The 51880-nt window shown below is 71.1% G+C and carries 52 protein-coding genes, 1 pseudogene and 1 riboswitch (1 of these 54 cut by a window edge); of the genes and pseudogenes, 22 read left to right on the top strand and 31 right to left on the bottom strand.

All coding sequences use genetic code 11. The annotated features are described in order from the left end of the window. Positions 1 to 141 precede the first annotated feature (141 nt). The gene (locus ACWD4O_RS15090; protein ID WP_451280125.1) at positions 142 to 2712 is read left to right on the top strand and encodes a helicase-associated domain-containing protein; all 2571 of its coding nucleotides are present in this window, start codon (positions 142 to 144) and stop codon (positions 2710 to 2712) included. 28 nt (positions 2713 to 2740) lie between these two features. Here the strand turns inward: ACWD4O_RS15090 and ACWD4O_RS15085 are convergent, their stop codons facing one another. Then, on the bottom strand, positions 2741 to 3295 hold the full coding sequence (locus ACWD4O_RS15085) for a hypothetical protein (protein WP_451280124.1): 555 nt from the start codon (positions 3293 to 3295) through the stop codon (positions 2741 to 2743). 174 nt (positions 3296 to 3469) lie between these two features. Between ACWD4O_RS15085 and ACWD4O_RS15080 the strand changes: the two genes are divergently transcribed. Then, entirely contained in the window at positions 3470 to 5116 is a 1647-nt protein-coding gene (locus ACWD4O_RS15080) for a DNA repair helicase XPB (RefSeq protein WP_451280123.1), read from the top strand. An 11-nt stretch (positions 5117 to 5127) separates the two neighbouring features. On the opposite strand, the gene ACWD4O_RS15075 is transcribed toward ACWD4O_RS15080, so the two are convergent. Next, entirely contained in the window at positions 5128 to 5316 is a 189-nt protein-coding gene (locus ACWD4O_RS15075) for a hypothetical protein (protein ID WP_451280122.1), read from the bottom strand. 398 nt (positions 5317 to 5714) lie between these two features. On the opposite strand from ACWD4O_RS15075, the gene ACWD4O_RS15070 reads away from it, so the two are divergent. Then, positions 5715 to 7679 carry a HelD family protein gene (locus ACWD4O_RS15070; protein WP_451280316.1) on the top strand — a complete coding sequence of 655 codons (1965 nt, stop codon included), beginning with the start codon at positions 5715 to 5717 and terminating at the stop codon, positions 7677 to 7679. Between the two features lie 35 nt (positions 7680 to 7714). Here ACWD4O_RS15070 and ACWD4O_RS15065 read toward each other — a convergent pair whose 3' ends face one another. Further along, on the bottom strand, positions 7715 to 8425 hold the full coding sequence (locus ACWD4O_RS15065; RefSeq protein ID WP_451280121.1) for a copper homeostasis protein CutC: 711 nt from the start codon (positions 8423 to 8425) through the stop codon (positions 7715 to 7717). Between the two features lie 104 nt (positions 8426 to 8529). On the opposite strand from ACWD4O_RS15065, the gene ACWD4O_RS15060 reads away from it, so the two are divergent. Further along, the gene (locus ACWD4O_RS15060) at positions 8530 to 9174 is read left to right on the top strand and encodes an HD domain-containing protein (RefSeq protein ID WP_451280120.1); all 645 of its coding nucleotides are present in this window, start codon (positions 8530 to 8532) and stop codon (positions 9172 to 9174) included. Positions 9175 to 9194: 20 nt separating this feature from the next. Further along, positions 9195 to 9689: pseudogene (locus ACWD4O_RS15055) on the top strand (GNAT family N-acetyltransferase); the annotation flags it as partial. Here the strand turns inward: ACWD4O_RS15055 and ACWD4O_RS15050 are convergent. Both ACWD4O_RS15050 and ACWD4O_RS15045 read right to left on the bottom strand, forming a co-directional pair. Next, a complete protein-coding gene (locus ACWD4O_RS15050; RefSeq protein ID WP_451280119.1) occupies positions 9682 to 9969 on the bottom strand; it encodes a DUF4031 domain-containing protein in 288 nt (95 codons plus the stop codon). The pseudogene ACWD4O_RS15055 and the gene ACWD4O_RS15050 overlap by 8 nt on opposite strands. Further along, the gene (locus ACWD4O_RS15045) at positions 9966 to 10364 is read right to left on the bottom strand and encodes a hypothetical protein (RefSeq protein ID WP_451280118.1); all 399 of its coding nucleotides are present in this window, start codon (positions 10362 to 10364) and stop codon (positions 9966 to 9968) included. The genes ACWD4O_RS15050 and ACWD4O_RS15045 overlap by 4 nt, the downstream gene beginning before the upstream one ends. 55 nt (positions 10365 to 10419) lie before the next feature. Here ACWD4O_RS15045 and ACWD4O_RS15040 point away from each other — a divergent pair, with 55 nt between their 5' ends. From ACWD4O_RS15040 to ACWD4O_RS15025, 4 genes are read left to right on the top strand one after another with little or no spacing between them, the layout of a single operon-like run. Next, entirely contained in the window at positions 10420 to 11334 is a 915-nt protein-coding gene (locus ACWD4O_RS15040) for a MurR/RpiR family transcriptional regulator (protein WP_451280117.1), read from the top strand. A gap of 40 nt (positions 11335 to 11374) precedes the next feature. After that, a complete protein-coding gene (gene murQ / locus ACWD4O_RS15035; RefSeq protein WP_451280116.1) occupies positions 11375 to 12298 on the top strand; it encodes an N-acetylmuramic acid 6-phosphate etherase in 924 nt (307 codons plus the stop codon). A 16-nt stretch (positions 12299 to 12314) separates the two neighbouring features. Continuing rightward, a complete protein-coding gene (locus ACWD4O_RS15030) occupies positions 12315 to 13724 on the top strand; it encodes a PTS transporter subunit EIIC (RefSeq protein WP_451280115.1) in 1410 nt (469 codons plus the stop codon). Positions 13725 to 13739: 15 nt separating this feature from the next. Further along, positions 13740 to 14102 (top strand): hypothetical protein, encoded by a 363-nt coding sequence (locus tag ACWD4O_RS15025; protein WP_451280114.1) that lies wholly within the window; start codon positions 13740 to 13742, stop codon positions 14100 to 14102. Positions 14103 to 14108: 6 nt separating this feature from the next. On the opposite strand, the gene ACWD4O_RS15020 is transcribed toward ACWD4O_RS15025, so the two are convergent. Further along, entirely contained in the window at positions 14109 to 15602 is a 1494-nt protein-coding gene (locus ACWD4O_RS15020) for a subtype B tannase (RefSeq protein WP_451280113.1), read from the bottom strand. Positions 15603 to 15779: 177 nt separating this feature from the next. Here ACWD4O_RS15020 and ACWD4O_RS15015 point away from each other — a divergent pair, with 177 nt between their 5' ends. Further along, positions 15780 to 16355, top strand: coding sequence for a hypothetical protein (locus ACWD4O_RS15015; RefSeq protein WP_451280112.1), 576 nt, complete (start codon positions 15780 to 15782; stop codon positions 16353 to 16355). Between the two features lie 144 nt (positions 16356 to 16499). Here the strand turns inward: ACWD4O_RS15015 and ACWD4O_RS15010 are convergent, their stop codons facing one another. The 4 genes from ACWD4O_RS15010 to ACWD4O_RS14995 all read right to left on the bottom strand — a co-directional run bounded on the left by ACWD4O_RS15010 (position 16500) and on the right by ACWD4O_RS14995 (position 22077). Continuing rightward, positions 16500 to 18095 (bottom strand): carboxylesterase/lipase family protein, encoded by a 1596-nt coding sequence (locus ACWD4O_RS15010; RefSeq protein ID WP_451280111.1) that lies wholly within the window; start codon positions 18093 to 18095, stop codon positions 16500 to 16502. Positions 18096 to 18411: 316 nt separating this feature from the next. Continuing rightward, on the bottom strand, positions 18412 to 19887 hold the full coding sequence (locus tag ACWD4O_RS15005; protein WP_451280110.1) for an MFS transporter: 1476 nt from the start codon (positions 19885 to 19887) through the stop codon (positions 18412 to 18414). A gap of 167 nt (positions 19888 to 20054) precedes the next feature. Then, a complete protein-coding gene (locus tag ACWD4O_RS15000) occupies positions 20055 to 20909 on the bottom strand; it encodes a metallophosphoesterase family protein (RefSeq protein WP_451280109.1) in 855 nt (284 codons plus the stop codon). 28 nt (positions 20910 to 20937) lie between these two features. After that, entirely contained in the window at positions 20938 to 22077 is a 1140-nt protein-coding gene (locus tag ACWD4O_RS14995) for an NADH:flavin oxidoreductase (protein ID WP_451280108.1), read from the bottom strand. A gap of 243 nt (positions 22078 to 22320) precedes the next feature. Between ACWD4O_RS14995 and ACWD4O_RS14990 the strand changes: the two genes are divergently transcribed. Beyond that, entirely contained in the window at positions 22321 to 23559 is a 1239-nt protein-coding gene (locus tag ACWD4O_RS14990; protein WP_451280107.1) for an acyltransferase family protein, read from the top strand. A gap of 607 nt (positions 23560 to 24166) precedes the next feature. Here ACWD4O_RS14990 and groL read toward each other — a convergent pair. The 4 genes from groL to thrC form a co-directional block, all read right to left on the bottom strand. Then, positions 24167 to 25789 (bottom strand): chaperonin GroEL, encoded by a 1623-nt coding sequence (gene groL / locus ACWD4O_RS14985; RefSeq protein ID WP_351904467.1) that lies wholly within the window; start codon positions 25787 to 25789, stop codon positions 24167 to 24169. Positions 25790 to 26170: 381 nt separating this feature from the next. Continuing rightward, on the bottom strand, positions 26171 to 26377 hold the full coding sequence (locus ACWD4O_RS14980; protein WP_007493268.1) for a cold-shock protein: 207 nt from the start codon (positions 26375 to 26377) through the stop codon (positions 26171 to 26173). A 484-nt stretch (positions 26378 to 26861) separates the two neighbouring features. Continuing rightward, positions 26862 to 27137, bottom strand: coding sequence for a MoaD/ThiS family protein (locus ACWD4O_RS14975; RefSeq protein ID WP_358803613.1), 276 nt, complete (start codon positions 27135 to 27137; stop codon positions 26862 to 26864). A 52-nt stretch (positions 27138 to 27189) separates the two neighbouring features. Then, positions 27190 to 28506, bottom strand: a complete 1317-nt coding sequence (thrC, locus tag ACWD4O_RS14970) for a threonine synthase (RefSeq protein WP_451280106.1) — start codon at positions 28504 to 28506, stop codon at positions 27190 to 27192. Between the two features lie 18 nt (positions 28507 to 28524). Then, a riboswitch (SAM riboswitch) is annotated at positions 28525 to 28671 on the bottom strand. A gap of 162 nt (positions 28672 to 28833) precedes the next feature. Between thrC and ACWD4O_RS14965 the strand changes: the two genes are divergently transcribed. Then, positions 28834 to 29778, top strand: a complete 945-nt coding sequence (locus ACWD4O_RS14965) for a glucosyl-3-phosphoglycerate synthase (protein ID WP_351904458.1) — start codon at positions 28834 to 28836, stop codon at positions 29776 to 29778. Between the two features lie 83 nt (positions 29779 to 29861). After that, entirely contained in the window at positions 29862 to 31274 is a 1413-nt protein-coding gene (locus ACWD4O_RS14960) for an alpha,alpha-trehalose-phosphate synthase (UDP-forming) (protein WP_451280105.1), read from the top strand. Here ACWD4O_RS14960 and otsB read toward each other — a convergent pair. Genes otsB through ACWD4O_RS14945 form a run of 3 tightly spaced genes read right to left on the bottom strand, consistent with a single transcriptional unit; the run spans position 31262 to position 33666 of the window. Next, positions 31262 to 32095 carry a trehalose-phosphatase gene (gene otsB, locus ACWD4O_RS14955; RefSeq protein WP_451280104.1) on the bottom strand — a complete coding sequence of 278 codons (834 nt, stop codon included), beginning with the start codon at positions 32093 to 32095 and terminating at the stop codon, positions 31262 to 31264. The genes ACWD4O_RS14960 and otsB overlap by 13 nt on opposite strands. 46 nt (positions 32096 to 32141) lie before the next feature. After that, positions 32142 to 32399, bottom strand: coding sequence for a DUF3263 domain-containing protein (locus ACWD4O_RS14950; protein ID WP_451280103.1), 258 nt, complete (start codon positions 32397 to 32399; stop codon positions 32142 to 32144). Between the two features lie 43 nt (positions 32400 to 32442). Beyond that, positions 32443 to 33666: an ABC transporter substrate-binding protein gene (locus ACWD4O_RS14945; protein WP_451280315.1), complete on the bottom strand. Its 1224-nt coding sequence runs from the start codon at positions 33664 to 33666 to the stop codon at positions 32443 to 32445. 236 nt (positions 33667 to 33902) lie between these two features. Between ACWD4O_RS14945 and ACWD4O_RS14940 the strand changes: the two genes are divergently transcribed. From ACWD4O_RS14940 to ACWD4O_RS14930, 3 genes are all read left to right on the top strand, one after another. Further along, positions 33903 to 34844, top strand: a complete 942-nt coding sequence (locus ACWD4O_RS14940) for an ROK family protein (RefSeq protein WP_451280102.1) — start codon at positions 33903 to 33905, stop codon at positions 34842 to 34844. Beyond that, positions 34844 to 36028, top strand: coding sequence for an N-acetylglucosamine-6-phosphate deacetylase (gene nagA, locus ACWD4O_RS14935; protein WP_451280101.1), 1185 nt, complete (start codon positions 34844 to 34846; stop codon positions 36026 to 36028). The genes ACWD4O_RS14940 and nagA overlap by 1 nt, the downstream gene beginning before the upstream one ends. 158 nt (positions 36029 to 36186) lie before the next feature. Continuing rightward, on the top strand, positions 36187 to 37116 hold the full coding sequence (locus ACWD4O_RS14930) for a 1-phosphofructokinase family hexose kinase (RefSeq protein ID WP_451280100.1): 930 nt from the start codon (positions 36187 to 36189) through the stop codon (positions 37114 to 37116). A 10-nt stretch (positions 37117 to 37126) separates the two neighbouring features. Here ACWD4O_RS14930 and ACWD4O_RS14925 read toward each other — a convergent pair whose 3' ends face one another. Continuing rightward, complete coding sequence (locus tag ACWD4O_RS14925) at positions 37127 to 38089, bottom strand: carbohydrate-binding protein (RefSeq protein WP_451280099.1); 963 nt, start codon at positions 38087 to 38089, stop codon at positions 37127 to 37129. A 132-nt stretch (positions 38090 to 38221) separates the two neighbouring features. Next, positions 38222 to 39889 (bottom strand): diguanylate cyclase CdgB, encoded by a 1668-nt coding sequence (gene cdgB, locus ACWD4O_RS14920; protein ID WP_451280098.1) that lies wholly within the window; start codon positions 39887 to 39889, stop codon positions 38222 to 38224. 303 nt (positions 39890 to 40192) lie between these two features. Here cdgB and ACWD4O_RS14915 point away from each other — a divergent pair, with 303 nt between their 5' ends. Both ACWD4O_RS14915 and ACWD4O_RS14910 read left to right on the top strand, forming a co-directional pair. Beyond that, positions 40193 to 40879, top strand: a complete 687-nt coding sequence (locus ACWD4O_RS14915; protein ID WP_451280097.1) for a flavin reductase family protein — start codon at positions 40193 to 40195, stop codon at positions 40877 to 40879. A 49-nt stretch (positions 40880 to 40928) separates the two neighbouring features. Continuing rightward, positions 40929 to 41441 (top strand): GNAT family N-acetyltransferase, encoded by a 513-nt coding sequence (locus tag ACWD4O_RS14910; protein ID WP_451280096.1) that lies wholly within the window; start codon positions 40929 to 40931, stop codon positions 41439 to 41441. Between the two features lie 19 nt (positions 41442 to 41460). Here the strand turns inward: ACWD4O_RS14910 and arfB are convergent, their stop codons facing one another. Then, positions 41461 to 41910, bottom strand: a complete 450-nt coding sequence (gene arfB / locus ACWD4O_RS14905; RefSeq protein WP_398424364.1) for an alternative ribosome rescue aminoacyl-tRNA hydrolase ArfB — start codon at positions 41908 to 41910, stop codon at positions 41461 to 41463. A 165-nt stretch (positions 41911 to 42075) separates the two neighbouring features. Between arfB and ACWD4O_RS14900 the strand changes: the two genes are divergently transcribed. Further along, positions 42076 to 42651 carry a TerD family protein gene (locus tag ACWD4O_RS14900; RefSeq protein ID WP_358803626.1) on the top strand — a complete coding sequence of 192 codons (576 nt, stop codon included), beginning with the start codon at positions 42076 to 42078 and terminating at the stop codon, positions 42649 to 42651. A 96-nt stretch (positions 42652 to 42747) separates the two neighbouring features. Here the strand turns inward: ACWD4O_RS14900 and ACWD4O_RS14895 are convergent, their stop codons facing one another. The 6 genes from ACWD4O_RS14895 to ACWD4O_RS14870 all read right to left on the bottom strand — a co-directional run bounded on the left by ACWD4O_RS14895 (position 42748) and on the right by ACWD4O_RS14870 (position 45727). After that, positions 42748 to 43224, bottom strand: a complete 477-nt coding sequence (locus tag ACWD4O_RS14895) for a hypothetical protein (RefSeq protein ID WP_451280095.1) — start codon at positions 43222 to 43224, stop codon at positions 42748 to 42750. A 103-nt stretch (positions 43225 to 43327) separates the two neighbouring features. Continuing rightward, positions 43328 to 43552 carry a DUF397 domain-containing protein gene (locus ACWD4O_RS14890; protein ID WP_451280094.1) on the bottom strand — a complete coding sequence of 75 codons (225 nt, stop codon included), beginning with the start codon at positions 43550 to 43552 and terminating at the stop codon, positions 43328 to 43330. Positions 43553 to 43824: 272 nt separating this feature from the next. Continuing rightward, positions 43825 to 44010 (bottom strand): hypothetical protein, encoded by a 186-nt coding sequence (locus ACWD4O_RS14885; protein ID WP_451280093.1) that lies wholly within the window; start codon positions 44008 to 44010, stop codon positions 43825 to 43827. A gap of 109 nt (positions 44011 to 44119) precedes the next feature. After that, complete coding sequence (locus ACWD4O_RS14880; RefSeq protein ID WP_451280092.1) at positions 44120 to 44974, bottom strand: DUF5753 domain-containing protein; 855 nt, start codon at positions 44972 to 44974, stop codon at positions 44120 to 44122. A 23-nt stretch (positions 44975 to 44997) separates the two neighbouring features. Then, entirely contained in the window at positions 44998 to 45459 is a 462-nt protein-coding gene (locus ACWD4O_RS14875) for a DUF6879 family protein (protein WP_451280314.1), read from the bottom strand. Positions 45460 to 45502: 43 nt separating this feature from the next. Beyond that, a complete protein-coding gene (locus ACWD4O_RS14870) occupies positions 45503 to 45727 on the bottom strand; it encodes a hypothetical protein (protein ID WP_451280091.1) in 225 nt (74 codons plus the stop codon). Positions 45728 to 45861: 134 nt separating this feature from the next. Between ACWD4O_RS14870 and ACWD4O_RS14865 the strand changes: the two genes are divergently transcribed. Further along, complete coding sequence (locus ACWD4O_RS14865; protein WP_451280090.1) at positions 45862 to 46473, top strand: DUF5753 domain-containing protein; 612 nt, start codon at positions 45862 to 45864, stop codon at positions 46471 to 46473. Here the strand turns inward: ACWD4O_RS14865 and ACWD4O_RS14860 are convergent. Beyond that, complete coding sequence (locus ACWD4O_RS14860) at positions 46419 to 46655, bottom strand: DUF397 domain-containing protein (protein ID WP_451280089.1); 237 nt, start codon at positions 46653 to 46655, stop codon at positions 46419 to 46421. The genes ACWD4O_RS14865 and ACWD4O_RS14860 overlap by 55 nt on opposite strands. Then, on the bottom strand, positions 46652 to 47503 hold the full coding sequence (locus ACWD4O_RS14855) for a helix-turn-helix domain-containing protein (protein WP_451280088.1): 852 nt from the start codon (positions 47501 to 47503) through the stop codon (positions 46652 to 46654). Before ACWD4O_RS14855 ends, ACWD4O_RS14860 begins: the two co-directional genes overlap by 4 nt. A 198-nt stretch (positions 47504 to 47701) precedes the next feature. On the opposite strand from ACWD4O_RS14855, the gene ACWD4O_RS14850 reads away from it, so the two are divergent. Beyond that, positions 47702 to 48109 (top strand): ATP-binding protein, encoded by a 408-nt coding sequence (locus tag ACWD4O_RS14850; protein WP_451280087.1) that lies wholly within the window; start codon positions 47702 to 47704, stop codon positions 48107 to 48109. On the opposite strand, the gene ACWD4O_RS14845 is transcribed toward ACWD4O_RS14850, so the two are convergent. After that, positions 48008 to 48724, bottom strand: a complete 717-nt coding sequence (locus ACWD4O_RS14845; RefSeq protein WP_451280086.1) for a Fic family protein — start codon at positions 48722 to 48724, stop codon at positions 48008 to 48010. The two genes, ACWD4O_RS14850 and ACWD4O_RS14845, sit on opposite strands and share 102 nt — an antisense overlap. Then, complete coding sequence (locus ACWD4O_RS14840; protein ID WP_451280085.1) at positions 48708 to 49478, bottom strand: hypothetical protein; 771 nt, start codon at positions 49476 to 49478, stop codon at positions 48708 to 48710. The genes ACWD4O_RS14845 and ACWD4O_RS14840 overlap by 17 nt, the downstream gene beginning before the upstream one ends. Positions 49479 to 49695: 217 nt before the next feature. On the opposite strand from ACWD4O_RS14840, the gene ACWD4O_RS14835 reads away from it, so the two are divergent. Continuing rightward, positions 49696 to 50649 carry a GNAT family N-acetyltransferase gene (locus tag ACWD4O_RS14835; protein WP_451280084.1) on the top strand — a complete coding sequence of 318 codons (954 nt, stop codon included), beginning with the start codon at positions 49696 to 49698 and terminating at the stop codon, positions 50647 to 50649. Here the strand turns inward: ACWD4O_RS14835 and ACWD4O_RS14830 are convergent. Further along, a protein-coding gene (locus tag ACWD4O_RS14830; protein ID WP_451280083.1) for a M1 family metallopeptidase crosses the window boundary here: on the bottom strand, positions 50630 to 51880 show its 3' portion. It continues 207 nt past the right edge of the window; only the last 1251 of its 1458 coding nucleotides appear in the window; the start codon falls outside the window, past its right edge; its stop codon occupies positions 50630 to 50632. The genes ACWD4O_RS14835 and ACWD4O_RS14830 overlap by 20 nt on opposite strands.

The raw sequence follows: 51880 nt of genomic DNA, 5'->3' as shown, positions 1-51880 counted from the left end.
CTCAGCCCGTCCGGCGTCACCTCTCAAGGACCGGTCAGGACAACTCAGCCCGTCCGGCGATTGAGGACAAGGCCCCTTCAGGGCCGAAGCGGGGGTCTGGGGGCGCAGCCCCCGGGGACGGCAACCGATACCGTGGGCAAGATGAGCACCGAGGACCACCAGGCCCCCCGGTCCCTCGCGGAAGCGCTCCGCGCCCGGGACGACGCTTCCCTGGCCGCGCTTCTGCGCGCCCGCCCCGACCTCATCACCCCGGTCCCCACCGACCTCACCCAGCTCGCCACCCGCGCCGGCACCCGTGCCTCCGTGGTCCGCGCGCTGGAGCGGCTCGACCGGTTCGCCCTGCAGACCGCGGAGGCGCTGGCCGTGGCCGGCGAACCGGCGACGTACGACGAGCTGCTCGGCCTGATGGCGGGCGACGCGCGCGAGCCGGCCGTCGTCGAGGCGCTCCCCGGCGCGCTGGCGGCGCTGCGCGAACAGGCGCTGGTGTGGGGCGCGGACGACCGTCTCCGGCTCGTCCGCACCGCCCGTGAACTGCTCGCGCCGTCGCCGCAGCATCCGTCCCCGACCGGGCTCGGGCCCAGCGTGCGGGAGGCGACGGCGGGCATGTCGCCGGGTCGGATCCAGGAGATCGTGGCGACGGCCGGGCTGCCGTCCACGCACGACTCGGTGTCCGCCGTCGGTGCGCTCACCTCCCTCTTCACCCACCGCAAGAAGATGGCCGCCCTGCTCGCCGGGGCGTCCGCCGACTCGCTCGACGTGCTGGACCGGCTGGTGTGGGGGCCGCCGTACGGGCAGGTCACGGCGGAGCCGGCGGCGCGGCTGCGCTGGCTGCTCGACCGCGGGCTGCTGCTGCCGACGGCGCCCGGGACGGTCGCGCTCCCCCGCGAGGTCGCCCTGCATCTGCGCGGCGGCCTCGCCCATCGCACGCCGGAACCCCTGCCGCCGGGCGTCGAGCCGCTCGCCGTGCATCGTCCACAGGTTGTGGACGCGACGGCGGCCGGGCAGGCGTACACCGCGCTGACGACCGTCGAGGAGTTGCTGAAGGACTGGCACGAGGGCGGCCCGGCCGTCCTGCGGGCCGGCGGGCTGAGCGTGCGCGACCTCAAGCGGACGGCCGTGGCGCTGGACGTGTCCGAGCCGCTGGCCGCGTTCTGGGTCGAGCTGGCGTACGCGGCCGGGCTGCTCGCCTCCGACGGGGAGGCCGACGAGCGGTACGCGGCGACCCCGGAGTACGACGACTGGATGGAGCGGCCGCCCGCCGAGCGGTGGGCGCAGCTCGCGCAGGCCTGGCTGGCGGCGACCCGGACGTCCGGGGTGGTCGGCGGCCGGGACCTGAAGGAGCGGGCGCTGTCGGCGCTGGGCCCGGGCCTGGACCGGTCCGCCGCGCCCGAGGTGCGGCACCGGGTGCTGACGCTGCTGGCCGGGCTGCCCGAGGGCGCCGCGCCGGACGCGGAGGCGGTGTTGACCCGGCTGCGCTGGGAGCGTCCGCTGCGCGGACTGCAGAACGACGGCGATCTGCGCACCCGGCTCGCCCGCTGGGCCCTGACGGAGGCCGAACTGCTGGGCGTGACCGGCCGGGGCGCGTTGTCGGCGCAGGGCCGGGCGCTCCTGGGCGCGCCCCCGGCGCCGGCCCCGGCCACGTCCGGAGCCGCTCCCGGCGGCCCCGGCGACAAGCTGCCCACGCACCATCACCGCCACTCTCCCGTCACGGCCACCGCGGCGGCGTCCCTCTCGCCCCTCTCGCCCCTGTCGTCGCCCGAGCAGGCCGTGGCCACGGCGGCGGCCGCCCGTCTGCTCACTCCGCTCCTCCCGGAGCCGCTGGACCACGTCCTGCTCCAGGCGGACCTGACCGCGGTCGCCCCCGGCCCGCTGCGGCGGCCGCTCGCCGATGTGCTGAGCGTGCTCGCGGACGTCGAGTCCAAGGGCGGCGCGACCGTCTACCGCTTCACGCCCGGTTCGGTCCGGCGGGCCCTGGACGTCGGCCGCAGCGCCTCCGACCTGCACGCGTTCCTCGCCGAGCACTCGCGCACGCCGGTGCCGCAGCCGCTGACGTATCTGATCGACGACGTGGCGCGACGCCACGGTCATCTGCGGGTGGGCGCGGCCTCGGCCTATGTCCGCTGCGACGACGACGCCCTGCTGAACGAGATCCTCGCCGACAAGCGGGCGGTCGTCCTGCGGCTGCGCCGCCTGGCCCCCACGGTGCTCGCGGCCCAGGCGGACCCGGCGACGCTTCTGGAGGGCCTGCGCCAGATGGGCTTCGCGCCCGCCGCCGAGTCCGCCGAGGGCGACGTCCTGATCACCCGGGCCCACGCCCGTCGCACCCCGCCCCGCACGGCCCCCGAGCCGGTGCCGGACGGCCCGCCGATGCCCGACGGCACCCTTCTCACGGCGGCGATCCGCGCGATCCGGGCCGGTGACCTGGCGGCCACGACCCCCCGCAAACCGACCGAGGACGCGGCCCCGCTCGCCACGGGCGAACTGCCCCGCACCAGCTCCGCCGAGACCCTCGCCACCGTGCAGGCCGCGGTCCTCACCGGTGAGGCCCTGTGGATCGGCTACGTCAACGCGGAGGGCGCCGCCAGCCAGCGGGTCATCGCCCCGGTCCGCGTGGAGGGCGGCTTCGTGACGGCGTACGACCACACGGCGGACGAGGTCCGCACCTACCCGCTGCACCGGATCACGGGAGTCGCGGAGCTGGCGGACGACTAGCTCCCGTCCGGAGGGCCGGCGTCGGGGGTCAGCACTCTCCGACGGAGGCGTCCGCGGCCAGCCCGAAGTGGGCGCGGGCCTGTGTCTCCACTTCGGCGGACGACATCGGACTGCCGAGCGAGGACCGGACGAGGACGCCGAAGTGCGCATGGGTCCACCGCGTGTACCCGGCCCCGTCGGGCGGCTCCTCGCGGGAGACGACCCGGTAGCCCCCCTCGGCCGCCGCGTCCCGCTCCAGCCGGACCACCTGCGGATACTGCCCGGCGCTGCACTCCACCAGGCTGTCCTCCTGGACCCCGTACTCGACGCACAGCGTGTTCACGCCGGCCCGTACCTGGCCCTCGCGCTCCTCCAGTTCGAGCGCCTCCGCATGGCAGAACCAGCGGGCGCCGAGCGCGGGCAGGGTCTCGCCGTAGCCGCTGCCCACCGCCTCCGCGGCGATCCGGGCCTCGATCACCGGCCGCACCTCGGCCCACAGCCGCGCGTCGACCTCCCCGGGCCACATCACCCAGGTCCCCGTGGCCGCCAGCACCGCGGCGGCCCCGACCCCGACCGCCCCTCGACGGAACGACAGCACAGCCATACCGAACCCCCCACCGCGCCGCGCCCACCGCGCTGCTCGCCCGGTCAGACACCCTGAAGACGCGCAGGGTTGCGCGAGACGTTGCCCACGTCGGCCGTGGAGCACCGGACCCCCGTTCGGGGACGCCGTACGGCACACTGGAGGTTTGGCCGTGCGGAAGGGATGTGCGCGTACGTGAACGGTCCACTCATCGTCCAATCTGACAAGACCCTGCTCCTGGAGGTCGACCACGAGCAGGCCGGCGACTGCCGTCGGGCCATCGCGCCGTTCGCCGAGCTGGAGCGGGCGCCGGAGCACATCCACACCTACCGGCTGACCCCGCTGGGTCTGTGGAACGCACGGGCCGCCGGGCACGACGCCGAGCAGGTGGTGGACGCGCTGGTGCAGTACAGCCGCTACCCCGTGCCGCACGCGCTGCTCGTCGACATCGCCGAGACGATGGACCGGTACGGCCGGCTGACGCTCAGCAAGCATCCGGCGCACGGGCTGGTGCTCACCACCACCGACCGGCCGGTGCTGGAGGAGATCCTGCGGTCGAAGCGGGTCGCTCCGCTGGTCGGCAACCGGATCGACCCCGACACGGTGGCCGTGCACCCCTCCGAGCGCGGGCAGATCAAGCAGACGCTGCTGAAGCTGGGCTGGCCGGCCGAGGACCTCGCGGGGTACGTCGACGGCGAGGCCCACGCGATCGAGCTGGACGAGAACGGCTGGGCGCTCAGGCCCTATCAGAAGCAGGCCGTGGAGAACTTCTGGCACGGCGGCAGCGGCGTCGTGGTGCTGCCGTGCGGGGCCGGGAAGACGCTGGTCGGCGCCGGGGCCATGGCTCAGGCGAAGTCCACGACGCTGATCCTCGTCACCAACACCGTCTCCGCCCGGCAGTGGAAGCACGAGCTGGTGAAGCGGACCTCGCTGACCGAGGAGGAGATCGGCGAGTACAGCGGGACGCGGAAGGAGATCCGGCCCGTCACCATCGCCACCTACCAGGTGCTGACGACCCGGCGGAAGGGCGTCTACCCGCACCTCGAACTGTTCGACTCCCGGGACTGGGGGCTGATCCTCTACGACGAGGTGCACCTGCTGCCGGCGCCCGTCTTCAAGTTCACCGCCGACCTCCAGGCCCGGCGGCGGCTCGGACTGACCGCGACCCTCGTGCGCGAGGACGGCCGTGAGTCGGACGTCTTCTCCCTCATCGGCCCCAAGCGGTTCGACGCGCCCTGGAAGGAGATCGAGGCGCAGGGCTATATCGCGCCCGCCGACTGTGTCGAGGTGCGCGTCAACCTCACCGACTCCGAGCGGCTCGCCTACGCCACCGCCGAGGCCGAGGAGAAGTACCGCTTCTGTGCGACGACCGCGACGAAGCGGAAGGTGACCGAGGCGATCGTGCGGCGGTTCGCCGGGCAGCAGATCCTCGTCATCGGGCAGTACATCGACCAGCTCGACGAGCTCGGCGAGCATCTCGACGCCCCCGTCATCAAGGGCGAGACCTCCAACGCCCAGCGCGAGAAGCTCTTCGACGCCTTCCGGGAGGGCGAGATCAGCGTGCTGGTCGTGTCGAAGGTCGCGAACTTCTCGATCGACCTGCCGGAGGCGACCGTCGCCATCCAGGTCTCCGGCACCTTCGGGTCACGGCAGGAGGAGGCCCAGCGGCTCGGGCGGGTGCTGCGCCCCAAGGCGGACGGCCACCAGGCCCACTTCTACTCCGTGGTCGCCCGCGACACCATCGACCAGGACTTCGCGGCGCACCGCCAGCGCTTCCTGGCGGAGCAGGGCTATGCGTACCGGATCATGGACGCGGACGAGCTGCTGGCCGAGGAGACCTGAGCCGACCCGGGTCATCTGCGACGCACGCCGGCTTCCTCCGCGTACTCGCCGAGCAGTACGACGTCGAAGGCGGCGCGGGCGAACACCTTCAGCGCGCGCAGGGCGTCGCCGACGCGGTGCTGGTGACGGTGGGTGTGGGTGCCGGTCAGCGGGGTGGCGCCGGCCGGGCCGGGGGCTGGGCTGATGGTCGCTGCACTCATGTCTCCATGATGGAGGCCGAGGCATAAAGCGGGCATCGGTCTCAGGTCCCCCGTCCGCGTGCTACTTGAGTACCCCCGGAGGGTGGAGCCGTCCCCTACGGAGGACGGAGCCATCCCCTACGGGACGGAGCGTCCGTCCCCCAAGACCCTGGGCATCCGCCGCTAAAACCATTGGCACCCGCCTCGCCCGTTCACCTAGAATCCCCGCTCTTGCCCGCCTCCCTTCGCGGAGCGCCGCCGTCCGGACGGAAACCGGACGGCACCACCGCAGCACCCCCCCGTACCGGCCCGGAGGCACCCCCTTGTCCGCGACGTCCACGCCGTCCACGCCCGTCGACGACGACCCCCTCGCCCGCGAGCGCGCCCATCTCACCTCCTCCCGCGCCGCCCTGCGCGCCATGCGTGAGGACGTCGAGGCGCTCGACATCAGCGACGTCACCGCGAACTGGGTCAACGCCCAGATCCTGGAACGCCAGATCGGGGAGCGCATCAAGGCGCTCGCCGACCTCAGCCACACCCCGCTCTTCTTCGGCCGCCTCGACTACCTGCACGCCCCCGGCGCCGACCAGGCGGAAGGGGCCGAGGGGGAGCGCTTCTACATCGGGCGTCGGCATGTGCACGACGGCGGCGGCGATCCGATGGTCATCGACTGGCGTGCGCCGGTCTCGCAGCCGTTCTACCGGGCCTCCAGGAAGAACCCGATGGACGTCGGGCTGCGTCGCCGCTTCGGTTACACCGGCGGCGACCTCACCGCGTACGAGGACGAGCACCTCTCCGACCCTGCCGAGGCCGCCGGCGCCAGCAAGCTGCTCCAGCAGGAGATCGAGCGGCCGCGCGTCGGTCCGATGCGCGACATCGTCGCGACCATCCAGCCCGAGCAGGACGAGATCGTGCGCAGCGGGCTGGGCGGGACGGTCTGCGTCCAGGGCGGGCCGGGGACCGGGAAGACGGCCGTCGGTCTGCACCGGGTGGCGTATCTGCTGTACGCCCACCGCGAGCGGCTGGCCCGCACGGGCACCCTGGTCATCGGGCCGAACCGGTCCTTCCTGCACTACATCGAGCAAGTGCTGCCCGCGCTGGGTGAGTTGACGGTCCGCCAGGGCACGGTCGACGACCTGGTGGCCCATGTGGAGGTCCGGGGCGTGGACGACGCGGCGGCGGCGATCGTGAAGGGCGACGCGAGGATGGCGCAGGTGCTGCGGCGCGCCGTCTACGCGCAGGTCAGCATGGAGAGCGAGCCGATCGTCGTGGTGCGCGGCTCCCGGCGCTGGCGGGTTCCGGCGTATGAACTGGAGGCCATGGTCCGGGAGTTGCTCGACCGGGACATCCGCTACGGCGCCGCCCGCGAGGCCCTGCCGCAGCGCATCGCGCACGCCGTGCTGGTGCAGATGGAGCGCTCCGGCGAGGCCCCGGACGACCGGGTGCAGGACGCCGTCGCCCGCAACAGCGCGGTGAAGGCGGCGGTGAAGGCCGTGTGGCCGGCCGTCGACCCGGCGAAGCTGGTGCTGCGGCTGCTCACCGACCCGGAGTTCCTCGCCACGCACGCGGAGGGCGTGCTCGGCGCGGACGAGCAGAAGACGATCCTGTGGCAGAAGCCGGTGCGCTCGGTGAAGGCGGCCAGATGGTCGGCGGCGGACGCGGTGCTGATCGACGAGGCGACCGACCTCGTCGAGCGCACGCACTCGCTCGGCCATGTGGTCCTGGACGAGGCGCAGGACCTGTCCCCGATGCAGTACCGGGCGGTCGGCCGCCGTTGCACGACGGGCTCGGCGACCGTGCTGGGCGACCTCGCGCAGGGCACCACCCCGTGGGCGACCCGGAGCTGGCAGGAGGCCCTCGTCCACCTCGGCAAGGCGGACGCGGTGGTCGAGGAGCTGACGGCCGGTTTCCGCGTCCCGACGGACGTCATCGCCTACGCCTCCCGGCTGCTCCCGGACATCGCTCCGGGTCTCACGCCGGTCGCGTCGGTCCGTGAGAACCCCGGCTTCTTCGACGTCCGGCCGGTCTCCGGGGACGGCGAGGTCCTCGCGGCCTGCGAGGAGTTGCTGCGCAACGAGGGCTCGACGGGCCTGATCGCGGCGGACGCCCGGATCCCGGCCCTGGCCGAAGCCCTGACGGCCGCGGGGATCGGCCATCTGGCCCCCGGCGAGGAGACGACGGCCGAGACCCGCCTCACCCTGGTCCCGGCGTCCCTCGCCAAGGGCCTGGAGTACGACTACGTCGTCCTGGACGAACCCCAGGCCGTGGTCGACGGCGAGCCGGACGAGCGGACGGGCCTGCGCCGCCTGTACGTGGCACTGACCCGAGCCGTGTCGGGCCTGGTCGTCACCCACACGGCGCCGCTGCCGCCCCAGCTCGGCTGACGCGGCCCGCCCCGGGGGCCCAGGCCGTGTCCGGCCTAGGTCGCCCGGTCGGCGGGGATCCCGTCGACCGTCCGCCGCCACCGCGCCACCGCCTGTGCCGAGACCGGCGCGGTCCAGCCTCCCGGGCGGGCCGCGCCGCCGATGTGGAAGGCGTCGACGCCTTCCGAGCGCAGGAGCGGTACGTGGTCGAGGCGCAGGCCTCCGCCGACGAGGAGCTGCTGCTCGTAGCCCTGTTCGCCGTGCCGGGCCGCCTCCGCGAGGAGGGTGGGGAGGCCGGCGTCGACGCCGTCCGGGGAGCCGGCCGTGAGGTAGGTGTCCAGTCCGGGCAGGCCGTCCAGCTGCTTGCGCAGGGCGTCGCGGTCGCCGACGTGGTCCAGGGCGCGGTGGAAGGTCCAGCGGCAGCCGTCCAGCTCGGCGACGACCCGCTCCACCGCGGCCAGGTCGACCCCGCCCTCGGCGTCGAGGAACCCGAGCACGAACTCGTCCGCGCCGGCCGCCCGCAGCCCGTCGGCGACGCGCACCAGGCGGTCGACGTCCCCCGCCGCGAAGCCGTCGGTGAGTCTCAGCATGACGCGCAGGGAGAGGTCGACGGCGGACCGGATGCCGGTGAAGGCCGCGATCGGCGGGGTGAGCCCGTCGGCGGCCATGTCGGTGACCAGTTCGAGACGGTCGGCGCCTCCGGCCTGGGCGGCGACCGCGTCCTCGACGTCGAGGGCGATCACCTCCAGCACTGCACGCTTGCTCATGGGACCCCATTCATCGGCTGCATCAGCTTCATCGGACGACTACAGGTCTAGTCCAATTCAAGAATACGCCCGGAGAACCCGGCCGCACGCGCGACAATGAGCCCATGGCCGATCTCGACGCCCTGCGCACCCGTTTCAGCCACGCCCTGGAGAGAGCCCGGCCCCCCGTCGGCGGCCCCGACCCGGCGCCGTACGCCGACGATCTCCTCGCCCGCTGGCAGGAGCCGCAGCGCCGCTACCACACGCTCACGCACCTCACCGAGGTCCTCGACCGGATCGACGTCCTCCAGGCGCACGCCGCCGACCCGGACGTCGTCCGGCTGGCCGCCTGGTTCCACGACGCCGTCTACCTGCCCGACCGCTCCGAGAACGAGGAGCGCTCGGCCCGGCTCGTCGAGCGCGCCCTGCCCGAGGCCGGGGTGTCGCCGGCGAAGACCGTCGAGGTCGCGCGGCTCGTCCGGCTCACCGTGACCCACGACCCGGCCGACGACGACCCCGACGGCCAGGTCCTGTGCGACGCCGACCTCGCGATCCTCGCCGCGCCGCCCTCCGCGTACGCCGTCTACACCCTCGCCGTCCGCGAGGAGTACCACTTCGTCCCGAACGAGGCCTTCCGCACCGGCCGGGCCGACGTCCTGCGCCAACTCCTCGACCTGCCCCGGCTGTTCAGAACCCCGTACGGCGCCGAGCGGTGGGAGGAGACGGCCCGCCACAACCTGCGGGGCGAGCTGGAGCTGCTGACCTCATGACGACCACCGCCCGCAGCGGCATCCCCGCCGACCGTCTGACCCTCGAAGCCGTCAGCCCCAGCGCCGCCGCCGGACTGCGCGCGGGCGGCGGCGGAGGCTTCCGCTGGCTCGGGGGCGGACCGTTCGAGGGGACGCGGGACGCCGCCGGGATGATCACCAAAGCGTATGTGTCCGGCGTGCTCCGGCCCGATTTCGGCCTCTACGTCCTCGTCCGGCGCGAGGACGGCCGGGCCGTCGGCAGCATGGGCTTCCACGCGGCTCCGGACGACGACGGCCGTACGGAGATCGGCTACGACCTGGTCGAAGCCGCCCGCGGCCACGGCTACGCCACCGAGGCGCTGCGCGCGCTGGCCGACTGGGCGCTGGCGCGGGACGACGTACAGCGCCTGTTCGCGGTCGTGGAACACGCCAACGCCGCCTCCCGGGCCGTGCTGGAGCGGGCCGGTTTCGTCCGGGTCGGCGAGGGGGACGGCGAGTACGCGTACGAGCTGCGGGCCCCGCAGCGCCTCAGCTGACCCGGCCGTTCCAGCCGGCCTGGTCGCCCTTGCGTCTGCGCAGGCCGGACGCCGTCAGCAGCCGCACCACCTCGCGGCTGCTCACCTCCACCGCGCCGCCCGCCACCACCTCGGCGTAGCGATGCGACGGGATGTCGTAGTGATCGCGTTCGAAGGCGCGGCGCGGGACGCCCAGCCCGTGGGCGAAGGCGTGCAGCTCGGCGTACGAGACGTCGCTGACCAGGTGCGACCACATCCGGCCGTGCCCCGGCCAGTCCGGCGGGTCGATGTAGACCGTCACGACGAGACCGTTCCCCCGGTCGCCGAACCCCCGGTCGCCGATCCCAGCGTCCCCACCGCGGCGACCTTCACGCCCGCCTGGTGGCACACCCAGTGCGGGTCCGGTCCCAGCTCGGGCTCGACGTCGAGGGCGTGCGGGTCGCCGGAGCCGCAGACCGGGCACAACGGCCAGCGCCCGTACCGCTCCAGCAGCGCGTCCTGCACGTCCTGCGCCACCAGCCCCGCCACGTACGCCGCGCCGTCCGGCCACTGCTCGACCCACCAGCGCCGCTGCGCGACGGAGTCCTCCACCATGGACACCACATCCGCCGCGGCGACCTGGCCCGCGGCCAGATCGGCGAGCACGAGGGCGCGCGCGGCGTGCAACGCCTGCTCCAGGGGGCTCACGGGTTCCATGCACCCATTGTGCGCACTCTTGACCGCGGTCCTGACCAAAAATATCTTTCGTCCCGTGACCCAGGACGCGAAGGAAACTTTCAGCCTCCCCGCTCCCGCCGCTCCTGCCACGCCCGCCGCCCTCGCCGCCAAGGTCCGCACGCTCGCGCCCACCGCGACCCGTTCCATGCAGCGCGTCGCCGAGACCGTCGCGGGCGACCCCGCGGGCTGCGCCGCCCTCACCGTCACCGGCCTCGCGATACGCACCGGCACCAGCGAGGCGACCGTCGTGCGCACCGCCCGCCTCCTCGGCTACACCGGCTACCGCGACCTGCGCCTCGCCCTCGCCGGGCTCGCGGCCCAGCAGCAGTCCGGCCGGTCGCCCGCCCTCACCACCGACATCGCCGTCGACGACTCCCTCGCGGACGTCGTCGCCAAACTCGCCCACGACGAGCAGCAGACCCTCGCCGACACCGCCGCCGCCCTCGACACCGGCCAGCTCGAAGCGGCGGTCGGCGCGGCGGCGGGCGCGCGGCGCATCGACGTGTACGGGGTCGGGGCGTCCGGGCTGGTCGCCCAGGACCTCACCCAGAAGCTGCTGCGGATAGGGCGCATCGCGCACGCCCACAGCGACACCCACCTCGCGGTGACCACCGCGGTGCAGCTCGGCCCCGGCGATCTCGCCGTCGCCATCACCCACTCGGGGTCGACGCGGGACGTCGTCGAGCCGCTGCGGGTGGCGTTCGAGCGGGGGGCCACGACCGTTGCCGTCACCGGGCGGCCGCAGAGCGCGGTCACGCAGTACGCGGATCATGTGCTGACCACCTCCACCGCGCGGGAGAGTGAGCTGCGGCCTGCGGCGATGTCCTCCCGGACGAGTCAGTTGCTGGTGGTCGACTGTCTGTTCGTGGGGGTGGCTCAGCGGACCTATTCAACGGCCGGGCCCGCGTTGGCGGCGAGTTACGAGGCGCTGGCCCATCGGCACCGGTAGAGGTGGTCGCACCGGACCCTCGTCGGAAAGAGCACCCTCGATGAACTCCCCTGACCTCCGTGACCAACTGAACTCCCTGCCCACCGAAGCGTTCCGGGCCGAGTTCGCCGAGATCGATCGGCTTCCCACCCTCGAGCTCGCCCGGCTGATGAACGGGGAGGACTCCGGGGTCCCCGCCGCCGTGGCCACGCAGCTCCCCCGCATCGCCGCCGTCGTCGACGCCGTGGCCGAGCGGATGGCGCGCGGCGGGCGGCTGGTCTATGCCGGGGCCGGTACCGCCGGGCGGCTCGGGGTGCTCGACGCCTCCGAGTGTCCGCCGACCTTCAACACCGCTCCCGATCAGGTCGTCGGGCTCATCGCGGGCGGCCCGCAGGCCATGGTCACCTCCGTCGAGGGCGCCGAGGACTCCCGGGAACTGGCCGAGGCGGACCTCGCCGCGCTCTCCCTCACCTCCGCCGACACCGTGATCGGGGTCTCCGCCTCCGGCCGCACCCCGTACGCCGTCGGCGCGGTGCAGTACGCCCGCTCCCGGGGTGCGCTGACCGTCGGGCTGGCCTGCAACCCGGGCAGTGCGCTGGCCGCGGCCGCCGAGCACGGCATCGAGGTGGTCGTGGGTCCCGAGCTGCTCACCGGCTCCACCCGGCTGAAGGCCGGCACGGCGCAGAAGCTGGTGCTGAACATGGTCTCGACGATCACGATGATCCGGCTGGGCAAGACGTACGGGAACCTGATGGTCGACGTCCGGGCCTCGAACGAGAAGCTGCGCGCGCGTTCCCGGCGGATCGTCGCCCTGGCGACGGGCGCGGCGGACGACGAGATCGAGGCCGCCCTGGCGGCGGCCGACGGCGAGGTGAAGAACGCGATCCTCGTCCTGCTGGCCGGGGTGGACGGGCCGACGGCCGCCCGCCTTCTGGAGGAGTCCGGGGGACATCTGCGCGCCGCGCTCGTCGCGGCGGGCCGCTGAGCCGCACGCTCGGAGGGTGCGTATCGACTCCTCCTCCACGGCCGCCGCGATCCTGCCCCTGGTCGGCGGCCCCGCGAACGTCACGTCCGTCGCCCACTGCATGACCCGGCTGCGGCTGGGCCTCGCCGATCCGTCCCGGGCGGACGAGGAGGCGCTGCGGGCGGTGCCCGGGGTGCTGGGGGTCGTCGTGGCGGACGACACCTATCAGGTCGTCCTCGGACCGGGCGTGGTGACGAGGGTGACCGCCGAGTTCGAGAAGCTGACGACCGTGGCCGTGGACGCACCGGCCTCCCGCGGCGCCGAGCTGAAGGCGGCGCGGGCGCAGCGCAACGCGACCCCGCTGAAGCGCGCCCTGCGCCGGCTCGCCGCCGTCTTCGTCCCGCTCATCCCGGCGCTGATCGGCTGCGGGATCCTCGCCGGTCTCAACGGCCTGCTCCTCAACGCCGGGTGGCTGCCGGGACTGACCCCCGCCCTGGCCGCCGTCGCCTCCGCCTTCATGGCGCTGATCGCCGTGTTCGTCGGCCACAACACGGCGAAGGAGTTCGGCGGCACCCCGATCCTGGGCGGCGCGGTCGCGGCGATCGTCGTCCACCCGGGCGTCGCGAAGGTGACCGCGTTCGGGGTGACGCTCGCCCCCGGCCAGGGCGGGGTCCTCGGCGCGCTGGCGGCCGCCCTGCTGGCGACATGCGTGGAACGGTGGTGCCGCGGCCGGGTCCCGGAGGCCCTGGACGTCCTCCTCACCCCCGCCGTGACCGTCCTCGTCGCCGGCCTCGGCACGCTGTACGGCCTGATGTACGCGGCCGGCGCGGTCTCCTCGGCCATCGGCACGGCGGCGAACTGGCTGCTCGCCACGACCGGCCCGGTCGCGGGTCTCGTGCTCGGCGGCCTCTTCCTGCCCCTGGTGATGCTCGGCCTCCATCAGGCCCTCATCCCCATCCACACCACCCTCATCGAGCAGCAGGGCCACTCGGCGCTCCTGCCCATCCTGGCGATGGCCGGCGCGGGCCAGGTGGGCGCGGCGGTCGCGGTGTACGTCCGACTGCGCCACGACACGTCCGAACACGCGTACACCTCCCTCCGGACGACGATCAGGTCGGCGCTCCCCGCCGGGCTGCTGGGCGTCGGCGAGCCCCTGATCTACGGGGTGTCGCTGCCCCTGGGCCGGCCCTTCCTCACGGCCTGCGCGGGCGGCGCGGCGGGCGGGGCCTTCGTCGGGTTCTTCGCGATGCTCGGCGACCAGGTGGGCGCGACGGCGATCGGCCCGTCCGGCTGGGCCCTGTTCCCGCTGCTGGCCGGGAACCGGGGGCTGGGCGCGACGGCGGCGATCTACGCGGGCGGGCTGCTGACGGGGTACGCGGTCGGCTTCGCGGCGACGTACGCGTTCGGCGGGGTGAGGGCGGCTGCCGCGGCCGCCCACAGCTCCTGAGCGGAGGATGCGCCCATGCTCATCGTGGAGATTCATGTGCCGTTGACGCCCGCGCCGGCGTCGGACGTGCCGAACGGCGCGTACCCGTACCCCTGGATCGACGAGGTCGAGGACTTCCTGGCGGAGCTGGAGGAGGAGGGCGCCGCGGAGGTCTTCGACGAGGGCGTGGAGCACGAGGACTGCTATGTCTTCTTCGTCACGGGGGCGGCGGAGACGACGCTGCTGGGGGTCGCCTCCCGGGTGGCCGCGCTGCCCGGGGTCCCGACCGGGGCCTTCGCGGTGGTGACCGACGATCCGGCGCAGGCCCCGGAGGGAGAGATCGGACGCGGCCGGCGGGTGGAGCTGCCGCAACCGCTGCCGCAACCGCCCGCGCCCTGATCGCCGCTACTTCCCGGGTGCCTGGCTCCCGCGGTCTCCATGAGTCCCGTGGGCCTTGCGGCCCGAGACCTTCGCGATCCAGGCGATGAAGTCGCCCGGGTCCTGGTCCGCGCCGTGGCCGCCGTCCCAGTAGTAGGACGTGTTCACGTCGTCGCCGAGGTTGCCCAGGCGGGTGGCGAGGTTGGCGACCACCGACAGGGAGGTGTCGCTGTCCTTGGTGCCGACGCGGATCCACCAGTGCTTCGCGCGGTGCGGGTTGACCTTGTCGACGAGGTGGAACATCGGGTTCATCAGGTGGAGCTTGGCCGGGATGTCCGCGTCGAGGCGGGCGCTGTCGCCGGACTCGTGGCGCAGGCTGTACAGCGTGAAGTGACGGGCCCTGGTGGCGCCGGCGCCGAAGAGGTTGCACTCGGGCGTGGCCAGGTCGAAGCCGTCGAAGGAGGGCGCGTTCTTCTTCCTCGGGCCGACGTGGGTGAGGAAGTCCGCCCAGGCGAAGGTCGCCCGGCCGGCGGACCAGGCGATGAAGGGGTGCGCCGCGAGGTAGGCGTCGCGGGCGGTGTCCGTGAGGGCCGCCAGGTACTTGGCGGCCGACGGCTGGATGAAGGTCTCCAGGATGTACGTGTCCAGGTTGCGCACGGTGAGGGCGCCGTAGCCCCTGGCCCGCAGCCTGAGGGAGGCGAGGTAGTCGGTGTACTGGGCCTTGAGGTCGGCGGACACGGTCGCGTCGACCGTCGCGCCCGAGGCCAGCGGGTTGGCGCCCCAGTTCCACTCGTAGGCGGCGTCGGAGTGCTCCAGGTCGGCTATGGGGCACCAGTCGCCGCTGGCGAAGATCGCGTCGGAGGCGTCGGCCGCGCCGATCTCCGCCAGGTAGGGGGCGTAGAGCGGGCTGTCGCCGGAGGCGCCGAGGAGCGCGGAGAGGGCGCCGCCCGCGCTGACCCCGGACGACACGATCCGGTCGGTGTCGCCCGGCACCCGGCCCTTGTTGAACTTCAGGTACCGCACCGCGGCCTTGAGGTCGACGATCGCGGCGGGCGCGGTGCCGTAGTAGACGCCGTTCGCGTCGACCAGGCTGCGGCCGCGTGCGCCCGGCTCCACGACGACGTACCCGGCGGCGAGCGCCAGCCCCTGCCGGCTGGTGCCGCCGCCCATCCCGGACGCGCTGATCCCGGTGGCGTTCGCCACGGACGACGGCATGTAACCGCCGACCTGGTTGGCGAGGAGGATGGGCGCGTCGGAGGCGTCCACGGCGACGCCGTCGATCGCGACCGGGACGCTGACGTTCAGGGACTGGTACGCCGCGTTCACCGGGGCGGCCACATAGCTGGCGACCTTGAAGAAGCGGTAGGTCACGCTGTGGGCGGTGCCGGTGGTGTCCTTGATGGCGATGGTCTGCTCGGTGTAGGCGGCGGGATCGAAGACCAGGGCGGAGTCGGTGGCGGCCCTGGCGACTCCGGTGAACCCGACTCCGGGCACAGCCGCCGCCGCGGCGGTGAGTCCCATCCCCTGGACCACAGTCCTACGCGTCACTCTCGTCGCTCGCTTCACTCGACTTCACTTCCGTCTCTTCAGTAGGCAGCTCTCACCCCCAATCGTCATCGAAATTGTCAACAATGCTAGTCCGCGGTCCCAACTTGGCCGAGAGCCGCCCCTGCCCCCGCCGCCCCTACCCTGGATGCCATGAACCACGCCCAGCTCACCGCGCTCGGCCGCGCCCTCCGTCTTCTCGGCGAGCACGGCGACGCGCTCACCGGCGACACCCCGGACGCCAAGCTGCACGAGGTCAAGGCCGATCTACGGCGCGCCCTGGAGCTGCTGGACGAGAGCGTCGTCGGCGCCGCGCCCACCACCCGCTGCGCCGAGCATCCGTACGGACCGGTCGACGAAGCGGCCCCCGACCTGTGCCTGCTGTGCGAGACGCGCCGCCGGTCGGCCCGCCGCGCCGAGTTCAACGGCCCGGCCCCGCAGGCGCCGTACACCGCCCCCACCCCCTCCGTCTCCCGCTACGGCACCCGCGCCGACCGCCCGCAGCCTCAGCAGCGCTGGCTGGCGGAGCTGTGGAACGGCCAGGAGTGGCACCTCTGCGGAACGCCCCGGAGGGACCGGCGCGAGGCCGAGCAGTACATCAACGCCCTGCGCCGCGGCTCCCGCCCCGCGATGGCCTACCGGCTCGTGCACGAGTTCACCGACTACGAGGTGCTGCGGATCTGGGGCACCCCGGTGAAGGTCGACATCGAGCCGCTCGGCAACCTGTAGCGCCTGGGGCCTGTCCGGCCGATCATGCCGCAGACGCGGGGTGTGGCACGCACTCCCCCAGAGGGGGGACCCCATCACCCCGCTCACCGGCGCTGATTCGGCACCGCCGATTTCCTGCCGCCTGCTCGGCCGGACCGGCCCTGGTCAGCCGCCGATCAACGGCAGCGGCGGGAACTCGTGCCCCTCCCACAGCCGCCGGGAGGTCTCCTCCGGGTACGGGCGCACCTCCGGCTCCACGTCCAGCACCTGCACCAGCCGGCGCTCCCTGTCGTAGGCCGGCCAGCCCGGGTCTCCGGTCCGCGCGAAGGACGTCCACGAGGCGTGGAAGCGCGCCGTCAGCGCCCGGGCCTCCTCCGGCACCTCCACCCCCGCGAAGAGCAGGTTCCCCAGGTCCGCCCCGTAGGTCCCGAACAGCAGCGGGATGTCCAGGCCGTGGCACGCGCCCAGGGCGCCGCCGCCTCCGGGGGCCGGCCAGGTCAGTTCGTAGACGTGGGCCCGGCCGCCGCCCGCCACCTGAGCCTCGGCCAGGTGCAGGGAGGGTATGTGGAACAGCCAGTCCGACTGCACCCGCTCGTACAGCTCGCTCGGGTCGGCCTCCGGGAACGCCGACCGGTAGGCGTGCTCGCCCTCCGCTCCCCCGCCCGGGGCGAACAGCCGCAGGGCGGCCGTCGCCTGCTCCTCGGTCACCTTGCCCAGCAGGCCGCCCATCGCGAGGAACAGGCGGAACTCCTGCGCGTTGTGACCGACGATCAGCTCGACCTCCCGTGCGGCGCCCGCCGCCAGGGCCTGCCAGGGGGTCGTCGGCAGGATCTCGCCGTCGACCACGGGGGAGAACGGGGTGACGGTGGGCGCGACCTGCCCCCATCTGTCCACCCGCTCCGCCATCTTCGCGCCCAGCGCCGCCCCGGCCTCGGTGAGCTTGCGCGGGTCCACCGTCGCCAGGTCGGCGGCCGTCGGACGCAGACCCGCCTCCGCGGCGATCTCGGTCGCGAGGTCGCGGGCCAGTTCGTCGGAGAAGTAGGTGCCGGGCACGCTCTGCGCGATGGCCCGCCCGAACAGGCCCCGGGCGCTCGGCATGGCCAGCAGCGCGGCCACCGAACCGGCGCCCGCCGACTCGCCGAAGACGGTCACCCGGCCGGGGTCGCCCCCGAACGCCGCGATGTTGTCCCGGACCCACTCCAGCGCGGCGACCTGGTCGAGCAGCCCCCGGTTGGCGGGCGCGCCCTCGATCCGCGCGAACCCCTCTATCCCGACGCGGTAGTTGAAGGTGACGATGACCAGATCCCCGGCGCGGGCGAGATGCTGCGCGTCATAGCCCGGGCTGCCGGAGTGACCGAGCTTGTAGGCGCCCCCGTAGATCCACACCATCACCGGCCGACCCGCCGACGGCGACTCCGACCCGAGGTCCGGGGTCCAGACGTTGACCGTCAGCCAGTCGTCACCCGTAGGCGCGTCCAGCACTCCCGTCCGCCCCTGGATGCCCGCCTCCTGCGGGGGCGGCGGGCCGAAGGCGTGCGCGTCGCGGATGCCGTCCCACGGGTGGGGCGGGCGGGGAGCCTGGAAGCGGGCCTCGCCGACCGGGGGCGCGGCGAAGGGCATCCCGCGGAAGACCGTGAGGTCCTCCTCACGGCGACCGCGCACGGCTCCGGCGGCGGTCTGCACGACAAGCTGTTCGGCGGACGCGGGGGTGTCAGAGGTACCGGGGGTGCCGGGGGTGCCGGGGACAGCGGGTGTCGTCATCGATCACTCCTGGAAGGCAGTTCAAGTGCGGCTGCTCGTGGAACGGGCCGTGGTCGGCGAAAGTGCCGGAAGCGGCCGTCACCCCTCGTGTGGGTGACGGCCGCCGCTAGGGCCTGTCCGGCCGATCAAGTCGCAGGAAATCGGCGGTGCCGAATCAGCGCCGGTGAGCGGGGTGTGGTGCGTGCAGCTGCAAGGCGGAGGAGGGCGTCGACGCGGAGCGTCGGCAACCGACGACAACGCGGCAGATGGGCGTGCCACACCCCGCGTCTGCGGCATGATCGGCCGGACAGGCCCTAGGACCTGTCAGGTCGGTCGGTCACGCCCGCACCGGCGCGGCCTCCTCGACCTCGTCCGTCGCCGCGGACTCGGCCGCGACGGCCTTCCGCTTCGGGATGAACGTGGCGAGGAGGAAGGCCAGCAGGGCCGCTCCCGCACCGATGGCCATGACGACCTTGAAGCCGTTCTCGGAGGGCAGCGCGTACCCGCCGAAGTCGGTGGTCATCTGAGCGAGGATCACACCGGCGATGGCGCTGGCGAAGCTGGTGCCCAGGGACCGCATCAAGGTGTTGAGGCTGTTGGCCGCGCCCGTCTGGGAGGGGTCGACCGCGCCCATGATCAGGGCCGGGAGGGCGCCGTAGGTGAAGCCGACGCCGGCGCCGATGATGCAGGACACCAGGATCAGGTGCCACACCTCGGACATCAGCAGGATGTTCAGCCCGTAGCCGGAGGCGACGATCAGCGCGCCGATCATCAGGGTGACCTTGGGCCCCTTGGCCTTGGTGATCTTGGCGGACACGGCCGACATGACCATCATGACCAGACCCTGCGGGGCCAGCACCAGGCCGACGGTCAGCATCGACCTGCCCAGGCCGTAGCCGGTCTGCTCGGGCAGCTGCAGCAGCTGGGGCAGGACCAGGGACATGGCGAACATCGAGAAGCCGAGGGCGATCGAGGCGAGGTTGGTGAAGAGCACCTGGGGCTTGGCGGTGGTGCGCAGATCGACCAGCGGCTGCTTGGCCTTGAGCTCCCAGACGCCCCAGGCTCCCAGGATCACGACGGCGGCGACGCCCAGGCCCAGCGTCGTACCGGAGGTCCAGCCCCAGTCGGCGCCCTTGGACACGGCCAGCAGCAGCGTGACCAGACCGGCGGAGAGTCCGATAGAGCCGACGAGGTCGAAGCGTCCGCCGACCCGGTTCTTCGACTCCGGGACGAACGTCAGGACGAGGAGGAGAGACACGACGCCGAGGGCCGCGGAGGTCCAGAAGAGGATGTGCCAGTCCCAGCGGTCCGCGATGAACGCGGCGGTGGGCAGACCGAGCGCGCCGCCGACACCGAGGGAGGCGCTCATCACCGCCGTCGAACCGGCGAGCTTCTCGGCGGGGACCGTGTCCCGCAGGATGCTGATGCCCAACGGCACCACGGCGGCCGACAGGCCCTGCAGGGCGCGGCCGACGATCATCGGCACGAGCGAGTCGGACAGGGCGCAGACCACCGAGCCGGTCACCAGCAGCACGATGCTGACCAGCAGCATCCGCCGCTTGCCGACCATGTCGCCGAGGCGTCCCACGACCGGGGTGGCCACGGCGGCGGCGAGCAGGGTGGCGGTGACGGCCCAGGCGGTGTCGGAAGCGGGCGCGTCCAGCAGCTTGGGCAGCTCGGGGACGATCGGGATGACCAGCGTCTGCATCAGCGAGACGACGATCCCGGCCAGGGCCAGCACCGCCACCACGGCGTTCGACCTCGGTGGGGCGGATGTTCCCGCCGCAGCGGGTCGGGCAAGGGCGTCGGACATGACAGGGCCTCCGTCGGATGCACGAGGGGTTTGAACTGCTTGACTCAAGCAAGCTTATGCAGATTGATTGAGTTAAGCAAGCGAAACCTGCCACGGCGATGGCCGCACCGAAGGGATCGGCCGCACTCGCCCGCGTTCAGCCCTGCTCAGCCGTGCTGAGCCCGCTCTCAGCCGTGCCGCGCGATGATCTCCCGAGTCCGCTCCTCGTCCAGCTCGTAGACGGTCTCGTGGGCCCGCGGATCCCGCGCGTGGAGGGTGTGGAAGATCGGCCCGGTCGCCCCGCCCAGCTCCACCAGGGACGCGGACGCGCCCCGCACCGCCCGCTCGGTCCCGGGCGCGGTGGCCAGGTCGATGCGGTTCACGACCCCGGGCGTCACCCACACCGGCACCGACGCCAGGAAGCCGCACAGCTGAAGGTGGAAGTGCCCGGTCAGGACGGCCCGTACGTCACTCCCCCGGATCGCCTCCGCCAGCCCCTCCGGGTCCCGGAGCCCGAAGACCTGCTGGGTGGCCGAGACGCCGAGAGCGATCGGCGGGTGATGGAAGGCGAGGACGGTGCCGTGCTCGGCCGGCGTGCTCAACACGTCCCGCAGCCACTCCAGTTGACCCGCACCGAGCCGGCCGTACACCTTCCCCGGCACCAGCGAGTCGAGGGTGACGATCCGCCAGCCCCCGATCGTGCTGACGGCGGCCCGCTCGGTGCCGGGAAGGTCGCGAACGGCGTCCGCGTGCCCGTTGCCCAGCACCTTTGTGAAGGCGGACCGCTCGTCGTGGTTGCCGGTCGTATAGAAGACCGGCGCATCCAGGGAGCGTGCGAACGCGCCGACAAGCTCCCGCACGGTCGTGTACGCCTCCACCGAGCCGTCGTCGGCGAGATCACCGGTGACGACGACGGCGTCCACGTCCCGTTGGTGGCGCAGCTCATGCAGGATGAGCCGCAGGGAGTCGGTGGCGTCGACGCGTCGGCCGTCGGGGCCGTCGACCCGTCCGATATGGGTGTCCGAGAGATGGATGATCCTCATCTCCCGGACCATACCCGGGAGTTGGCGGTCAGCTGAGGGTCTTCAGCGCGGCCGCGTCGTACGCCTTCAGCTCGTCGGCCCGGCCGCCGAGGACCTTGGCGGCCCACTCCGGGTCCTGCAGCAGCGCCCGCCCGACGGCCACCATGTCGAACTCGTCGCGCTCCAGCCGGTCGAGGAGGTCGTCGATGCCCTTGACCGGGGACCCCTCGCCCGCGAAGCCCTTGATGAAGTCGCCGTCGAGGCCGACCGAGCCCACGGTGATGGCCGGGCGGCCGGTGAGCTTCTTCGTCCAGCCCGCGAGATTGAGGTCGGAGCCGTCGAACTCCGGGAGCCAGTAGCGGCGGGTGGAGGCGTGGAACGCGTCGACGCCGGCCGCGGCGAGCGGGGCGAGGACGGCCTCCAGCTCCTCGGGGGTCTCTGCGAGCCGCGCGTCGTAGGCCTCCGACTTCCACTGCGAGTAGCGGAAGATGATCGGGAACTCGGCCGAGACGGTCTCGCGGACGGCGGCGACGATCTCAGCGGCGAACTTCGTACGGTCCACGTGGTCGCCGCCGTAGGCGTCGGCCCGGCGGTTGGTGCCGGCCCACAGGAACTGGTCGAGCAGATAGCCGTGGGCGCCGTGCAGCTCGACGCCGTCGAAGCCGATGCGCTCGGCGGCGGCCGCGGCCTCGGCGAACGCGCCGATGACGTCGTCCAGGTCGCGCTGGGTCATCGCCTTGCCGGCGCCCTCGGTGCCGTCGAGGCGCAGGCCGGACGGGCCGACGGCCGGAGCGTCCGCGTACGGCGGCTCACCCTGCTTGCGCACCATGCCGATGTGCCACAGCTGCGGCACGATCGTCCCGCCGCCCGCGTGCACGGCCTCGGCGACCTTCGCCCAGCCCGCGAGCTGCTCCTCGCCGTGGAACCGGGGAACCCGGTCGCTCTGCCCGGCGGACTCGTGCCCGACGTACGTCCCCTCGGTGACGATGAGACCGACCCCGGCCGCGGCGCGCCGGGAGTAGTACGACGCCACGTCCTCGCCGGGAATGCCGTCCGGCGAGAACATACGGGTCATGGGCGCCATGGCGATGCGGTTCGGGACGGTCAGTCCGTTGATGGAGACCGGCCGGGAGAGGATCTCGGCGGCGCGCTCGGGGACGGAGGCGGGAACGGGCTGGCTGACGCTCACGTGGGGGGCTCCTCTTGACGGGGACGATGGACCGGCTGGTATGTGCACATGCATCAAGTGCCTGTGCAACGAGAACTCCCCCGCCCCCCGCCCGCATTCCGGCCCGCACGGCATACACCCTGTGATCCCGGCCACCCACGGACGTGACCAGCGCACATGAACAGGGCAGGGAGCGCTTCCACATGAAGCGGAGCATGAGACCCCTTGACCTGTTTTATCCTGAAACGGGAAATTAGAGGTGGCATGTCACGGCTGGGCTGGCTGGACGCGCTGCGCGGGATCGCGGCGCTCGTCGTCGTGTTCGACCACTCCTCGTACGCCTTCATGGCCGAGACACGGCAGGCCCTGATGCCGGAGTTCAGCACCGGCCGCTACGGCATCATGGTGTTCTTCCTGGTCAGCGGCTACATCATCCCGGCGTCGCTGGAGCGCCGAGGCTGCGTCCGGACGTTCTGGATCAGCCGGCTGTTCCGCGTGTACCCACTGGCCGCGACCGTCGTGGCAGCGGTCCTGACCGCACAACTGCTGGGTTTCGCGGAGCTGCGCACGGATTTCGGCGGCCAGAGCCCGCTGACGGCGGCCGCCGCCCACGCCACCCTCCTCCAGGAGCTGCTGGGAACGCCCAACCTCCTGCTCGTGCTGTGGACGCTCTCCTACGAGATGGCCTTCTACCTGCTGATCGTCGCCCTGTTCACGGTCCGGCAGCACCAGCGGTCGGCGACGGTCTCGGCGACCCTCGCGGTACTGGCGGTACTGGCTTCGGCGAGTGCGGCGGCGGGGGTCGCACTCCCCGCCTCCGCCCTGTCCGACCGGCTCGGCGCCGGCTCCCTGATCGCCTTCACCGCGATGGCCCTGCTGCTCGCCGTCTGCTGCGCGAGTTCCGCCTCCCGGGCGCTGCAGGTCTTCGGAGGCGTCCTGGGCGGCCTGCTGGCACTGGCCCTGGTCGCCCTCAACGGCACGGTCCCCCTGTGGGAGGGCCTGGTCATCCTCGCGGTGATGTTCCTCGGCACGGTCGTCCACCGAGCCGAACACGGCCGGACCACCTGGCGGTACGCGGCCGCCACGGCCGTCGTCGTGATCGGCTGCGCGGTGGCGAGCGCGTCCTGGCACGGCGACGGAACCCATGCCACCCAGCGCGGCTGGATCACGGCCTTCCTGCTGGCCGTCCTCACCTTCGGCATCGGCCTGGCGCTGCGCGACCGCCGCATCCCGCGCGCGCTGGCCGCACTGGGCACGATCAGCTACTCGCTCTACCTCGTGCACCCCGCCCTCCTGGCGATCACCGACGCCACGATCGGCCGCCGCCCCCACGACAACCCTCTGCTCGAAGCGGCGTTCCTCGCGGCACTGCTCCCCCTGAGCGCACTGACCTACCGCTACATCGAGGCCCCGGCCCAGAGATGGGGCCGCCGACTGGCGCATGCGAGGCGCCCCCGAAGCTCAAGCACCCAGCGCCGAGCCCTCTTTGTTCGGATTGGGTAGTGGGCCTCAACCCACCCTCCCACCCGGCGAGTTGACGCGGAGCGACCGACTTGCCACGGAAGGTCACCAAGCTCTGGCGTGCGGATGACGAAACAGCCCCCGCCAGGTGCTACCAACACCTGCGGGGGCCTGACCTACAAGATCGAGAGAAGTTCGATCCGTGGCTTCAAGCAAGCTCAGTGCCGCCCCTCTCCCCGTGCACGCATCCCCGCACCCGATGGCCAATCCGGGTTACGGAAAGCGCTCCGCACCGGGCCAACTCCGCCGCACCCATCACGACTTCGCGCACCTCCCGCCCCGCGAGGCGGCCATCGCCCCACCCGCTCCCGCGCAGGCCCTGCCAGGGGGCGTGTGTCGCGGCTGCCGAGGCGAACGCGCACCCGCCCACTCCCACACGCCTCTCTCTGCGTCGGCAATCCACTCCCGCACGGCCGAGATCCGTGCGGCGATGTCCCTGGGACCACGAGAAAGGACACCCGGATGACCGCACCTACGGTCCGGCGTCATTACCCCGGGGCACGCCGACTGAAACGCCCGAGGGCGGCACCCCCCGTTTCCGGGAAGTGCCGCCCTCGGTGTGAAGGACAGGCGATCGGCCAGAGGTCGATCAGAAGTCCATGTCACCGCCCGGCATGCCGCCGCCGGCCGGCGCGGACGCCTTCTCCGGCTTGTCGGCGATGACGGCCTCGGTGGTGAGGAACAGCGCGGCGATGGAGGCCGCGTTCTGCAGCGCGGAACGCGTCACCTTCGCCGGGTCGATGATGCCCTCGGCGATCATGTCGACGTACTCGCCGGTCGCAGCGTTCAGGCCGTGACCGACCTGGAGGTTGCGGACCTTCTCCACGACGACGCCACCCTCGAGACCACCGTTGATGGCGATCTGCTTGAGCGGGGCCTCCAGGGCGAGCCGCACGGCGTTGGCGCCGGTCGCCTCGTCACCCTCGAGCTCCAGCTTCTCGAAGACGGCGGAGGCCTGGATGAGCGCCACGCCACCACCGGCGACGATGCCCTCCTCGACGGCGGCCTTCGCGTTGCGGACGGCGTCCTCGATGCGGTGCTTGCGCTCCTTGAGCTCCACCTCGGTGGCGGCGCCGGCCTTGATGACCGCGACACCGCCGGCGAGCTTCGCCAGGCGCTCCTGCAGCTTCTCGCGGTCGTAGTCCGAGTCGCTGTTCTCGATCTCGGCGCGGATCTGGTTGACCCGACCGGCGACCTGGTCCGAGGAGCCGGAGCCGTCGACGATGGTCGTCTCGTCCTTGGTGATGACGACCTTGCGGGCCTTGCCCAGCAGGTCCAGGGAGGTGTTCTCGAGCTTGAGACCGACCTCCTCGGAGATGACCTCGCCACCGGTGAGGATGGCGATGTCGTTCAGCATCGCCTTGCGGCGGTCGCCGAAGCCCGGGGCCTTGACCGCGACGGACTTGAAGGTGCCGCGGATCTTGTTGACGACCAGGGTCGACAGGGCCTCGCCCTCGACGTCCTCGGCGATGATCAGCAGCGGCTTGCCCGACTGCATGACCTTCTCCAGGAGCGGGAGCAGGTCCTTGACGTTCGCGATCTTGGAGTTCGCGATCAGGATGTACGGGTCGTCGAGGACGGCCTCCATACGCTCCATGTCGGTGGCGAAGTACGCCGAGATGTAGCCCTTGTCGAAGCGCATACCCTCGGTGAGCTCCAGCTCCAGACCGAAGGTCTGGGACTCCTCGACGGTGATGACGCCTTCCTTGCCGACCTTGTCCATCGCCTCGGCGATGAGCTCGCCGATCTGGGTGTCGGCGGCGGAGATGGAGGCCGTGGAAGCGATCTGCTCCTTGGTCTCGACATCCTTGGCCTGCTCCAGCAGGGCACCGGAGACGGCCTCGACGGCCTTCTCGATACCGCGCTTGAGAGCCATCGGGTTGGCGCCGGCGGCCACGTTGCGCAGACCCTCGCGCACCAGGGCCTGGGCCAGGACGGTCGCGGTCGTCGTGCCGTCACCGGCTACGTCGTCCGTCTTCTTCGCGACTTCCTTGACCAGCTCGGCGCCGATCTTCTCGTACGGGTCCTCGAGCTCGATCTCCTTGGCGATGGAGACACCATCGTTGGTGATCGTGGGGGCGCCCCACTTCTTCTCGAGGACGACGTTGCGGCCCTTGGGGCCGAGCGTCACCTTCACGGCGTCCGCGAGCTGGTTCATGCCGCGCTCGAGGCCGCGCCGTGCCTCCTCGTCGAACGCGATGATCTTGGCCATGTGAAGTGGTCCTCCCGGACTGGGGTGGATTGCTCCGGACCGCGCTGGCGCCCGCGACGGACGGCTCGCCGGCCTGGCGGTTCCTTGCCCCACCTGGCCTGCGGGCCTCACCGACCCGGTCCTCGTTGTCACTCTCACCTTCAGAGTGCTAACGCCAATGATTAGCACTCGGCATAGGTGAGTGCAAGCTACTCGGGAGGATCCGCAGGTGAACAACGGTGCGACCAGAGGGGCGCGGGAGGCTCCGGACGCACCGGACGCACCGGACGCACCGGACGCACCGGACGCACCGGACGCACCGAAGGGCTCGTACCCCCCCAGGAGGTACAAGCCCTTCGGATGTGACGTACAGAAGAACGACGCTGTCAGTCGGCGCGCGCTTCAGCCGGTCGCGAGACGGACCATGTCCGCCTGCGGCCCCTTCTGACCCTGCGAGATCTCGAAATCGACCCGCTGACCCTCTTCCAGGGTGCGGTAGCCGTCCATCTGAATCGCGCTGTAGTGGACGAAAACATCCGCACCACCGTCGACCGCGATGAAGCCGTACCCCTTCTCCGCGTTGAACCATTTGACGGTGCCCTGAGCCATGCCTAACTCCCCTATTACTGGCCCTTGCACAGATCCACACTTCGCGGATCCGGGTCAGACCTCACCCCCCAACGATTGGGGGCGTGCGCCGGAACGCGTCGACCGCGGCTGAATGTATCTGTCCAACTGCCCTCTGCAACAGGTCACTTGGACGAGAATTCTGGACGCAATGGATCCGGAATGTGGCGAGAATTCGCCTGAATTCAGGGCAAGTCGGGCCCCATGAAAGCCACAAAAGCCGCGAAAGGTATACACACTTTGGCTGCTTCTTATCGGGCACGGGGCAGAAATCAAAGACTCCGGATCCGGTGATCCGGACCGGGTTCCCCAACTGTACCGCGCTCAACCACACTGAATTGCCCCCTCCGCTTCTATCGCGGAGAGGGCAATTCGATGAACGCTCGGTAATCGCTGTTACCGACGGTTACTACCAACGGGTACTGAACAGCGGTCAGTCACTGCCCGGCCGCCGCCCGGCCGCCGCTCAGCCGCCCGCGACCGCCGGGATGATCGAGACGCCGGCGCCGTCCGGAGTCGGCGTCTGAAGCCCCTGCTCGAAGCGGACGTCGTCGTCGTTGACGTACACGTTGACGAACCGACGCAGCTTGCCCTGATCGTCGAGAACGCGGGCGGCGATGCCGGTGTGGTTCTTCTCGAGGTCGGCGATGACCTCGCCGAGGGTCGCCCCCTCGGCCTTCACCTCGGCCGAGCCGCCGGTGTAGGTGCGCAGGATGGTGGGGATGCGGACGGTGACGCTCATGACTTTCGACCTCCGGTCAGGTGGAGCGCCCCGCGGGGGCGCGGGGCAGTGACTAGCCGAGACCCGCGTCGCGGAACGACTCGAGGTTGGGGCGGATCGTCGCGGTCAGTCCCGTGCCGGCCACCGCGTCGAGCGTCTTGAGACCGTCGCCCGTGTTCAGCACGACCGTCGTGAGCGTCGGGTCGAGCAGACCGTTCTCGATCAGCTTGCGCGTCACACCCACCGTCACTCCACCGGCGGTCTCCGCGAAGATGCCCTCGGTCCGCGCCAGCAGCTTGATCGCGTCGACGATCTGCTCGTCCGTCACGTCCTCCACCGCACCGCCGGTACGACGCGCGATGTCGAGCACGTACGGACCGTCCGCCGGGTTGCCGATGGCCAGCGACTTGGCGATGGTGTTCGGCTTCTGCGGACGGACGACGTCGTGCCCCGCCTTGTACGCGACGGACACCGGGCTGCAGCCCTCGGCCTGAGCGCCGAAGATCTTGTACGGCCTGTCCTCGACGAGCCCGAGCTTGATCAGCTCCTGCAGCCCCTTGTCGATCTTCGTGAGCTGCGAGCCGGAGGCGATCGGCACGACCAGCTGGTCGGGAAGCACCCAGCCGAGCTGCTCGCAGATCTCGTACGCCAGGGTCTTGGACCCCTCCGCGTAGTACGGCCGCAGGTTGACGTTGACGAAGCCCCAGCCCTCGCCCGCCGGGTCGCCGATGAGCTCGGAGCAGAAGCGGTTGACGTCGTCGTAGTTGCCCTCGATGCCGACGAGCTCGCCGCCGTAGACCGCGGCCATGACGACCTTGCCCTGTTCCAGGTCGTGCGGGATGAACACGCAGGAGCGGAAGCCGGCGCGGGCCGCCGCGGCGCCCACCGCGCCGGCCAGGTTGCCGGTCGAGGAGCACGAGAGGGTGGTGAAGCCGAAGGCGCGCGCCGCCTCGATGGCCTGCGCGACGACGCGGTCCTTGAAGGAGTGCGTCGGGTTGCCGGAGTCGTCCTTGACGAAGAGCTTTCCGGCGTCGACGCCCAGCTCACGGGCGAGGTTGTCGGCCTGGACGAGCTTGGTCCAGCCCGGGTTGATGTTCGGCTTGTCCGCGACGTCGGCCGGGACCGGCAGGAGGGGCGCGTAGCGCCAGACGTTCGCGGGTCCCGCCTCGATGCGCTTGCGGAGCTCCTCCGTGTCGTAGGAGGAGAAGTCGTACGCGATCTCGAGCGGGCCGAAACACTCCTCGCAGGCGAAGACCGGCCCGAGGGGCACGCGGTGACCGCACTCACGGCAGTTCAACGCCGCGGCGGGACCGAGGTCGACGGCCGAGGCGGAGCTGGAGCTGGAGGCGGAGGAAACGGTGGATTCGGTTGCAACGTTCTGCGCAGCCATGTGAGGGGAGGCCCTTTCTCCTCATCTTCCTCACGACGCACTTCGCCGTGAGACGGATTTGGCACCTTCCCGAGCCGGGAGCCTCACCACGACGACGTGGTCAGACCGGCTGGAGGGTTGCCGGGGCTTCATCGGGCCGTATCCCTCTGCCCCTCTGGATGAGCGGTATTCGGTTGTTGATCTCAATGAGTGCGTTGATCTCATTGAACCGTGGACGACCTCGGACATGCGATGGTCATCCGCGTTGTTCAAGACTGTAACCGAAGCCCAGGATCGTTGAGATAGTCGTCCGAACCGCGAGATGTACGCGAGATGTGAGGAGCCGCCGTGCTGGAAGAGGTCGAGCGCTGGCTGGCCACCCGCTCCTGGTCGGGGACCGATCGCCCGCTGCACCGGATCCTGGCCGCCAAGCGCGCCACGAACCAGTCGGTGTCCGTGGTGCTGCCCGCGCTGAACGAGGAGGAGACGGTCGGCGACATCGTCGCGATCATCCGCCACGACCTCATGCAGCAGGTCCCGCTCGTCGACGAGATCGTGGTCGTCGACTCGGGATCGACCGACCGGACCTCCGAGGTCGCCGCGGCGGCCGGAGCCCGGGTCGTCCACCGGGACGACATCCTGCCGCGCATCCCGGCCGTGCCCGGCAAGGGCGAGGTCCTGTGGCGCTCGCTGCTCGTCACCGGCGGGGACATCGTCTGCTTCATCGACGCCGACCTGAAGGAGTTCTCCTCCGACTTCGTCTCGGGCATCGTCGGCCCGCTGCTGACCGACCCCGGGGTGGACCTCGTCAAGGGCATGTACGACCGTCCGCTGGGCGGCGCGGCCGGCCAGGGCGGGCGGGTCACCGAGCTGATGGCCCGGCCCCTGCTGAACATGCACTGGCCGCAGCTGGCCGGGTTCGTGCAGCCGCTCGGCGGCGAGTACGCGGCCCGCCGCAGCCTGCTGGAGCAGCTGCCCTTCCCGGTCGGCTACGGCGTGGAGCTGGGCATGCTCGTCGACGCCCTGCACCTGGTGGGCCTCGACGCCCTCGCCCAGGTCGACGTCGGCGTCCGCAAGCACCGCCACCAGGACGGTCAGGCCCTCGGCCGGATGGCCGCGGCGATCTACCGCACCGCCCAGCTCCGGCTGGCCCGCGGACACCTGATCCGCCCCTCCCTCACCCAGTTCGAACGCAGCCCGGACGGCTTCGAACCGCGCACCTACTCCGTGGACACCGAGGAGCGGCCGCCGATGGCGGAGATCGCGGAGTACCAGTCCCGCAAGGTCGCGTAACACCGCACACCCGTTGTATACGTCCTGGCCACACAGGGCGACCGTACGTTTGAGCGTTTCCGGAGCGGGCTAGGTTGAGGTCTATGGCTACCACCGGTGGAGCTGCTCAGGTCCTGGTCGCGTCCAACCGCGGCCCGGTCTCGTACACGGTCGACGAGGGCGGCTCGCTGCGCGCGAAACGCGGCGGCGGCGGGCTGGTCTCCGGCCTGTCGGCCATCGGGCCGGACGCGGGCGCGCTGTGGGTGTGCTCGGCGTTGTCCGACGGCGACCGGGAGGCGGTCCGGCGCGGGGTCGGCGAGGAGGGCGTGCGCATGCTGCCCATCCCGGCCGATGTGCACGCCGACGCGTACAACGGCATCGCCAACTCGGTCCTGTGGTTCGTCCACCACCTGCTCTACCAGACCCCGCTGGAACCGGTCTTCGACGCGGAGTTCCGCCGCCAGTGGGCCTCGTACGAGACGTACAACCACGCGTTCGCGCAGGCCCTGGCGGAGGAGGCGGCGGACGGCGCGGCCGTCCTCGTCCAGGACTACCACCTGTGTCTGGTCCCGGGGATGCTCCGCGCACTCCGCCCCGACCTGCGGATCGCGCACTTCTCCCACACGCCGTGGGCCCCCTCGGACTACTTCGGCCTGCTGCCCGCGGACATCCGCGAACAGCTGCTGAGCGGCATGCTCGGCGCGGACCGCCTGGGCTTCCTGACCCACCGCTGGGCGGACGCGTTCACCGCGTGCTGCGCGGAGTACGCCGGCGGGCCGGGGAAGACGCAGGTCGGCGTGCACGGCCTCGGGGCCGACGCCGACTTCCTGCGGGAGCGCTCGCACCGGGCGGACGTCGAGGAACGGATCGCCGCCCTGCGCGAGGAGATCGGCGGCACGGACCGGAAGGCGATCGTCCGCGTCGACCGCACCGAGCTGTCCAAGAACATCGTGCGCGGGCTGCTGGCCTACCGGCAGCTGCTCGACGACCACCCGGAATGGCGCGAGCGGGTCGTCCACGTGGCGTTCGCCTACCCCTCCCGCCAGGACCTCGCCGTCTACCGGGACTACATGGCCGAGGTGCAGCGTCTGACGGACGAGATCAACTCCGCGTACGGCACGCCCGGCTGGACGCCGGTCCTGCTGAACCTCAAGGACGACTTCGCCCGCTCCCTCGCCGCCTACCGCCTCGCGGACGTCGCCCTGGTCAACCCCATCCGCGACGGCATGAACCTGGTCGCCAAGGAGGTCCCGGTCGTCTCCGACGAGGGCTGCGCCCTGGTGCTGTCCCGGGAGGCGGGGGCGTACTGGGAACTGGGCGAGGACGCGCTCGTCGTCAACCCGTACGACGTCCTGGAGACCGCACGGGCCCTGTACGAAGGGCTGACCATGAAACCGGAGGAGCGGGCCGAGCGCACGAAGCGGCTGTCCGCGGCGGCGACCGCGCTCCCCCCGGCCCAGTGGTTCCTGGACCAGCTGAACGCCCTGCGGGAGGCTCCCGGGGTTCAGCCGAGCTGAGCGGCCAGCTCCCGCAGCAGCGCCACGACCCCGGCGGGCCCGTCGACGACGAGGTCCGCGCGCTCCGCGAGTTCGCCGACCTCGGTACTGCCGCTGCACACCAGCAGCCCGGGGACGCCGTCGGCGCGCAGTCGCTCGACGGCGGCGAAGGCGGGCAGGTCGCCGAGGTCGTCACCGGCGTACAGGACGCTCCGCGCGCCGGTCTCGCGGACGTGCTCCAGCAGGGCCATGCCCTTGTCCATGCCCGGCGGGCGCAGCTCCAGGACCATCCGGCCGGGCTCGACGATCAGTCCGTGCCGGACCGCGAGGTCGCCGAGGGGCGCGCGCAGCGCTTCGAACGCGGCTTGGGGATCGGCGGCGCGACGCGTGTGGACGGCGACGGCCTGGCCGGCCTTCTCCTCCACCCACACGCCCGGCAGGTCCCCGGCCGCCGCCAGGACCCGCGGGAGCTCGGCGCGGACGGCGGCGACTCCCGGGTGCGGGGCGGGGGCGCTCAGGGCGCCGGTGCGCGCGTCCCAGCGTTCGGCTCCGTAGAGCCCGAGGACGGTGAGCTGCGCGAGCCCTGCCACCCCGGCGAACCCGCCGTGCCGTACGGCGACCTCGGCGGGCCGCCCGGTGACGACGGCCACGGCCGCGATCTTCGGTGCGAGGGCCGCGAGCGCGGGCACGGCGTCGGGGTGCGCCCGGGCGTCCTCGGGGTTCTCGACGATCGGGGCGAGGGTGCCGTCGAAGTCGAGGGCGACGAGGGTGCGGGAGGGTTCGGCGAGGATCGCGTCGAGTGCGGTGCGTCCGGCTGCGGTGGTGGGTGCGTGGATGCCCATACGGCGACGATATCCACGCCCCGGACTCCACGTGCCGGCGATCGCGTCAGCGATCGGCTCGCCTGGTGTCCCGCACCCTTCTCAGCCTGTTCACCGTGACCGGGTCGTGGGCCAGGGCCCGGGTGTCGTCGAGGAGGGCGTTGAGGAGCTGGTAGTAGCGGACCGGGGACAGGTCGAGTTCCTCGCGTATCGCCCGCTCCTTCACGCCGGGGCCGGAGAACCCGCGCCGCTCCAGGGCGAGGATGCGCCGCTCCAGCGCCCCCAGCCCGCCCGCGTCCTCCGCCTCGTCCGCTCGCTGCTCCATACCCGCAAGGTAACGCGCACGACTGACACCCGGCCCGGTCGGCTCACTCGCCGGAGGCGCTCTCCAGGGTCGTGGCCGTGGTCTGGAGCTCGCCCAGCACATCGGCCGGGTTGCCGTTCGCAGCGACGGCCTGGCCGATCCGCTTCTTGATCTCCGCGCTGACCTTCGCCCAGGAGGTCCGCCCGACGGGGTAGGACTCGGAGAGGGCGAGTTCCTCCAGGAACGGCTTGAGGTCGGCGTCCTCCTTGGCCGAGCCCATGACCTGGGAGGCGGAGTTGGTGACCGGCAGCAGGTCGTACTCGCGGGAGAAGTCGAGCACGTTCTCCTCGCTGTAGACGAAGTCGAGGAAGTCCCCGATCTGGTCGCCGTGCCCGTTCTGCTTGAACGCGGTCATCCAGTCGGCGACGCCCAAGGAGACCTTGCTCGGGCCGTCGAGGCCGGGCATCGGCACCATGCCGAACTCGACGCCCTTGGCCTCGGCCGCCTTCATCAGCGAGGGGTGCCCGTTGAGCATGCCCACCTCACCGGCGGCGAACGCGGTGAACGCGGTGGCCCGGTTGAGCTTGCCGGGCGCGACCGGCCCGGTCAGGCCCTTGCCGACCAGGTCGTTCTTCAGCCAGTTGAAGGTGTCGACGTTCTCGACGGAGTCGATGCTGTAGCTGCTGACGGTCTGGGAGTAGCCGCCCCCGCCGCTGAGCAGCCACTGCAGGGTCTCGGCCTGCGCCTCCTCGGAGCCCAGGGGCAGGGCGTACGGGTACTTCACGCCCTCCTCCTTGAGCGCCTTCGCGTCCTTGGCCAGCTCGGCCCAGGTGGTCGGCGGGGTGAGCCCGGCCTTCGCGAAGAGGGTCTTGTTGTAGAACAGCAGGCGCGTGGAGGAGGCGAACGGCATGCCGTACTGGATCCCGCGCACATCGCCCGCGTTGGCGAGCTGGGACACGAAGTCGGCCTCGACGGGGATGGAGAGGACGTCGCCGACCTTGTAGAGCAGGTCGTCGGCCGCGTAGTCGGCGTACGAGCCGATCTGGGCCATGTCGGGGGCGTCGCCCGCGTCGACCATCGCCTTGACCTTGGCGTCGACGTCGTTCCAGGAGTACACGGTCACCTCGACGGTGACGCCGGGGTGCTTCTTCTCGTACGCCTTGACGAGTTTGTCCCAGTACTTCTCGGAGCTGTTGGCGCTGCTGTCGCCGTAGTCGGCGGCGACGAGTCTCAGGGTGACGTCGTCGGAGCCTGAGGTCAGCCCGCAGCCGGCCAGGACCGCCGCCATGCCGAGGGCGGACGCCGCCGCGATGGTTCCTGACTTTCGTGCCCGCTGCACCGAACCGCTCTCCATCACTCGTCCACTAATCCCAAACTGAATGTTCATACCAATGGATCCGTTATCCGGAGTAAGGTCTACACCACGCAATTGGACTAGACCTCTTGCGGGTCTTGACGCGCACGCTACCTCCATACCGGTAAGTGGACTAGACCTCTCGCGGGTCCTAGGTCCACACTGTTCCGGTGAGACATGTCATCGCCCTGGACGTGGGCGGCACCGGGATGAAGGCCGCCCTGGTCGGCGCGGACGGCGCGCTGCTGCACCGGGCCCGCCGCGCCACCGGCCGTGAGCGCGGCCCCGACGCGGTGGTCGCCGGCATCCTCGACTTCGCCGCCGACCTGCACGAACACGGCGTCGAGGAGTTCGGCGAGCCCGCGTCGGCCGCCGGCCTCGCCGTCCCCGGCATCGTCGACGAGGCGAACGGCGTCGCCGCCTACGCGGCCAACCTGGGCTGGCGGAACATACCCCTGCGCGAGCTGCTCGCCGCCAGGCTCGGCATCCCGGTCGCCCTCGGCCACGATGTGCGCACCGGCGGCCTCGCCGAGGGCCGGATCGGCGCGGGCCGCGGCGCGGACCGGTTCCTGTTCGTGGCCCTGGGCACCGGCATCGCGGGCGCGATCGGCGTCGAAGGCCGGGTGGAGGCGGGCGCGCACGGCTTCGCGGGCGAGATCGGCCACATCGTCGTACGGCCCGGCGGGACCCCGTGTCCCTGCGGGCAGCACGGCTGTCTGGAGCGGTTCGCGTCGGCCGCCGCGGTGAGCGAGGCCTGGGCGGCGGCCTGCGGAGACCCGAAGGCGGACGCCGCGGACTGCGCGAAGGCCGTCGTGTCCGGCGACCCGAACGCCGTCCGGGTCTGGCAGGGGGCCGTGGACGCCCTCGCCGACGGCCTGGTCACCGCTCTCACCCTGCTGGACCCACGCGTCCTCGTCATCGGTGGCGGCCTGGCGGAGGCGGGGGAAACCTTGTTCACACCACTACGCGAAGCACTCCGCCGACGGGTGACCTTCCAAAAACTCCCGGAGACGGTCCCGGCAGCCCTGGGCGACAGCGCCGGCTGCCTGGGCGCAGGCCTCCTGGCCTGGGACCTTCTCAAATCAACCGACGGTATGGAGGTAACACCCTGATGGCCACCCCTCTAGGGACGCGGGGAACTGCGCAAAAAGCCACGACGCACCCGCAGGTACTGACCGGCGCAAGGGTGGTACTCCCCACGGGCACGATCCCCGACGGCCGCGTAACGATCAGCGGCACCAAAATCACCGCCGAAGCCGCCCGTGGCGGACACGAACTCGACGTGTCCGGCCACTGGCTGGTCCCCGGCTTCATCGACCTGCACAACCACGGCGGCGGCGGAGCCTCCTTCTCCGGGACGGCCGAGGACGTCCAGAAGGCCATCCACACCCACCGGCTGCACGGCACCACCACCGTCGTCGCCTCGACCGTCACCGACGACATGGACGTCCTCGTCCGCCAGGCCGGTCTGCTGAGCGAGCTGGCCGAGCAGGGCGACCTGGCCGGCATCCACTTCGAGGGCCCCTTCATCTCGCCGTGCCGCAAGGGCGCGCACTCCGAGGCGCTGCTGCGCGACCCGGATCCGGCGGAGGTGCGCAAGCTGATCGACGCGGCGCGCGGCCGGGCGAAGATGGTCACCCTGGCGACGGAGCTCCCCGGCGGCCTGGACTCCGTACGGCTGCTCGCCGAGCACGGCGTGATCGCCGCCGTCGGGCACACGGACGCGACGTACGAGCAGACGGTTCAGGCCATCGAGGCCGGAGCCACCGTCGCCACCCACCTCTTCAACGCGATGCCGTCACTCGGCCACCGCGCCCCCGGCCCCATCGCCGCCCTGCTGGAGGACGAGCGGGTGACGGTCGAGCTGATCAACGACGGCACGCACGTCCACCCCGCCGCCCTGGAGCTGGCGTTCCGTCACGCGGGCGCGGGCCGGGTCGCGTTCATCACCGACGCGATGGACGCGGCCGGTTTCGGCGACGGCCGCTATCGGCTCGGCCCGCTGGAGGTCGAGGTCAGCGAGGGGGTGGCCCGGCTGGTGGAGGGCGGCTCGATCGCGGGCTCCACCCTCACCCAGGACCGCGCCTTCCAGCGGGCGGTGACGATCGACCGGCTCCCGGTGGAGGACGTGGTCGCGGCCCTGTCCGCCAACCCGGCCCGTCTGCTGGGCATGGACGACCGGATCGGCTCCCTGGAACCCGGCAAGGACGCCGACCTGGTCCTGCTGGACGAGAACTTCGAGCTCAAGGGCGTGATGCGCAAGGGGGATTGGGTGGTGGATCCCCAACTGGCCTGAAACGTCCGTCCACACAGGGACGGTGGCTGACCCGAGGACTGGGCCGGCCACCGTCCTTTTGGCATGATCAGGCCTCCAGAAGTACGGAAGCGCGCCGGCACGCAACCGGACGCACGCAAACGCACGGCGAACGCCGGCAGTCGAGGGAGGTCGGCCCAGTGATCCTCACCGTCACGCTCAACACCGCTCTCGACATCACCTATCGCATACCGTCGCTGCGGCCCCACACCTCGCACCGGGTGACGGACGTGACGGAACGGCCCGGCGGGAAGGGGCTGAACGTCGCCCGGGTGCTCGCCGCCCTCGGCCACGAGGTGACGGTCACCGGCTTCGCGGGCGGCGCAACCGGCCGGGTCGTACAGGATCAACTCACCCGCACGGCAGGGGTGGTGGACGCGCTCGTGCCGGTCGCCGGGGCCACCCGCCGCACGGTCGCCGTCGTCGACGCCCGCACCGGGGACACGACCCAGCTCAACGAACCCGGCCCGGTCATCGCACCGGCCGAGTGGTCCGCCTTCCAGGAGGCGTACGAGGTGCTGGTCGCCGACGCCGACGCGGTGGCCCTGTGCGGCAGCCTGCCGCCGGGGGTGCCGGTGGGCGCGTACGCGGGGCTGGTGCGCACGGCACGGGCCGCGGGGACACCCGTACTGCTGGACGCGAGCGGGGAGCCGCTGCGCCGGGGGATCGCCGCCCGCCCGGACATCGTCAAGCCCAACGCCGACGAACTGGCCGAACTCACCGGCTCGCACGAGCCGTTGCGCGCCACTCAGGACGCCCGTCGGCGCGGCGCGCAGTCCGTGGTGGCCTCGTTCGGGGCCGAGGGGCTGGTCGCGGCGACCCCGGAGGGCCGCTGGCGGGCCGTCCCGCCCGCCCGGATCCACGGCAACCCGACGGGGGCCGGGGACTCGGCCTCGGCGGGCCTGCTCTCCGGCCTGGTCGAACGTCTGCCGTGGCCGGACCGCCTGGCCCGCGCGCTGGCCCTCTCCGCGGCGACCGTACTCGCCCCGGCAGCGGGCGAGTTCGACCGCGCCGGCTACGAGGAACTGCTCGGCCGGATCAGGGTGACGGGCGAGGCCACGGCGGCCTGAACCCGACGGCTCAGTTCTTGACCTGACCCGCCTTCAGATACAGCTGGTCGAGCAGGACGTTGCACTTGTCGCCGTCCTGGCAGGAGATCGAGATCGTGTTGGTGCCCTTGGTGAGCGTGGGCCACGAGTAGGTCTTCGTCCAGCCCTTGGCGAAGTCGCCGTCCGCGGCATGGGCGAAGTTGCCCAGATTGAGCTTGCTGCCGAAGGTCTTGCCGTTGACCGTGAGCGTCATCGACTGGTCTTCGCCGGCCGCGCTGTAGTGCGCGAACAGGGTGTAAGTGCCCTTCGACGGGATGCCGTTGACCGTCCAGGTGACGGAGTTGCCGACCTGGTTGAGGTTGCCGACGTAGGTGCCGCCGGCCGCGTCCGCGCCCTCGACGTCCGAGGCCAGCGCGGCCGCGCCGCCGAGGTTCAGCGCCTTCGCGTCGACCGTCGGCAGTTCGGCTGCCTCCTCCTCGCCGGTGGACGACGCGCTGGGCGAGGCGCTCTCGGAGGCCGAGGGGGCGGAGGAGGTCTGGCCGCCGGCGCTGTCGTTGTCGCCGGTGTCGGAGTCGCCGTTGGCCATGGCCACCGCGATGCCGATCACGACGGCGGCGACCACCGCGACCGCGCCGATCAGCAGGCCCTTGGTGTTGGGTCCACGGCCGCGACCGCCGCCGGCGGGCGTCGGCTGCTGCCGGCCCGTGGGGGGCCCGCCGAAGTTCTCGGGCGCCCCGTAGTTCGCGTTCGGCTGGCCGTACCCGCCCTGCTGCTGCGGGACCGTCGGCGGCTGTCCGTACTGCGCGGTCTGCTGCTGCGGCTGCTGCTGTCCGTACTTGCGCTCGCCGACCGCACGCACCCGGCTGACCGAGTTCGGGTAGCCGTAGCCACCGCCGGAGGGCGGCTGCGCGCCGTTGGCCTGGCCGTCGGCGTAGAGGTAGCCGAACGGGTCGTCGTCCTCGGGCGTGCTCGCGCCGTTATTGCCGGGCGTCATCCCTTCGTACTCCTCAACAGGTGCGGGGCTGATGCAATGCGGGTTCAGAATGGCGGTTCAGAAGGGCGAGCCTACCCGCTCTCGCTGCCCCAAACAGGTGACTCGGCTCCCACACTGCGGCTGACCTGGGACTCATCCCGCGCGTCTGTGCTGTTTGGGACGAGATCGTTTCTCGACGTACATCCGTTCGTCGGCGGACTTCAACACTTCGTCCGCGGTCATCCCGCAATGCGCCCAGCCGATGCCGAAGCTGGCCCCCACCCGCACGGCCCGGCCCTCGGCGCGGATCGGCTGGATGATCTCGTTGCGCAGACGTACGGCGAGGTCGGCGGCGTCGGCGCGGCCGAGGCCGTCGGCGAGGATCACGAACTCGTCGCCGCCGAGCCGGGCGACCGTGTCGCCGTCCCGGACCTGGCGGGAGAGCCGGCGGGCGACCTCGATGAGGACCGCGTCGCCCGCGTTGTGCCCGAACCGGTCGTTGATCGACTTGAAGCCGTCGAGGTCGCAGAAGAGGACCGCGAGCCCCTTCGCGCCGTCGTCGACGCCCTCTTCGGGGGCGGCGGTGTGCACATGGTGGTCGTAGCCGTCGAAGGACTCGGGCCCGCCGGGCCGGTAGTCGAAGCCGTGGCCGTTGGCGTCGAAGGCGGCGTGGCCGTAGGCCGTGTCCATGGCGTCGACGGCCGCGGGGTGGGTGGACTGCGGGCGCTGACAGAGCCGGGCGGCCAGGCGCGAGCGCAGTTCGGCGGAGTTCGGCAGGCCGGTGAGGGAGTCGTGCGAGGCGCGGTGGGCGAGCTGGAGCTCGCGGCGCTTGCGGTCCTCTATGTCCTCGACGTGGGTGAGGAGGAAGCGGGGCCCGTCGGCCGCGTCGGCGACGACGGAGTTGCGCAGGCTCACCCAGACGTAGGTGCCGTCCCGGCGGCCCAGTCGCAGTTCGGCGCGGCCGCCCTCGGCGGAGGTGCGGAGCAGGGTGCCTATGTCCTCGGGGTGGACGAGGTCGGAGAACGCGTAGCGGCGCATCGCGGAGGCGGGACGGCCCAGCAGCCGGCAGAGCGCGTCGTTGGTCCGGAGTATCCGCCCGTGCTGGTCGCCGCCCATCTCGGCTATCGCCATGCCGGAGGGGGCGTACTCGAAGGCCTGCCGGAAGCTTTCCTCACTGGCGCGCAGGGCCTGCTGCTCGCGTTCGAGTCTGACCAGTGCCCGCTGCATATTCGCGCGTAGACGTGCGTTGCTGATGGCGATGGCGGCCTGGAACGTGTACATCTGCAGCGCTTCACGGCCCCACGCGCCGGGCCGTCGGCCGTTGCGCGGCCGGTCCACGGACAGCACGCCGATCAGCTCGCCGCACGGGCCGCCGCTGCCCGGGGGCGCGGGCGTGTACATGGGCGCGAAGAGCCGGTCCGAGGGGTGCCATTCGTCCTCGAAGCGCGGCGCGGGCCCGTCGGTGTACCACTGCGGGACGTCGTCGTCGTCGAGGATCCAGCCCTCGGTGTGGGGTATGAAGATCAGGTCGCCCCAGGTCTCGCCCATGCCCAGGCGTCGGTCCCAGGAGTCGCGCGAGCCGACCCGGCCGGTGATGAGCGCCTCGGCGGCCGGATTGCCGGAGAAAGCGGCGACCACGAGATCGCCGTCGGGGCGCACGAGATTGACGCACGCCAGTTCGTACCCGAGTGCCGTGACCACGCCGTCGGCGACCGTCTGCAAGGTGTCCGCCAGGCTGCGGGCCGTGTTCATGTCGGCCATGACCTGGTGCAGCTGTCGCAGGGACGCAAGACGGACGTACGGCTCCGACTCGGTCTCCATATAGTTTCGCCCTCCCCCCGAGACTTCGCAGCGAATCAAGGGTTGTCTTCGGCGTAACGTCGTTTCTGGTGCTCTGTTGTCGGTGTGTGTCTCGTTGTGACGCCTCCGCCACTGAATCACAGCGCGCTGCTCACTCGGTACACAGGGTCAACAATTAGTCCGACTTGTGACTCAAGTCACAGATGAACATGAACATTTGAGTGGAGTTTCCGCGTTTTCCTGTGTGTTTCCTAAACACGGACAGGAACGTCCATGGAGAGCTCATGGATGGTTCAGGGAGAGCTCATGGAGAGCGGAACATCCATGGGGAAAGGTCGGTCCGCGGTCCTAGGACCTTACCCGGCCGAAGGTCGGGCTGAGGTCCGATGCGGCGGGCCCCGGACGGACACTAGCGTTCCCGACGTGCCCTCAGACGCGCTCGAGACCGTATCCAGGACCGTACCGAAGACTCCCCCCAGTCATGCTGAGGGGGTGAGCAACGACGAGTTCCGCGCCGCCATGTCCCGGCTCGCCGACGGCGTGGTCCTGGTGACCGCCCGGGAACCCTCCCTGGACCCGGACGACCCCCGCGCGCCGGACGGCGAGGACGTCGGCATGACGGCGACGGCCTTCGTGTCGGTCTCCCTGGACCCGCCGCTGGTCCTGGTCAGCCTGCGCACAGGCTCCCGCATGGACGACCTGCTCGACGAACAGCCCCTGTGGGCCGTGTCGGTGCTCTCCGAGAGCCAGCGGCACATCGCCGGCCGCTTCGCCATGAAGGGCCGCATCAGCGACCGCCTGCTCTTCGAGGACATCCCGTACGTCCGCGGCGAGGCCTCCGGCGCGCCCCTGGTCGGCGGGGCCCTGGCGACCCTGGAATGCCGCACGGAACGGACCGTTCCGGCGGGCGACCACACCCTCGTCATCGGCCGCGTGCTGACCGCGTCGGCACCGAGTGCGGACGGCGGCCCGCTGGTCTATTTCCGGGGCCGTTACCGGCAGTTGGGGTGACGCCGGAAATTCCGTGGCCGCCCGTGCGGGGTGCACCTAGGGTGCCCGCATGACGCGTTCAACACTCCGCCTGGAGGAAATAACCCCCCGGAATTTCGAGGCCGCGACCGGCATTCGCGTCCGCCCCGACCAGGAGTTCGCGGTCTCACCGGTCATGCAGTCCCTCGCGGAGGCCTACGTCCACCCCGCCGGCGTCGCCTGGCCCCGCCTGATCATGGACGGCGAGCGGCCCGTGGGCTTCCTGATGGCGTTCCTGGACATCGACTGGACGGGGAACGGAGACAGGGACGGGGACAGGGACGGGGACGGGAAGGGCCGACTGATCCGCTCCGGACTGTGGCGGCTGAACATCGCCGCGGACGAGCAGGGCCGCGGGTACGGCCGTTTCGCCGTGGAGTCCGTCGCCGCGGAACTGCGCCGCCGGGGAACCAGGGAGATGTACGTGACCTGGCACGAGGGCGAGAACGGTCCGGCGGACTTCTATCTGGGGCTGGGATTCCGGAAGAACGGCGAGAAGAGCGAGGGCGAGACGGTGGGCGTCCTCTCCCTGGAGCCTTCCTAGCCCTCCGGGGCTCCGGGGCTCACCCCCAGTCGCTGCCGCCGCCGCTCCTCCCCCGCCCCCGCTTGGTCTCCGACCGCTGCTTCTTCTCCCGCAGCCGGCGCTCGTTGATCCCGCGCGGGATCCGGGTCGGCCGACGCGGCTTGGGCGGCGGGGCGGTGGCCTCGGCGAGGAGCGCGGCGAGGCGTACGGCGGCGGTCTCACGGTTGCGCCACTGGGAACGGTGCTCGGAGGCGCGGACGGTGACGACGCCGTCGACGAGCCGCCCGGCCAGCTTCTGGAGCGCCCGCGCCTTCCACACCTCGGGCAGCGCCTCGGTGCGGGCGAGGTCGAAACGGAGCTCCACCTGCGAGTCGCTGGTGTTGACGTGCTGCCCACCCGGCCCCGAAGACCGCGAGAAACGCCACATGAGCTCGGCCTCGGGGAGGGAGACGGAGCCGCGGACGACATAGGGACCAGACATGCCCACCATGTTCCCGCTCCGCCCGCCCCCGCGTCACGCGAATATCCCTTGGTAAAGAAAGTAAAGAAACGGGGAGTCGCGGGGAACCTTGGGCACCCTTCGCTGCGTTCATAGGGATAGCTGTAGCTTCGTACCCGCGCGAAGCCGTACACAACGAGGGAAGGACTCCCAACCATGGCTGTAAGCCTGTCCAAGGGTGGCAACGTCTCGCTCACCAAGGAGGCTCCGGGCCTGACCGCCGTCACCGTGGGCCTCGGCTGGGACGTTCGCACCACCACCGGCACGGAATTCGACCTCGACGCCTCGGCGATCGCGGTCAACCCCGAGGGCAAGGTGTACTCGGACGCCCACTTCATCTTCTTCAACAACAAGCAGACGCCGGACCAGACCATCGTCCACACCGGCGACAACCGCACCGGCGAGGGCGCGGGCGACGACGAGGCGATCAACGTCAACCTGGCCGGCCTCCCGGCCGACATCGACAAGATCGTCTTCCCGGTCTCGATCTACGACGCGGAGAACCGCTCGCAGAACTTCGGCCAGGTCCGCAATGCGTACATCCGCATCGTGAACCAGGCCGGCGGCACGGAGATCGCCCGCTACGACCTCTCGGAGGACGCGGCGACCGAGACGGCGATGGTCTTCGGCGAGCTCTACCGCAACGGCGCGGAGTGGAAGTTCCGCGCAGTCGGCCAGGGCTACGCCTCCGGCCTCGCCGGCATCGCCCAGGACTTCGGCGTCAACGTCTGAGCGACTTCAGCACCCTGACGCTCTGAGCTGCAGACACCGAGGCCCGACCGGTTCCCCCGGCCGGGCCTCGGTGCGTCTCGGGGGCCTCACTCACGTTCATCTCCCTACAGCTGTAGGGCAGGGCAGTTGAGGAACCGTGCGGTTCGGCGAGCAGGTGACCACCGCGAGGGACAGATACGCGGGGCGTTCGAGATAGAAGCCGCACGACACATCACCGCCGCACGCCAGTTGCGCTGCGGCCGAGTCGACAGCGCGAGCGAGGCGGACGGCGTCGCAGTCGCCCTCGGCGGCGAACCGGGGCGCGTACTCGGCAAGCCGCTCCCCGAGCCAGCCCGCCGCTTCCTTCGGCTCCGCCCAGGTCCCCCGGACGAGCGAGCCCGGTTTCATCAGCCAGAGCGCCGTTTCCAGCGGAGGAAGATCAGAGGTGGGGAACTCTGCGGCCACCTCCCGGTACCGCTGGATCAGTTCGGGCCTGCTGCCGACCGGGGGCGGCTCGGGATGCGGGGGCCGACGCAACGCTTCCTGGTCGAAGCGCTGTTTGGGGCCGGTCCAGAGGTAGCCGTGATGATGCACCGGTAGTCCCGTGGAGTTAGAGGGGCCGGCCCCGCCCGGCGAAGGAACAGGGAGCGGGCAGGGCCGACGACGAGGACTCGTGAGGCTGGAGGCGGGAGGAACGTCAGACAGACAGTCCGAACCGCGCCAGGTCGATGCCGGCGGCGTCCAGTTCCTCCGTCGTGAACCGCAGCGGCGTCGCGTCCGGCCGCTTGCTGTCCCCGAGAGCCCAGGAACCGTCACCGATCCGGGCCAAGGTCACGCATCCCTCGGAGCAGGGACCACCGCACGCCTTCACGAACGAGGCCCCGCTGATGTCGAGCGCGTACAGATCACTTCCGTCCAGCATTCGCACCACTGCACCTTCCTGATCACCTGACACGACCACGCCCGCATGCGCGACCGCCGCCGCCCCTCAGAGGCGGGAGTCCAAAGGAGGAAGGGGTAAGGGGTACGTGCGCTACCCGGATCGAGAGTCGCGCTCCTGATGCGCCGACGCGCCCGCAGCACGCAGCGCTTCCGCTATTCGCTCGATGTGCTCGACGGGGACCACGCCCACGTGCACGAACGGCGACCCGGAATGGGTGACCATCGGCCGCAGCCGCCAGGTCTGCATGTCCATCAGTGGGCCTCGGCGTGGTGCGCGCGCAGTTCGACGTTGCGATCCGAAACGGCGCTGAAGTCACCGCTGGAGCGTGCGTTCTGTCTCGCGACACCGAGGGACAGACACACGGCACAGCCCGGCTCGGCGGAGGGCTCCGCCGGAGGGTCAGCCAGGCAATAGCCCTTCGGCTTCTGGGTCTCCATGGGTGCCTCCCCAACTGCTGTGGTCGATGCAACGACCGTAAGAAGCAGGAAACCTACGAGTCCACGGTCTTGCACGAGCTTGCAGGCGAATGATCCTGGGGAATCCAGGTCACCCGAGCGCGTCAAGGGCAGAGATAATCAATTTCCTTGCATGCTCCCCGTAGACGGAAATGCCTGCCAGCTCAGCGAAGGTACGTGCGTAGTCAGCGATTCCATCAGGCTGTCTCAGATTGAGATGTGCGCTGACAAGTTCGACAGCTACCCTCTCATCATCGAAAACCGAGAACGCTTCGGTCGGCCAGGCATGCCCACGGGGCCTGCCCATAGGAATGACTCCCAGGCTCACCGAAGGTAGCGACGCCCGGGTGATGAGCTGCCCTAGCTGGGCCGCCATGACTTCGGCGTCTCCCACGACCGTGCGCAGAACCCACTCTTCGACGAGGAATGCAAAACGACGGCCGGCGGTATGAAGGATGCGCTGCCTCGCCATTCGTGCAGCGACAGCGTCCGCAACGCTCCCCGGAGCGTCACGAATTGACGCAACCGTCTCAAGCACAGCCCGAGCGTAGTCGGGTGTCTGAAGCAACCCTGGAACAACCCATGACTGATAGAAACGGAACCGTTGCGTTCTCTCATACAGCGGCAGAACAGAATCCTGCACATGCTTCAGGCCCGCACGCTCCAGTCGACGCCAGTCGACGTACATCTCCTCTATGCCGCGCGCAGTAGCGATCAGATCGGCGACTTGGTCCTCCCTGCCGCACGTCTGAGCCCAGACGATGATGTCCTCCTCCGAGGGGAGTGTTACGCCGTTCTCGATCCTGGAGGACTTCGACTCATGCCAACCGGCACGGGCAGCGAACGCCCGTGCCGTGGCGAACCCTGCCGCCTGGCGAATCTCCCGGAGTCTCTTGCCCAGGGTCTTGCGTGCTTCCTGGACGGCCGAGGCCGGTGACGCGGTCAATGCGATGATCCCGTCAAATCAGCTCAGGTCACTTCGAATTCCTCATGTGGGACAGCACGCTCCCACACTGATTCGAAGGCAGTCGAGCACAATCGGACCACCGCCGGATCGGCAGTACGCTCTTCGTCTCCGTCCGGGGAGAGCTCTCCGTCCCCGGTGAAGTGCAGGAACACGACGAGACTGTCGTCGAACAACCAGAAATCGTTGCCGGGCAGCGCGATATCCGACGCCCGTCGGCGAGCTAGCCAACGCACTTGCTCCCCCGCCGCGACATTGCCCGTCGTCACGTGATGCTCGAAACGGATGTAGTCCGTCACCGGCTCGGAGACGATACGTGCCCGGCGGATTGTGACACCTCGGCCGGTAGTGTCACGCATCAGTGCGAGCCACGGGCTCGTCACCTGGTCGAGGTAACGCGATGTACCGCGAGAGCCGTTCCGCCATGCGACATACTCCGGATCGGACTGCATATAGCCGTCCCGCATCTCCAGGTGTACCGCGGATCTCTTGGCCAGCCGAAACAACTCGTCAAACGCCGGCGCCGCCACCGTTCACCTCCGGGAAGAACTGCACCATTCGCTTGGGAATCTCGACGACGGTCTCGTACTCGGGAAGGTCGAGCTCCGACAGCCGGTCGACGTCCAGGACCTTCCAGCCCTGAACCAGATAGTTGTCCGTGGCGTCGTCGTAGTACACCGTCGGGGACTTACCCTCCGGTGATTCGGGGTCCTTGCCCAGCAGATGCAGAGCCATGGCTTCCTCCGTGTCGAGGGTTGTCGATCTCTTCCACTGAGCTTGCACGCTCCAGGCGGGCGAACGCACTGAACTTGCGCGTACTTGCAGGGGTTTAAGGTTCGTGGCCGGCGGAGCGGTGGAAAGCTCCCCGCATGACTCAGCCCAAGCACACTCACCAGACATGGGACGACTACCTCCGCGAGGGAACTGGGCCGGTCCAGGACAAGTTTCTGGAGCTGGTGCGTGGAACGCGGGACTCGCGTCACTACTGCAACAACGTCATTTGGGGCAACCTCCAGACCGAGGACTACGCCAGGGCCGTCTTCCGGAGAGTGGTCGACTTCCATGAGATCCCCGACGACGTCGAAGCGGGGGTCGCTCGGCGTGCGGCGCGCGCTCAGTTCATCGGGCAGGGTGGCCGTACCTATCACGTACTGCTCAGCGAGCAGGCCCTGCGCACGAATCTGGGCGGCACCGAGGTGATGCGCGGCCAGCTGGCCCACCTCCTCGACACGCTCGAACTGCCGGGGCTGAAGCTGGGCGTCATCCCGGCGCGGGCGGAACTCGCTCTCTACCCCGGACACTCCTTCACGATCTTCGACGGACGTCACGTCCATGTCGAGACCTTCTCGGCGGGGCTCGACGTCAAGGACGAGCGTGAAGTCGCCACCTACGAGAAGGCGTTCGCGCTGCTGGAGCGGTCGGCGGTCTACGGGCGGGAGGCTCGTGGGCTGATCGAGGCGGAACTGGGCGTTCTCACCTGACGTATCAGGGCCAGCAGGCTCAGCGGGGGCACTGCGAGCACGGTGGTGGGGGCGTCGCTCTCCCGGAGGAGGAGGCGGGGGTCGGCGTCCGCGACTTCGATGCAGTCTTCGCCGTCGACTCCGGAGAAGGACGACTTCTGCCAGTGACCGGTCCGACGTATCGGTACGGGTGCAGCGCTCATAGCTCTCTCTCGATGTCGCGGATCAGCCGACGGGAGCCCTCGACATCGAGCGCGGCGCGGTCAGCCAGTTCGAACTGTGCCCGGTACTTGTCGAGTCCCGCTTCGGCGTGCACGATACGGCCGCCCATGGCGCTGTCGAGACGGACCGTGTCCAACTCCTTCAACGGGCCGCCTGCGTAGAGCACCGGCTGGGTCGCCTCGATGAACCCCTCGTAGGCAAAGGGGATTACTCGCACGGTCACGGCGGACCGCTCCGAGACCGCACGCAAGTGCCCGAGTTGCGCCTGCGTGACCTTGCGGCCTCCGTACCGCATCCGCAGCGCGGCTTCATGGACGAACGCCTCGAACGGAGGCGGATCGTCACGTTCGAGGACCTGGCTTCGCCGCACCCGGAACTCGACCCGCAGGTCCACCGCCTCGGCGGAGAGCGCGGGGATTCGACTGCTGTGAATCGCCCGTACATAGTCCGCGGTCTGCAGGAGCCCTGGGAGCGTCACCGTCTGCAGGGAACGCAGGAACGTAGCTCGATGTTCGAGCTCGGCGACGTCGAGGAATCCCGGGGCGAGAGTCTCCCGGTACTCGTCCCACCACCCCCTGCCCCGCTCCTCGGCCATCGAGCAGAGCGCATCCACCAGTTCAAGGTTCGCCGCTTCGTAATGCACGGCCAGCTGCCGTACGCGTGCTGCGCTGACACCCCAGCGGCCCGCTTCGATGTGGCTGATCTGCGCCTGGTTGCCACCGAGCAGCGTGCCTGCCTCCGTGGTGGACAACCCCGCCGCCTCACGCAGCTTGCGCAGCTCTGCTCCCAACCGCGCCTGTCGAGCCGTCGGACTGTTCCTGGGAGGCATCCGTTCCCCTTCTGGTCGGCGTTCCACCCACACGAGTGGATTATCCGTCTCAGGTATGCGACGTCACATACCTGTGCCGTACCGTTCTTCTCATCGCGCACCAAACGCCAGTAAACCCGCAGAGCAGCAGCCCCGAGAGGCGGCCAGGCCACGGTGGCGTCGCGTACAACATTCCAACGAGGTCATGGAGTTGAAGACATGAACGCCCCGTTCACACCTCCGCAGATCTACCGCCTCCGCGCCCCCAACTCCCCCTCCAGCCCCAAGATCTGCCGGGATACCGTCGCCCTCCTCCTCCAGGCCACCGGGCACCCCGAACTCAGCGATGCTGCCCGCCTGTTGGTCTCCGAGCTCGTGACGAACGTCAACCTGCACACCACCTCGCTCGCCGTCCGCCTCGAAGCCGTCGTGCGTCGCGACCGCATCCGCGTCCGCGTGTACGACGACGAACCGGGGTCTCCCCAGCTGCCCGCGACCGATCCGGGACGAGAGCACGGACGAGGCCTACTCCTCGTCGAGACGATGGCGCAGGACTGGGGCGTCGGGACATCGCATCCCTCGGATTCGTCCGGCCGGGGCGGCAAACACGTCTGGTTCGAGCTCTGAAGAGCTGCCGCGGCGGCGGTTGAGTACGTCGATCAGGGTGGCCAGGTCGGCCGCTCCCGCCGGGTCGTCCGGGTAGCGGGTGATGCAGAGGGGGCCGACCTCGGGAAGGACGACGTCCTCGCGGGCCAGGACGTGGACCAGGGTGAGCAGGGCCGCTCGGGCGTTGCCGTCCTCGAAGGGATGGAAGAAGGCCACGTCGAGGTACGCACGGGCCGCGCGCGCCGCGAGCGGGAGGCTCGGGTCGGTCGCCTCGCGCAGACAGGCGGCGAAGTCGGCCCGGGTGTGCGGGGTCAGGCCGTAGCGCTCGCGGCCGGCCTTGGCGTAGGCATCACCCGTGCGGAACCCGGGCCTCGCCCGTCCCAGCACCTCGCCTTGCCAGCCGGTCAGCAGGGCGAAGTCGAGCGGGGCGCGGCAGGCGGCGTCGGCCAGGGTCAAGGCATGGGCGCGGAGGAGGCGTTCGGCGCGGACGGGGTCCCGTCGGCGGACCGGACCCGCGCACCAGGCGCGGAAGCCGTCGCGTCCGGGGAGCCCTCGGTCCAGTGTCGGTGCGCGATGCCAGTCGACCTCCCGGCGCACCCCTCGCCAGACAGCCAGGCTGTCAGCGGCGGCGGTCATGGGACCCCCGGCCGGAGAGCCCCCGGCCAGGGAACGCCCGGTCGTGGAACTCCTCCAGTGTCGCCCGCTCGCGGTGGTCCTGATACGGGAGTCGGCCGGTCAGGGCGACTGCCAGGTCCTCGCCGACCGAGTCGATCAGCATGCTTCCGGGGTCCGTCCAGCTCTTGAAGCGGCCGCCGATCGCGGTCTCCACCGCCCGCTCGGCCTCGGCCGGGTCCAAGCCGGTGCTGATGAGGAACCACGTCATCGTCAGCGCGGCCATCCCCTGCCAGCCGCCCTCCGCGCCGGAGTCCAGGACGCGCGTCACGAGCCGGACCGAGGCCCGTTCCAGATGCCAGCTGCGTTCCTCGGGGGAGGCTTCGGGGGACGGGGCCAACTCCTCGAAGGTCTCCGCCAGTCGCTCCAGCCACTCCCGCCACTCCAGCAGGGCGGCGACGGCGCGGGCCGCGGTCTCGTCAGGGGTCGTCACCGACTCTGCCCCGGTGACCCAACTGCCGATGACCCCGCCGTGCCGATAGCACCAATTCCATCCGCGAGCCCAACTCCCGTAGCGCTCCCGGATGATCGCGTCCACCTGGTGGGCACACCAGCTCTCGCCTTGCCACCAGCCGTCCATGCCGGAGAGCACCGGGGGAACCCACTCCCGGATCAGCGCGCTGAGCGCGGCCTCCTCGTCCTCGTCCCATACGAAGGGGTGACGGGCCGGATCGAGTTCGTCCCAGGTCAGCCAGCGAACGCTGGGGACGGGGGACACACGGTTCTCCGGGAACGGCAAGGTGTCTCGGTTGTACGCCAGGTCTGGGCTCTCTCACTCTTCGGCGGACATCAGGGATAGCCCCAGATCCCAGAATCCCGAACACTGCTGGAGACTTCAAACAGATAAACGTCCGAGTCGCCTGGGTCGCCCGACTCCCCCGCCCCGCTCCCCCGCACCCCGCCCCGCACCTTGCCCGCCCCGCTACCCTGCGCCCATGCTTCTGGAGCCCCTCCCCCTCACCCCCGACCGCGACATCCCCGGCCCCCTCCTCACCGAACTCACCGCCCTCTACGCCTCCGACCGCGAGTTCCAGGCGCTCAGCGGTGACTTCCCCGACCCGGACGACATCCGGCCCGAGCAGGTGGCGGCGGCGCTGGCGGAGGAGTTGGCCAATCCCGAGGTCGAGGTGCTGCTGGCCCGCAGCCAGGGGCGGCTCGTCGGGGTGGTGATCCTCCTCGCCCGGCACCCCGACCCCGCCGATCCCGACCCGTGGATCGGGCTGCTGATGGTCGACGCGGGCGCGCAGGGGCAGGGCCACGGCCGCCGGATCGTCGAGCGGGTCGAGGATCGGTTCCGCGAGGACGGCCGGATGGGCGTACGACTCGCCGTCCTCGACGCCAACCCCAAGGGGCTCGCCTTCTGGACGGCGCTGGGCTACGAGGTCGTCGACCACCGCCGCGATCTCCGACTCGACCGACCCTGCGCCGTGCTGCGCAAGCCGATCCGCAGGATCCGCCAGGCCGCACGTGTCGTCGTCCTCGACCCCGACGGCGCCGTCTTCCTCTTCCGGTACGACAGCGAGGACTCCGGCGTGCACTGGGCGCTGCCCGGCGGCGGCCTGGACGAGGGGGAGACCCCGGCCGAGGGGGCCCTGCGCGAGCTGCGCGAGGAGACGGGGTGGACGGATCTGACCCCCGGCCCGCTGCTGTGCGTGTGGGAGCACGACTTCACCCGCTTCCGGATCCTCGTCCACCAGATCGACCGCATCTACGTCGCCCACGGCCCGCGCCGCGAGCCGACCGGCCCGGATCTCGCCGCCTCCCACACCACGGACGGCATCCTCGGCTGGCGCTGGTGGAGCCGCGAGGAACTGCGCACCCCCGCGGAACCGGTATGGCCGCCCGAACTGGCCCAGTTGCTCGACGACTTCACTGACCAGGGCGAGTGAGCTCCGGCTTGCCGCTCCCGTACAGCCAGTCCGACCAGATCGACGTGAAGTCCTCGTCCGGCGCCGCCCGTTCCACATACGCCGTGAAGTCGTCCGTGCTCGCGTTGCCATGGCGATGGGCGGCGGCCCAGCCCTGGACGATGTCGTAGAAGGCGTCGTCGCCGACCGTCTGGCGGATGCGGTGGATCACCATCGCGCCACGCTGGTAGACGGGAGAAGCGGAGATCTGCGCGGCGGTCGTCGGGCGCGCCGGCGGGAACTCCCACAGGTCCTCGTACTCCTCCTCTCCGTCCTCGTAGAGGTCGGTGAACGTCTGCTCGGCCGTCGCGCCGCCCTCGTCCTCCGTCCACAGCCACTCCGCATAGGTCGCGAAGCCCTCGTTGAGCCACATGTCCCGCCAGGTCTTCGGGGTGACGGAGTCGCCGAACCACTGGTGGGCCAGTTCGTGGACCAGGGTGACCGTGTCGGGCGCGCCGGGGTAGACCGGGCGGCTCTGGGTCTCCAGGGCGTAGGCGGAGTCCTCCGGGCGGTCGACGATCGCGCCGGTGGAAGAGAAGGGGTACGGGCCGAAGTTGTACTCCGCCCACTCCATGGCCTCGGGGAGCCGGGCGAGCACCGCGCGGCTCGCGGCCGTCTGCGAGGGGTCGACCGCCATGTACACCGGCAGACCCTGCCTGGTGGCGGACCGGGTGACGGTGTAGCGGCCGATCGCGACCGTCGCCGCGTAGCTCGCCATCGGCTCGGCGGTGTGCCAGGTGAAGGTCGTGCGGCCGTCGTCCGTGTCCTTCTGACTCCTCAACTCGCCGTTGGAGACGGCGGTCAGGCCCTTCGGGACGGTGACGGCGATGTCGTACGACGCCTTGTCGCCGGGGTGGTGGTTGCCGGGGAACCAGGCCATGGAGCCGGTCGGTTCGCCCAGCGCCAGTGCGCCGTCGGCCGTCCGCAGCCAGCCCTCCTTCGAGCCGTCCGGGTCGGTGATCGTCTCCGGGCTGCCGGAGTAGCGGACCCGCACCTCGAAGGTCTCGCCCTTCGGCAGGGTGTCGGCCGGGCGGACGACCAGTTCCCGGCCGGTGCGGCTCCAGCGGGCCCGGTCGCCGCCGACGGTGACCTCCGTGACGTCCAGGCCGGCCAGGTCGAGCTGGAAGGAGGAGAGTTCCTGCTCGGCGCGGGCGGTGATCGCCGCCGTGGCGGTGAGGAGCGGGGAGTCACCGCTGGAGTCGCCCGGGGCGTA

The sequence above is a fragment of the Streptomyces sp. NPDC002623 genome, assembly GCF_053592635.1.
The sequence above is the reverse complement of the archived record's forward strand: the minus strand, read 5'-3'. Positions and strand labels throughout refer to the sequence as shown.

Bases quoted from the DNA above. Each gene is read 5' to 3' on its own strand.
- ACWD4O_RS15090 (WP_451280125.1), top strand. From the start codon at position 142: ATGAGCACCGAGGACCACCAGGCCCCCCGGTCCCTCGCGGAAGCGCTC.
- ACWD4O_RS15085 (WP_451280124.1), bottom strand. From the start codon at position 3,295: ATGGCTGTGCTGTCGTTCCGTCGAGGGGCGGTCGGGGTCGGGGCCGCC.
- ACWD4O_RS15075 (WP_451280122.1), bottom strand. From the start codon at position 5,316: ATGAGTGCAGCGACCATCAGCCCAGCCCCCGGCCCGGCCGGCGCCACC.
- ACWD4O_RS15070 (WP_451280316.1), top strand. From the start codon at position 5,715: ATGCGTGAGGACGTCGAGGCGCTCGACATCAGCGACGTCACCGCGAAC.
- ACWD4O_RS15065 (WP_451280121.1), bottom strand. From the start codon at position 8,425: ATGAGCAAGCGTGCAGTGCTGGAGGTGATCGCCCTCGACGTCGAGGAC.
- ACWD4O_RS15060 (WP_451280120.1), top strand. From the start codon at position 8,530: ATGGCCGATCTCGACGCCCTGCGCACCCGTTTCAGCCACGCCCTGGAG.
- ACWD4O_RS15045 (WP_451280118.1), bottom strand. From the start codon at position 10,364: ATGGAACCCGTGAGCCCCCTGGAGCAGGCGTTGCACGCCGCGCGCGCC.
- murQ (WP_451280116.1), top strand. From the start codon at position 11,375: ATGAACTCCCCTGACCTCCGTGACCAACTGAACTCCCTGCCCACCGAA.
- ACWD4O_RS15025 (WP_451280114.1), top strand. From the start codon at position 13,740: ATGCTCATCGTGGAGATTCATGTGCCGTTGACGCCCGCGCCGGCGTCG.
- ACWD4O_RS15020 (WP_451280113.1), bottom strand. From the start codon at position 15,602: ATGGGACTCACCGCCGCGGCGGCGGCTGTGCCCGGAGTCGGGTTCACC.
- ACWD4O_RS15015 (WP_451280112.1), top strand. From the start codon at position 15,780: ATGAACCACGCCCAGCTCACCGCGCTCGGCCGCGCCCTCCGTCTTCTC.
- ACWD4O_RS15010 (WP_451280111.1), bottom strand. From the start codon at position 18,095: ATGACGACACCCGCTGTCCCCGGCACCCCCGGCACCCCCGGTACCTCT.
- ACWD4O_RS15005 (WP_451280110.1), bottom strand. From the start codon at position 19,887: ATGTCCGACGCCCTTGCCCGACCCGCTGCGGCGGGAACATCCGCCCCA.
- ACWD4O_RS15000 (WP_451280109.1), bottom strand. From the start codon at position 20,909: ATGAGGATCATCCATCTCTCGGACACCCATATCGGACGGGTCGACGGC.
- ACWD4O_RS14990 (WP_451280107.1), top strand. From the start codon at position 22,321: ATGTCACGGCTGGGCTGGCTGGACGCGCTGCGCGGGATCGCGGCGCTC.
- groL (WP_351904467.1), bottom strand. From the start codon at position 25,789: ATGGCCAAGATCATCGCGTTCGACGAGGAGGCACGGCGCGGCCTCGAG.
- ACWD4O_RS14980 (WP_007493268.1), bottom strand. From the start codon at position 26,377: ATGGCTCAGGGCACCGTCAAATGGTTCAACGCGGAGAAGGGGTACGGC.
- ACWD4O_RS14975 (WP_358803613.1), bottom strand. From the start codon at position 27,137: ATGAGCGTCACCGTCCGCATCCCCACCATCCTGCGCACCTACACCGGC.
- thrC (WP_451280106.1), bottom strand. From the start codon at position 28,506: ATGGCTGCGCAGAACGTTGCAACCGAATCCACCGTTTCCTCCGCCTCC.
- ACWD4O_RS14960 (WP_451280105.1), top strand. From the start codon at position 29,862: ATGGCTACCACCGGTGGAGCTGCTCAGGTCCTGGTCGCGTCCAACCGC.
- otsB (WP_451280104.1), bottom strand. From the start codon at position 32,095: ATGGGCATCCACGCACCCACCACCGCAGCCGGACGCACCGCACTCGAC.
- ACWD4O_RS14950 (WP_451280103.1), bottom strand. From the start codon at position 32,399: ATGGAGCAGCGAGCGGACGAGGCGGAGGACGCGGGCGGGCTGGGGGCG.
- ACWD4O_RS14945 (WP_451280315.1), bottom strand. From the start codon at position 33,666: ATGGCGGCGGTCCTGGCCGGCTGCGGGCTGACCTCAGGCTCCGACGAC.
- nagA (WP_451280101.1), top strand. From the start codon at position 34,844: ATGGCCACCCCTCTAGGGACGCGGGGAACTGCGCAAAAAGCCACGACG.
- ACWD4O_RS14925 (WP_451280099.1), bottom strand. From the start codon at position 38,089: ATGACGCCCGGCAATAACGGCGCGAGCACGCCCGAGGACGACGACCCG.
- cdgB (WP_451280098.1), bottom strand. From the start codon at position 39,889: ATGGAGACCGAGTCGGAGCCGTACGTCCGTCTTGCGTCCCTGCGACAG.
- ACWD4O_RS14915 (WP_451280097.1), top strand. From the start codon at position 40,193: ATGGGGAAAGGTCGGTCCGCGGTCCTAGGACCTTACCCGGCCGAAGGT.
- ACWD4O_RS14910 (WP_451280096.1), top strand. From the start codon at position 40,929: ATGACGCGTTCAACACTCCGCCTGGAGGAAATAACCCCCCGGAATTTC.
- arfB (WP_398424364.1), bottom strand. From the start codon at position 41,910: ATGGTGGGCATGTCTGGTCCCTATGTCGTCCGCGGCTCCGTCTCCCTC.
- ACWD4O_RS14900 (WP_358803626.1), top strand. From the start codon at position 42,076: ATGGCTGTAAGCCTGTCCAAGGGTGGCAACGTCTCGCTCACCAAGGAG.
- ACWD4O_RS14890 (WP_451280094.1), bottom strand. From the start codon at position 43,552: ATGCTGGACGGAAGTGATCTGTACGCGCTCGACATCAGCGGGGCCTCG.
- ACWD4O_RS14885 (WP_451280093.1), bottom strand. From the start codon at position 44,010: ATGGAGACCCAGAAGCCGAAGGGCTATTGCCTGGCTGACCCTCCGGCG.
- ACWD4O_RS14875 (WP_451280314.1), bottom strand. From the start codon at position 45,459: ATGCGGGACGGCTATATGCAGTCCGATCCGGAGTATGTCGCATGGCGG.
- ACWD4O_RS14870 (WP_451280091.1), bottom strand. From the start codon at position 45,727: ATGGCTCTGCATCTGCTGGGCAAGGACCCCGAATCACCGGAGGGTAAG.
- ACWD4O_RS14865 (WP_451280090.1), top strand. From the start codon at position 45,862: ATGACTCAGCCCAAGCACACTCACCAGACATGGGACGACTACCTCCGC.
- ACWD4O_RS14860 (WP_451280089.1), bottom strand. From the start codon at position 46,655: ATGAGCGCTGCACCCGTACCGATACGTCGGACCGGTCACTGGCAGAAG.
- ACWD4O_RS14855 (WP_451280088.1), bottom strand. From the start codon at position 47,503: ATGCCTCCCAGGAACAGTCCGACGGCTCGACAGGCGCGGTTGGGAGCA.
- ACWD4O_RS14850 (WP_451280087.1), top strand. From the start codon at position 47,702: ATGAACGCCCCGTTCACACCTCCGCAGATCTACCGCCTCCGCGCCCCC.
- ACWD4O_RS14845 (WP_451280086.1), bottom strand. From the start codon at position 48,724: ATGACCGCCGCCGCTGACAGCCTGGCTGTCTGGCGAGGGGTGCGCCGG.
- ACWD4O_RS14835 (WP_451280084.1), top strand. From the start codon at position 49,696: ATGCTTCTGGAGCCCCTCCCCCTCACCCCCGACCGCGACATCCCCGGC.